Annotated in this window: 50 protein-coding genes and 1 pseudogene (1 of these 51 cut by a window edge); 20 read left to right on the top strand and 31 right to left on the bottom strand. The window is 59.9% G+C overall.

Annotation, left to right across the window (positions count from 1 at the left end; genetic code table 11):
• The 3 genes from radC to K3756_RS10780 all read left to right on the top strand — a co-directional run.
• Window positions 1-62 carry the final stretch of a RadC family protein gene (gene radC, locus K3756_RS10770; RefSeq protein WP_259987248.1) on the top strand. The gene continues 877 nt to the left of window position 1, outside the view, so 62 of the gene's 939 nt are visible here — the last part of the coding sequence; the start codon falls outside the window, past its left edge; its stop codon occupies window positions 60-62.
• 179 nt (window positions 63-241) lie between these two features.
• Entirely contained in the window at window positions 242-958 is a 717-nt protein-coding gene (locus tag K3756_RS10775; RefSeq protein WP_259987250.1) for a Crp/Fnr family transcriptional regulator, read from the top strand.
• Between the two features lie 182 nt (window positions 959-1,140).
• Window positions 1,141-1,587 (top strand): PA2169 family four-helix-bundle protein, encoded by a 447-nt coding sequence (locus K3756_RS10780; protein WP_259987252.1) that lies wholly within the window; start codon window positions 1,141-1,143, stop codon window positions 1,585-1,587.
• Window positions 1,588-1,814: 227 nt separating this feature from the next.
• On the opposite strand, the gene K3756_RS10785 is transcribed toward K3756_RS10780, so the two are convergent.
• A complete protein-coding gene (locus K3756_RS10785; RefSeq protein ID WP_259987254.1) occupies window positions 1,815-2,603 on the bottom strand; it encodes a sulfotransferase in 789 nt (262 codons plus the stop codon).
• Between the two features lie 177 nt (window positions 2,604-2,780).
• Here K3756_RS10785 and K3756_RS10790 point away from each other — a divergent pair, with 177 nt between their 5' ends.
• Genes K3756_RS10790 through K3756_RS10805 form a run of 4 tightly spaced genes read left to right on the top strand, consistent with a single transcriptional unit; the run spans window position 2,781 to window position 8,153 of the window.
• Entirely contained in the window at window positions 2,781-4,862 is a 2,082-nt protein-coding gene (locus K3756_RS10790; protein ID WP_259987256.1) for an HAD-IIB family hydrolase, read from the top strand.
• A complete protein-coding gene (locus K3756_RS10795; RefSeq protein ID WP_259987258.1) occupies window positions 4,859-6,028 on the top strand; it encodes a hypothetical protein in 1,170 nt (389 codons plus the stop codon). Before K3756_RS10790 ends, K3756_RS10795 begins: the two co-directional genes overlap by 4 nt.
• Complete coding sequence (locus tag K3756_RS10800; RefSeq protein ID WP_259987260.1) at window positions 6,025-7,026, top strand: glycosyltransferase family 2 protein; 1,002 nt, start codon at window positions 6,025-6,027, stop codon at window positions 7,024-7,026. The genes K3756_RS10795 and K3756_RS10800 overlap by 4 nt, the downstream gene beginning before the upstream one ends.
• On the top strand, window positions 7,023-8,153 hold the full coding sequence (locus K3756_RS10805; protein ID WP_259987262.1) for a glycosyltransferase: 1,131 nt from the start codon (window positions 7,023-7,025) through the stop codon (window positions 8,151-8,153). The genes K3756_RS10800 and K3756_RS10805 overlap by 4 nt, the downstream gene beginning before the upstream one ends.
• A 52-nt stretch (window positions 8,154-8,205) precedes the next feature.
• On the opposite strand, the gene K3756_RS10810 is transcribed toward K3756_RS10805, so the two are convergent.
• The 3 genes from K3756_RS10810 to K3756_RS10820 form a co-directional block, all read right to left on the bottom strand.
• Window positions 8,206-9,633, bottom strand: coding sequence for a DUF6880 family protein (locus K3756_RS10810; RefSeq protein ID WP_259987264.1), 1,428 nt, complete (start codon window positions 9,631-9,633; stop codon window positions 8,206-8,208).
• 33 nt (window positions 9,634-9,666) lie between these two features.
• Window positions 9,667-10,059, bottom strand: coding sequence for a dihydroneopterin aldolase (locus K3756_RS10815; RefSeq protein WP_259987266.1), 393 nt, complete (start codon window positions 10,057-10,059; stop codon window positions 9,667-9,669).
• A 139-nt stretch (window positions 10,060-10,198) separates the two neighbouring features.
• Entirely contained in the window at window positions 10,199-11,212 is a 1,014-nt protein-coding gene (locus tag K3756_RS10820; protein WP_259987268.1) for a hypothetical protein, read from the bottom strand.
• Window positions 11,213-11,352: 140 nt separating this feature from the next.
• Here K3756_RS10820 and K3756_RS10825 point away from each other — a divergent pair, with 140 nt between their 5' ends.
• Window positions 11,353-12,369, top strand: a complete 1,017-nt coding sequence (locus K3756_RS10825) for an AraC family transcriptional regulator (protein ID WP_259987270.1) — start codon at window positions 11,353-11,355, stop codon at window positions 12,367-12,369.
• A gap of 116 nt (window positions 12,370-12,485) precedes the next feature.
• Here K3756_RS10825 and K3756_RS10830 read toward each other — a convergent pair whose 3' ends face one another.
• The 3 genes from K3756_RS10830 to K3756_RS10840 all read right to left on the bottom strand — a co-directional run bounded on the left by K3756_RS10830 (window position 12,486) and on the right by K3756_RS10840 (window position 16,850).
• Window positions 12,486-13,547, bottom strand: a complete 1,062-nt coding sequence (locus K3756_RS10830; RefSeq protein WP_259987272.1) for an ABC transporter ATP-binding protein — start codon at window positions 13,545-13,547, stop codon at window positions 12,486-12,488.
• Between the two features lie 11 nt (window positions 13,548-13,558).
• On the bottom strand, window positions 13,559-15,730 hold the full coding sequence (locus K3756_RS10835) for an iron ABC transporter permease (protein WP_259987274.1): 2,172 nt from the start codon (window positions 15,728-15,730) through the stop codon (window positions 13,559-13,561).
• A gap of 100 nt (window positions 15,731-15,830) precedes the next feature.
• Window positions 15,831-16,850, bottom strand: coding sequence for an ABC transporter substrate-binding protein (locus tag K3756_RS10840; protein WP_259987275.1), 1,020 nt, complete (start codon window positions 16,848-16,850; stop codon window positions 15,831-15,833).
• 235 nt (window positions 16,851-17,085) lie between these two features.
• Between K3756_RS10840 and K3756_RS10845 the strand changes: the two genes are divergently transcribed.
• The 3 genes from K3756_RS10845 to K3756_RS10855 are packed head-to-tail and all read left to right on the top strand — an operon-like array spanning window position 17,086 to window position 20,996.
• Window positions 17,086-17,811 (top strand): response regulator, encoded by a 726-nt coding sequence (locus K3756_RS10845; protein ID WP_259987277.1) that lies wholly within the window; start codon window positions 17,086-17,088, stop codon window positions 17,809-17,811.
• Window positions 17,811-20,363 (top strand): ATP-binding protein, encoded by a 2,553-nt coding sequence (locus K3756_RS10850; RefSeq protein WP_259987279.1) that lies wholly within the window; start codon window positions 17,811-17,813, stop codon window positions 20,361-20,363. The genes K3756_RS10845 and K3756_RS10850 overlap by 1 nt, the downstream gene beginning before the upstream one ends.
• A 57-nt stretch (window positions 20,364-20,420) precedes the next feature.
• Window positions 20,421-20,996 carry a GNAT family N-acetyltransferase gene (locus K3756_RS10855; RefSeq protein ID WP_259987281.1) on the top strand — a complete coding sequence of 192 codons (576 nt, stop codon included), beginning with the start codon at window positions 20,421-20,423 and terminating at the stop codon, window positions 20,994-20,996.
• Between the two features lie 20 nt (window positions 20,997-21,016).
• On the opposite strand, the gene K3756_RS10860 is transcribed toward K3756_RS10855, so the two are convergent.
• A complete protein-coding gene (locus K3756_RS10860; protein WP_259987283.1) occupies window positions 21,017-21,160 on the bottom strand; it encodes a hypothetical protein in 144 nt (47 codons plus the stop codon).
• A 183-nt stretch (window positions 21,161-21,343) separates the two neighbouring features.
• Window positions 21,344-21,529, bottom strand: coding sequence for a hypothetical protein (locus tag K3756_RS10865; protein WP_259987285.1), 186 nt, complete (start codon window positions 21,527-21,529; stop codon window positions 21,344-21,346).
• A gap of 124 nt (window positions 21,530-21,653) precedes the next feature.
• On the opposite strand from K3756_RS10865, the gene K3756_RS10870 reads away from it, so the two are divergent.
• A complete protein-coding gene (locus K3756_RS10870) occupies window positions 21,654-22,880 on the top strand; it encodes a helix-turn-helix transcriptional regulator (RefSeq protein ID WP_259987287.1) in 1,227 nt (408 codons plus the stop codon).
• A gap of 127 nt (window positions 22,881-23,007) precedes the next feature.
• On the opposite strand, the gene K3756_RS10875 is transcribed toward K3756_RS10870, so the two are convergent.
• The 6 genes from K3756_RS10875 to K3756_RS10900 all read right to left on the bottom strand — a co-directional run bounded on the left by K3756_RS10875 (window position 23,008) and on the right by K3756_RS10900 (window position 27,375).
• Window positions 23,008-23,865 carry an alpha/beta hydrolase gene (locus K3756_RS10875; protein WP_259987289.1) on the bottom strand — a complete coding sequence of 286 codons (858 nt, stop codon included), beginning with the start codon at window positions 23,863-23,865 and terminating at the stop codon, window positions 23,008-23,010.
• A 208-nt stretch (window positions 23,866-24,073) separates the two neighbouring features.
• Window positions 24,074-24,481, bottom strand: coding sequence for an MAPEG family protein (locus tag K3756_RS10880; RefSeq protein WP_259987291.1), 408 nt, complete (start codon window positions 24,479-24,481; stop codon window positions 24,074-24,076).
• A 39-nt stretch (window positions 24,482-24,520) separates the two neighbouring features.
• Window positions 24,521-25,519, bottom strand: coding sequence for an SDR family oxidoreductase (locus K3756_RS10885; RefSeq protein ID WP_259987293.1), 999 nt, complete (start codon window positions 25,517-25,519; stop codon window positions 24,521-24,523).
• A complete protein-coding gene (locus tag K3756_RS10890) occupies window positions 25,512-26,243 on the bottom strand; it encodes a hypothetical protein (RefSeq protein WP_259987295.1) in 732 nt (243 codons plus the stop codon). Before K3756_RS10890 ends, K3756_RS10885 begins: the two co-directional genes overlap by 8 nt.
• A complete protein-coding gene (locus tag K3756_RS10895) occupies window positions 26,240-26,716 on the bottom strand; it encodes an SRPBCC family protein (protein ID WP_259987297.1) in 477 nt (158 codons plus the stop codon). Before K3756_RS10895 ends, K3756_RS10890 begins: the two co-directional genes overlap by 4 nt.
• 92 nt (window positions 26,717-26,808) lie before the next feature.
• A complete protein-coding gene (locus tag K3756_RS10900) occupies window positions 26,809-27,375 on the bottom strand; it encodes a TetR/AcrR family transcriptional regulator (protein ID WP_259987299.1) in 567 nt (188 codons plus the stop codon).
• Between the two features lie 202 nt (window positions 27,376-27,577).
• Between K3756_RS10900 and K3756_RS10905 the strand changes: the two are divergent.
• Window positions 27,578-27,805, top strand: a pseudogene (locus tag K3756_RS10905) (amidohydrolase); the annotation flags it as partial.
• Between the two features lie 61 nt (window positions 27,806-27,866).
• Here K3756_RS10905 and K3756_RS10910 read toward each other — a convergent pair.
• The 14 genes from K3756_RS10910 to K3756_RS10975 all read right to left on the bottom strand — a co-directional run bounded on the left by K3756_RS10910 (window position 27,867) and on the right by K3756_RS10975 (window position 45,526).
• Window positions 27,867-29,099: a hypothetical protein gene (locus K3756_RS10910; protein ID WP_259987301.1), complete on the bottom strand. Its 1,233-nt coding sequence runs from the start codon at window positions 29,097-29,099 to the stop codon at window positions 27,867-27,869.
• Window positions 29,086-29,487, bottom strand: a complete 402-nt coding sequence (locus K3756_RS10915; RefSeq protein ID WP_259987303.1) for an SET domain-containing protein-lysine N-methyltransferase — start codon at window positions 29,485-29,487, stop codon at window positions 29,086-29,088. Before K3756_RS10915 ends, K3756_RS10910 begins: the two co-directional genes overlap by 14 nt.
• A 289-nt stretch (window positions 29,488-29,776) precedes the next feature.
• On the bottom strand, window positions 29,777-31,174 hold the full coding sequence (cysG, locus tag K3756_RS10920) for a siroheme synthase CysG (RefSeq protein WP_259987305.1): 1,398 nt from the start codon (window positions 31,172-31,174) through the stop codon (window positions 29,777-29,779).
• Window positions 31,171-32,106: a glycosyl transferase family protein gene (locus K3756_RS10925; RefSeq protein WP_259987307.1), complete on the bottom strand. Its 936-nt coding sequence runs from the start codon at window positions 32,104-32,106 to the stop codon at window positions 31,171-31,173. Before K3756_RS10925 ends, cysG begins: the two co-directional genes overlap by 4 nt.
• Window positions 32,103-34,679 (bottom strand): nitrate reductase, encoded by a 2,577-nt coding sequence (locus K3756_RS10930; RefSeq protein ID WP_259987309.1) that lies wholly within the window; start codon window positions 34,677-34,679, stop codon window positions 32,103-32,105. The genes K3756_RS10925 and K3756_RS10930 overlap by 4 nt, the downstream gene beginning before the upstream one ends.
• Window positions 34,676-35,023, bottom strand: coding sequence for a nitrite reductase small subunit NirD (gene nirD, locus K3756_RS10935; RefSeq protein ID WP_259987311.1), 348 nt, complete (start codon window positions 35,021-35,023; stop codon window positions 34,676-34,678). Before nirD ends, K3756_RS10930 begins: the two co-directional genes overlap by 4 nt.
• Window positions 35,020-37,446, bottom strand: a complete 2,427-nt coding sequence (nirB, locus tag K3756_RS10940) for a nitrite reductase large subunit NirB (protein ID WP_259987312.1) — start codon at window positions 37,444-37,446, stop codon at window positions 35,020-35,022. Before nirB ends, nirD begins: the two co-directional genes overlap by 4 nt.
• A gap of 5 nt (window positions 37,447-37,451) precedes the next feature.
• On the bottom strand, window positions 37,452-39,116 hold the full coding sequence (locus K3756_RS10945; protein WP_259987313.1) for an ABC transporter ATP-binding protein: 1,665 nt from the start codon (window positions 39,114-39,116) through the stop codon (window positions 37,452-37,454).
• A gap of 5 nt (window positions 39,117-39,121) precedes the next feature.
• Window positions 39,122-40,195: an ABC transporter permease gene (locus tag K3756_RS10950; protein ID WP_259987314.1), complete on the bottom strand. Its 1,074-nt coding sequence runs from the start codon at window positions 40,193-40,195 to the stop codon at window positions 39,122-39,124.
• 65 nt (window positions 40,196-40,260) lie between these two features.
• Window positions 40,261-41,631: a CmpA/NrtA family ABC transporter substrate-binding protein gene (locus tag K3756_RS10955; RefSeq protein ID WP_259987315.1), complete on the bottom strand. Its 1,371-nt coding sequence runs from the start codon at window positions 41,629-41,631 to the stop codon at window positions 40,261-40,263.
• A 265-nt stretch (window positions 41,632-41,896) separates the two neighbouring features.
• Complete coding sequence (locus K3756_RS10960; protein WP_259987317.1) at window positions 41,897-43,039, bottom strand: CmpA/NrtA family ABC transporter substrate-binding protein; 1,143 nt, start codon at window positions 43,037-43,039, stop codon at window positions 41,897-41,899.
• Window positions 43,036-43,620: an ANTAR domain-containing response regulator gene (locus K3756_RS10965; protein ID WP_259987319.1), complete on the bottom strand. Its 585-nt coding sequence runs from the start codon at window positions 43,618-43,620 to the stop codon at window positions 43,036-43,038. Before K3756_RS10965 ends, K3756_RS10960 begins: the two co-directional genes overlap by 4 nt.
• A 216-nt stretch (window positions 43,621-43,836) precedes the next feature.
• A complete protein-coding gene (locus K3756_RS10970; protein WP_259987321.1) occupies window positions 43,837-44,193 on the bottom strand; it encodes a response regulator in 357 nt (118 codons plus the stop codon).
• A gap of 4 nt (window positions 44,194-44,197) precedes the next feature.
• The gene (locus K3756_RS10975; RefSeq protein ID WP_259987322.1) at window positions 44,198-45,526 is read right to left on the bottom strand and encodes a CHASE3 domain-containing protein; all 1,329 of its coding nucleotides are present in this window, start codon (window positions 45,524-45,526) and stop codon (window positions 44,198-44,200) included.
• A gap of 106 nt (window positions 45,527-45,632) precedes the next feature.
• Here K3756_RS10975 and K3756_RS10980 point away from each other — a divergent pair, with 106 nt between their 5' ends.
• The 4 genes from K3756_RS10980 (at window position 45,633) to K3756_RS10995 (ending at window position 52,040) form a co-directional block, all read left to right on the top strand.
• The gene (locus tag K3756_RS10980; RefSeq protein ID WP_259987323.1) at window positions 45,633-45,971 is read left to right on the top strand and encodes a response regulator; all 339 of its coding nucleotides are present in this window, start codon (window positions 45,633-45,635) and stop codon (window positions 45,969-45,971) included.
• A gap of 198 nt (window positions 45,972-46,169) precedes the next feature.
• A complete protein-coding gene (locus K3756_RS10985) occupies window positions 46,170-50,258 on the top strand; it encodes a DUF4214 domain-containing protein (RefSeq protein ID WP_259987325.1) in 4,089 nt (1,362 codons plus the stop codon).
• Window positions 50,259-50,579: 321 nt separating this feature from the next.
• Window positions 50,580-51,581 (top strand): sensor histidine kinase, encoded by a 1,002-nt coding sequence (locus K3756_RS10990; RefSeq protein ID WP_259987328.1) that lies wholly within the window; start codon window positions 50,580-50,582, stop codon window positions 51,579-51,581.
• 15 nt (window positions 51,582-51,596) lie between these two features.
• Window positions 51,597-52,040: a hypothetical protein gene (locus K3756_RS10995; protein ID WP_259987330.1), complete on the top strand. Its 444-nt coding sequence runs from the start codon at window positions 51,597-51,599 to the stop codon at window positions 52,038-52,040.
• A gap of 65 nt (window positions 52,041-52,105) precedes the next feature.
• Here K3756_RS10995 and K3756_RS11000 read toward each other — a convergent pair whose 3' ends face one another.
• Entirely contained in the window at window positions 52,106-52,909 is an 804-nt protein-coding gene (locus K3756_RS11000) for a LuxR C-terminal-related transcriptional regulator (RefSeq protein ID WP_259987332.1), read from the bottom strand.
• 183 nt (window positions 52,910-53,092) lie between these two features.
• On the opposite strand from K3756_RS11000, the gene K3756_RS11005 reads away from it, so the two are divergent.
• On the top strand, window positions 53,093-53,506 hold the full coding sequence (locus K3756_RS11005; protein WP_259987334.1) for an ester cyclase: 414 nt from the start codon (window positions 53,093-53,095) through the stop codon (window positions 53,504-53,506).
• Window positions 53,506-54,684 carry a CynX/NimT family MFS transporter gene (locus tag K3756_RS11010; RefSeq protein ID WP_259987336.1) on the top strand — a complete coding sequence of 393 codons (1,179 nt, stop codon included), beginning with the start codon at window positions 53,506-53,508 and terminating at the stop codon, window positions 54,682-54,684. Before K3756_RS11005 ends, K3756_RS11010 begins: the two co-directional genes overlap by 1 nt.
• Window positions 54,685-54,834: 150 nt before the next feature.
• On the opposite strand, the gene K3756_RS11015 is transcribed toward K3756_RS11010, so the two are convergent.
• Entirely contained in the window at window positions 54,835-55,170 is a 336-nt protein-coding gene (locus K3756_RS11015; RefSeq protein ID WP_259987339.1) for a hypothetical protein, read from the bottom strand.
• A gap of 852 nt (window positions 55,171-56,022) precedes the next feature.
• On the opposite strand from K3756_RS11015, the gene K3756_RS11020 reads away from it, so the two are divergent.
• Window positions 56,023-57,084 carry a PRC-barrel domain-containing protein gene (locus tag K3756_RS11020; protein ID WP_259987341.1) on the top strand — a complete coding sequence of 354 codons (1,062 nt, stop codon included), beginning with the start codon at window positions 56,023-56,025 and terminating at the stop codon, window positions 57,082-57,084.
• Window positions 57,085-57,671 lie beyond the last annotated feature (587 nt).

The raw sequence follows: 57,671 nt of genomic DNA on the forward strand, positions 1-57,671 counted from the left end.
ACCATGTGATCATCGGCAAGGATCAGGAATACTCTTTCAAAGCGGAAGGGCTTTTCGTCTGAAGGCAGCGCTAGGCCGCGGTGCGCACCGGCGCCTGCCGGAACGTCATCGGAACACGCGAGGTCATACCCGGCCCCCCTTCTGATCTGATCCGCCGTCCCGACGCGACCATGCCCTGCCCGCCATCTTTCCGTCAGCCGAGAGTTGGCGTTTCAAACAGTCGCCCTATCTCCACGCCACGATGACCAAGTACAAAATAGATCAGATCGGTCTGAGCCGTCACCTTTCAGCCGCGCAATGGGCAACGCTCATCGAAGGCTGCGAAAGCGTCAGGACCGTTTCCAGCAACATCACGCTCACAGAGCGCGGAACGACACTCTCCAAGAGCCTTCTGCTCATCGACGGGTTCATGGGTCGTGTCATCTCGAACGACATGACGGGCCGAAAGCAGCTCGTTGCTGTTGAGGTGCCCGGCGATTTTGTCGATTTCCACGCCTATCCCCTCAAGCATCTCGACCACGACGTCGTATCGATCTCCGAAGCGAAAGTCGCGGTTTTCGACCATGACGTCCTGCAGCGCATTTTTGACGCGGATGTCGAATTGAGCCGCAAGATTTGGGCGATGACGCTCATCGACGCATCGGTGCAACGGCACTGGACCTACCGCAATGCGGCGATGCGGGCGCTTCCCGCGGTGGCCAACCTGCTGTGCGAGTTCCGGCACAGGTTGCAACGCGCCGGGTTCGAAAGCGGTGCGTCGTTCGAGTTGCCGATCCAGCAATCGGTGCTCGCGCGGTCATGCGGTCTGTCGGTCGAACACGTCAGCCGGGTGATGCGCGATCTGCGCGAAGGCGGCTACTGTACGATATCGGGCACGACCGTGAACATTCACGATCTCGAAAAGCTCGAGGAAATCGGCCAGTTTCGCACTGACTACCTATATCCTCCCGGCGTGTAGCACTGCCCATCGTATTGATAAAAATCAACTGGAAAAGCGGTTGGGCCAACAGGGACACGGGCGCGCGGCTCTTCCCTTGGCAACGCCAGAATTTGATGGCCCGCGGCGGGAACATGTCGTGTCGGGTTTCGTTGATGAAGGCCACCAGATCGGTGGGCCCACTCAAAATGGAGATCCCGAACATGAAGACCGAAACCGATGCACTCAGCGACCTTTATACGACCCTGATCGACAGCCGCGATGGCTATGAGCAGGCGGCCGAGCTTATCGATACGCCGCGGCTGAAATCGCTGTTCGAAGACATGCAATCCAACCGCGCCCGTCAGGCCGAAGAGGTCCGTGCTTATCTGAGCGACGCAAATGTCGAACTGGATGATGATGGCACGCTTCTGGCCGCTGCCCATCGCAACTTCCTCAGCCTTCGTGAATTTGTGTCAAACGATGACGAAGACATTGTCGAAGAGGTCATTCGTGGCGAGCGCCAGCTGCTCGACATGTACGACGAAGCCATCCGCCCCATGGACGGCGACAGCGATGCCTACCGTTTCGCCAAGACACAGTACGAAGCCCTCGCAGAGCGGATCAACCAGCTGGAAGAGGAAGAGCGCCGTCTGGACATCGCGTCCTGACGTAGCGCGACCGCCCGCATCGCTTCCATCGTGATGGGCGTAGGCGCTAGGCTACCCCGTTCGCCGCGTCCGCGACATGCGATCCGCACCTGACCGTTCCGTATTATTCGGAGCGGTCCATCGGTCATCTGGCCCCACCCCGAGACACGCCAATCGAATGGGCCGCGCCCCGCCGTCCCGATGGTCCTCCCCTGCCCGCAATTACACCGACCGGAATGGACTGCCGGCTATCCCTGATCCGTTGCGCGCTTTGACTGAACCGCTTGACGGATCGTCCTGAGCGGGTGCCGCACCACCGGTTGCCAAGGCCGCACCACCCCGTCTTGATCATAGCCCCAAACGGCCGCGCGGCGGCTTTGATCCTCGTCCATCGGGACGGCCCCTTGATAGCGGTCGTTTCCGTTCACGATCTTTTCGCCGGGTTTCACACCGCAACCCTCCTGACCGATGAAACTGGCAAGCATTGCAACGGCTTGCTGAGGGTTTGCGACAATATCCTCGTAGCGCAGCACCATGACGGCATGCAGCCTTTCGATGTCAGTGCGCACGATATCGTGGGCGTCCAGCCAATGGTCGATCATGCTTGTCTGATCCAGATCGACCCACTTGCGCGTTGCTGCCGCGACCATTTCGGGATGACGCAGAACGACTACGAATTGGGCCAGCGGAAACAGCTGTTGCAACAACCGCATGCGCGTCAGGTTCACCGGCGATTTCTCGACCCGCCACGGGGCCTCTTCGTCGAACCACGGCGCCCAATCGTGATCCAGCCGTTGCCTGGTGGCGAGCGTGTTGAACGCGCTTTTTTCCGTCAGATGCTGTTGAGGGTCCGTGGCGAACGCCAAGGGGCGCCCCGCCAGCGCATCGTGCGGTATCGCCCCTTGCAGATAAACGCCCTCGTTTTCCGGCACCGGTGCCCCTTCAATCGCGCTGACCCCGTCAATGCCCGCGATCAGACGTGCCGTCAGGCTCGTTCCGGAGCGGTGCAGCCCACCGACAAAAACATACCGTGGCATCTCCAGCGATCCTTCCTGCGACTTGATAATTCTCAACTGGCCCTTCGGGTGAGCAAACGACCTGCTCAAAGAAATAAGGCCAATGGCCGGATATTCGACCATGCGCGTCCGGTGGGCCGATTTTTTTGTCGGGAACCGCGCGGAAAATCGATCCGTTGGGAAGCACTGGAGGTGGCCATGTACATTATGCATATTGCGCTCGGCGGGTGCTTTACCATGCCTGAAATCGACTACGGGATCACAGAAGATACCGGCGGTCACATCGGCTACATCGCAGGCGCCGCGACCGCACAGGCCAAGCGCACGGATGTGCACCGCGTCGATATTATCACCCGTCTGTTCCGTGATCCGGCACTGGGGTCCGATTACGCAAAGCCGCTGCAAACCGTTGCGCCAAAGCTGAATATCCGCCGGATCGAGACACGCCTGTCCGACTATCTGAGCAAGGAGGCCCTTGCCGATCACATCCCCGAAATAACCCAATCCTTCCTGCGCCTGCTCGCCTCGCAGCCGCGTAAACCCGATATCATCCATGCCCATTTCGCCGATGCCGCCGTTCTGGCCACTGCCGCCAAAGAGCGGTTCGGCATCCCGTTTATCTACACGCCGCACTCCTTCGGGATCGACAAGGCGTCCTGCACACGAACACCGCCATGCGCCTCTTTGACCCGACGCATTTCGCAGGAAAAAGAGGCGCTCCGAAACGCAGAAGCAATCGTTGTATCCTCGCGCGATGAAGCCGAAAGACAGGTCGTCGCCTATGATGCGGACGTCTGTGGCCACGTGCACAGGGTCGCGCCGGGTGTCACCATCGCCCCCCCGCGGGACATGGCCCTGACAAAGGCATCATCGCTGCTGGCCAGACATCTGGCGGACCCCGTAAAACCCTTTGTCCTCGCGGTTGCACGCCCGGTACACCGCAAAAACCTTGCCATCCTGCTCAAGGCCTTCCGGTCCCGCGCAGAGTTGAGAGAACGTGCCAACCTCGTCATCGTTTCGGGCCAGCACGAGACGGCAAAAGCCCCCCGAAGCGAGACTGCGCGGGTCATCGCAGAATTGCGGATGTTGGCGCAAGCTCCCGAACTTGCCGGTCGCATCGCCCTGCCCGCCCGTCACGACCATCAGCTGATCGCCGAGCTCTACGCCCTCGCGGCAAGGCAAAACGGTCTATTTGCGAACCCTGCCCTGCACGAACCTTTTGGCCTCACGCTGCTTGAGGCGGCCTTGTTCCAGCTGCCCGTCGTTGCCACCAAACACGGGGGGCCAGCGGATATCATGCGGCAAATGGCCCACGGCATACTGGTGGAGCCGACCGATCAGACCGCCATTGGCGATGCGCTTTGCACCCTGCTCACCGACAAGGCGGCCTACCGCGATGCGCAACTGGTCGCGCGCACGCAATTCCACCGCTTCAGCTGGACCGCGTGGGCCGCGCAGGTGCAGATGATCTACCGCTCGGCTGTCGCACCCGCGCGCGAGCAACTCCCTGCCCCCGCAAAGCTGCTGGCCTGCGACATCGACAACACGCTGACCGGTTCAAAAGCGGCGGCTTCCGCATTTGGGGCCTGGGCTCAGAATCGCGGCATCGCTTTTTGCGTGAACACCGGCCGCTGCATCACCGAAGCGCGCTCCGTGCTGGCAAAGTGGCATTTGCCCGAACCCGATTTCTTTATCACCGCGGTCGGGACAGAAATCCACGCACGCGACCGGTTCGGAAAGCTGCGCCTCGATCGGGGATATGCCGATCTGCTGAGTGCCGATTGGGACCGCGCGGAGGTGTTTGCCCAGTTGCGTGACATGGAGGCGACGCTCCAACCCGATATCGAGCAAAGGGCATGGAAAATCAGCTGTTTCGGCTCTGCCTTCGAGGCCGATCTGATCCGGTACAAGATGGCACAGGCAGGCCTGCGCGTGCGCGTGATCGCCTCCCATGGGCGGATGATTGACGTAGTGCCCATGGCCGCCGGCAAGGCAAACGCACTGGCGTATGCGGCACGGACCATCGGGCTGTCTCTGGCCGACTGTATTGCCGCGGGCGACAGTGGCAACGACATGGACATGCTGGCGGCCAGCGGCACCAGCATTCTGGTGTCGAATGCACTGGCTGAGGCCACGAAAAACGGAGCACCACCGCAGCTTTACCGCGCCAGAGCCGCTTATGCGGACGGCGTTCTGGAAGGTCTGGCGCGGTATGGCCACGCACGAAAACCCGCACTGCCCAGTGCGACCGTGCCGCTGTCGTCCGGGGTGCTGCAATGAACATGCAGGTCGCAGCAACGTCCGGCACCGCCCGGCCCATCGGCTATTTCGTGCATCATCAGGGCCGTGGCCACGCCCAAAGATGTGCCGCGATTGTGAACGCCCTGCCGATTTCGCAGAAGGCCACAATTTTCTGCGCACGCACCGATATCTTTCCGCCGCTGCGGGCGGGTATCCACATCGAGAAAATCCCCTCTCTTTTCGAACCAACCGGGTTCGAGGACGTGAATGATACCTTCGGCCAACCCGAAACGGTCCATTGCGCACCGCTCGGCTGGCCCGGTATCCGGTCGGCGATGGGCATCATGGCAAACTGGTTCCACCAAGCAAATCCCGCGCTCATGATCGTGGATGTCTCTGCCGAAGTCGCACAGCTGGCGCGGCTTTGTTCGGTGCCATGCGTCAAGATACTCCAACACGGGGACCGCAGCGATATCGGTCATCGGGCCGCCTATGCGGGCTGTGTCGGTCTGATCGCACCCTGTGCGCGCGCGCTGGCGCAGGACGACTGGAACGATCTGATGGCGAAGATCCATTTCGCCGCCGGCATCGGAACCGCTCAGCCGCGCGCTGACAAACGGACCGCCCGCGCCGCCCTGGACCTGCCCAAGAACAAGCAGGTGGTTTTGGTCATTTCGGGGGGCGGCGGAAACGGGTTCGGTTCGGCGCCGCTCGGCGTGGGGGCGCGTGCGACGCCTGACAAGTTCTGGGTCACGGTGGGCAAGGTCGAAACAGAATGGCACGCGACGGAACCCGCCAATCTGCGCCACGACGGCTGGGTAGACACGATCCGCGACTACATCGCCGCCGCCGACACCATCGTCGCGTCGACCGGTAACACGACCTGCCACGATATTATGGCTGCCGGACGGCCCTGGATCGCGGTGCCGGAGTGGCGATATTTCGACGAGCAGGTAGAAAAGGCAAATGCCCTTGGCCGCATCGGCGCCGCGCATGTGGTGCCAGCCATGCCTTCTTCAGCGCATGGCTGGCGCAAGGCGATCGCCTTGGCGCACGACACACATGATCCGGCAGTGCAGCGCAGCCTGATAGACCCAGACGCCCCTCGCAAACTCGCCGACTGGCTCGCCCGGATGATCGCCGCCCTCACGCCGCCAACCGCCGCAGCCCAAGACAGAGCCCTGACCCCGGAGATTTCGATATGACGCAAGCCCAAATTCGTGACACCCGTGTGTCGGCACTCACGCTGGCGCGCGGCCGCTCGGCGCATCTGGCAAATGTCATCCGTGGCCTGAACCAGCAGACATGTCCGCCCGCCGAACTTGTGATCGCCGTGATGCAGGAAACGCTTTATACCGACCTCCCCGATGCGGATTTTCCGATCAGGCAGATCAAGGTGACAGGTACCGAGCTGCCGTTGTCGCGGGCGCGAAACATCGTTGCAAAACATGCCAAGTTCGACACGCTTGTGTTTCTCGACGTCGATTGCATCCCGGCGCCCGAACTGATTGCCGATTACGCCAGCTTAGTCGAACCCGGTGCCGGTCTGTTCATGGGCGAAGTCATGTACCTGCCCGCAGGCGCCACGGATGCCGGATGGACATTTGCCGAGTTCGACGAGGTCGCGGTGCGCCACTCCGACAGGCAAGGACCACCGGTTGCCCGTACGAAACCCTGTGGCGATTACCGCTGTTTCTGGTCCCTTAACTTTGCGATCCACCGCGCAGACTGGGACATCTCGGGCGGCTTTGACGAAGACTTTGTCGGCTACGGCGGTGAGGATACCGATTTCGGCCGCACGCTGGAGGACCGCGGAGTGGCCATTTCATGGCTGCGCGGTGCGCGGGTTTACCACCAATACCACGAACACTGCATGCCACCTGTGCACCACATCTCGTCGATCCTGCGCAACACGGAAATTTTTGGACAAAAATGGGGGCACCGCACGATGGAGCATTGGCTGCGGGCCTTCCGCCTGATGGGGTTGGTCGATGATACGCCCGACGGGCTTCGCCAGATACGAGAGCCGAGCCGTGCGCAAATTGATCTGTGCTTCCAGCAAAAGCATATGCCGTTCGCGTCCTCGGGTCAGGTCTTGCAGTTGCTCGAGGAAAACGCGGCCCGCGTCCGGACCGATGAGGCGTCAGCGCGCGCCAGCACGCCCCGGCATCGGCATGATGCCCACGCAACGGCAGCAGAATGATGCGGGTCGCCATCCTTGCCCACACCCGTCACCCGATCGCACCCCCCTTCAAAGGCGGCATGGAAGCACACTCGTGGCACCTTGCCAAAGGGCTGGCGGATCGGGGCCATGAAGTCACGCTTTTCGCCAGCGCCGACAGCACCAGCGGGCTGACCCCCGATGTCACCCTGCGCCCCGTGGTGTCGCGTCATGTCGAGGCAACCCACCCTTTCGCCCAATTCCACGGCACCGAACAATTGAACAGCTTTCAGGACGCGATCTTTGCGGGCACCTGCGCCACGCTGGATGCCGGGGCGTTTGACGTCATTCACAACAATTCGCTCCACCGCTTTCCGCTGCAACGGGCACAGGCCATTGGCATTCCGATGGTCACATCTCTGCACGTGCCGCCCTTCGGGGCCTTGCAGCGTGCCGTGCAAACCTATGGATCGCCATCGAACCGGATCACGGTCACATCGGCAAAACAGATGTCGACATGGTGGCCCGCGCAGGCGCCGGACTGGGCAACAGTTGCCTACAACGGCATTGATCCGACGCTGTGGCCCTATGTGCCGGGCGGAGACGCCACCGCGGTCTGGGCGGGGCGCATTACGCCGAACAAAGGCACCGATCTGGCCGTGCGCGCCGCCCGTCGTGCCGGTATGCGCCTCAGGGTATTCGGCCCGATCGAGGACGAAACCTATTTCGACACGGCAGTCAGACCTGTTCTGTCGGACCAGATTACATACGAAGGGCACGTCACCGGACCAGCGCTTCGCGACGCCTTTGCGCAGGCATCCCTTCTGGTCTTTACCCCAATGTGGGACGAACCGTTCGGACTGATTGCGGCAGAGGCCATGGCAACGGGATTGCCGGTCGCTGCGACCGATATGGGCGCAGTGCGCGAAATCGTGGGGCCCGCCGGGGTCATCGCCGAAGACCTATCTGACGATGCACTCGCCCGCGCCATGACCCGCGCGGTGCAGATTGATCCCCTCGTTCCGCACCTGCGCATCAGGCGCAAGTTCACCCACACCGCGATGATCGGCCGCTACGAGGAAGAATACGAAAACGCCATCCGTGCAGGGTCCGGTCCGAAAGCGTCCGCGTCAGCGCAGCATCGCCAGTCCGTAGATCTCGCCGGTTGATCCTGCTGTTGCGCCAGCGGCCCAGCACCGGATGGGTGCATCCTGTACGCCCCTAGCCGCCGGTGCCCGAGATAAGGCGAGAGAACTCCTCGTGGCCTCGCAGCATGTCGACATAGGCGTTATGTGACGGGTGCGCCCCGTAATCGCTGATCCGCGCGTCCAGTCCTTCGCAATCCTGCAGGTGGCCTGCCACGTGTTTGTAGCGCGCAGTCCGCCTCTGCCTGATCGCAAAGTCGATCATTGAGCGCAGCAGCAAGGTGGCAGCCAGCGGGTATCTGTCGCGCAGCGTATCTGCGGCATGATTGACGAATGTATAATCCTCGCCATCAATCTCATGGGCCCTGTCCAAAACCAGTTGCGATGCGGTCAACAGATCGGGCCAGTCCAGACAGAACCGCAAAGCGGGCAGGACGGCTGGATAGGACAGGATATACCGCCTCGCCCGGTCCTCGGCCTCGACATCCTCGAAATCGGGCAGCGCCCTAAGATATTCTCGCAGGTGGTGCACACTCAGGTCGCGTTCAAAGCACGACCAGCGGTGCGTCTGCGCCTCAACCGGTCTGTCGAGCGCCGTCAGCGCCCTGATCATGGCGTTGTCCCACGCGGTCTGGCCGAGGGTGCCTTCCGAAGCGTCGGCGCTATTCAAGACGGCCAGCGCCTGTTCCGACGCGTTATCGTCCAGCAGAAGCGTCGCGACTTCGGCGGCGACGGCTTTGCTTTGCAGATCTTCCGGCGTGAACTGCGCGATGTAGGCGTTTGTGTCGCCGGTGACTTCAGCGATTTCCCGCAAGCATTTCCTGACGAACCGCGCTTTCAGCTCGGCGCGGTAGTCGCGCTCACCCCTCAGATCGCGCAGGAACCGGATCGCGTCATGATCCGCATCCTGTTGCGTTGCCGGGGCGGCGGCAAAGTTCTGAACATGCGCCTTGAGCCGGGCAAGACCCGCTTGACCAAGCGTCGGGGCCAGCAGACCGATGATATCATCCAACACGCCGTGATCATCCTCCGACAAGGCCGTCCAGACACGGTCGGCCAGCGTATCGGTATCCTGTGCCGCACGCGGCGCAATGTTTTCGAAATGCTGGACCGCGACACTGAACACCGCACCGATATCACCGCGGCGATCATCCGCCCGCGCGAATATGAAAGGCGCAAGCTCCATGAACTGCCACAACAGGTCGAACGCCACATCGGGGTCGTCCGCTGCGATCTTTTCCACGATCATGGTCATCTGCGTGGTCAGATCCGTGACCAGCGATTTGCGCCTGCGCCAGCTGACGTAGGTTTTGGATTTGCGCAACGCGGCCAATCGTTTGCGAACCTCGTGGGCAAGCTCGGACGCGCCGAGGTTGTGGCTCAGTTCAAGGCGCAGGCGGCGTTTGATATCGGCGCTTCCGGTGCTGACCTCAAGCAGCAGATCAGCCAGACGGTCGGGCCCGAGGGCCACAAGATTGTCTTTGTTGAGGGTCTTTCTGGACATTCGGGCACCCCCGGCTTGCGGACTGGAACGAACTCAGGCGCTGACGCGCCATGCGGCAAGGTTGCCCTGACCCACCCGCAGCCGCACACCAAGCGTGCCGGTGTCCTGCGACACGGGGAATTTGCGCAAATACACCTCGACCCCGAGAATATCCAGATACTGCGCGCACAACCTGACGATCTGGGTCATCAGCCATTCCTGCGTTTCGCGGTGGCCTGTTGCGGCCAAAGCCTTGATGTCGGCAACCAGCGGATCGTAATCGAACACATGCTCCATTCCGTCCTGCGGGATCAGCACCTGCTGTGACGCGATGTGCAATGTCAGATCCAACAGGTGGTGATCCGGCCGCGCGTCGTTCGGCCCATATGTCCCGATATCGGTCTCGAGGATCATGTCCCTCAACTCGATCGAACTGCTGATTGTCATGTCTACTGTCCCGCCGCTGTTGGTTCTTTCGCTACCAGATAGACGTGTTTGCCGGTTCGGCCAATGAAACGGCGCGGCACGCGCTGTCTGCGGCGGAATGCGGCTGCCCTCTGTTTCCCATGCGCAGGGCAATTACCGCTCACAAACCCAGCATTGAGGCGAGGGACAGGATGATTTCGGCATGCACGGCCGCGCGGTCGGTTCCTTGCGGGTCCGTACACACCGGATCGTCGCCCTCTTCAAGAAGGATGCTTTTCGCCGCGGGTTTGCAGGGCGGCATGGCGGTAAAGTGGAATGCAGGGTCAAACCGCGTGACCGATGCGGCTGGCAAAAGTGCTGTCAGGCCGCTGTCATCAAAATTCGTCGCGCTCATCCGGTCGGTAGGGCCGCCAAGGCCAATCAGGTGCACCTGCGGCAGAAGTCCGGTCACATCTGCCGCCGTCAGCCCCCAGACAAAACCCGGATCGATTGCCGCAACGTGGGTGACCCTCGGGTCTGCGTAGCTTGCGTTCCAGACGGACGGCTCGATCCCCTGCATGTTGACCTCCTCGGACAACAGCACGTCACAGGCCGCGAACGTCTCGATATGGATGGTACAGGTCTCGACGATGCCCGCGTGATTGCCCCTCAGCCCACCCATCGAAAGCGCGGTCCAGCCGCCGTAGGAAAACCCCGCCGCCATGATCCGCGATCTGTCGATGTGGTCTGCGAACGCCGGATGATCCAAAACCAGATCCAAGGCGACCGACATGTCCCAGACCCGCGTCCAGTGGTGCACGCCCATAGACATTTCAAAGTCCCCCCAGGTCGAATTGGGATGGTTGACCGACACAACAATCGCGCCCCGCTCGGCAAGACCGGAAGCAAGCCAGGCCTGCGCCCGTGTGGTCCCGCCCATACCATGGCTGAACAGGACAACGGGATGGGTGCCCTGCGCGACCCCGGCCCCGACGGCGGCATCGACCCCGTGGAATACGGCGTTTTGGGCGACAACTTGCACCTCTCCGCCGCCCCCGTTCGGATACCAGATCGATATACCTGTCTGGGTACCGTGATGCGGCATCTCGATTTGCATCATCCTGAAACCTGCGGGATCGGCCACCGCACTTGATGCAGCACCCATCAGCGCCAAAACAAAAAAACCATGTCTCATCAACCTTCACTCCATGTCGTTGTGTATGGTCCAGACGATGGCGGACGCGGGGGCGCGCAGGCGTCCTGAAACCGGTTTTAGGTCGTCATGATCCGGTTTTAGGACTAGCAAGACTGCACACCCTGACACGTTGGAGTTCCATGCCAAGCCTGCCCATCCCCGTATTTGCGTCCGCTGTTTTGATGTTCTTGTTCATCAGGCTGTGGGTCACGCGCGGCGCGCTTAGCCCGATTGCGGTTCTGTTGGCGGTCTGCGCCTTGCAAACGGCGATCCTCGCGCTTGCCCAGCATTACATGGTGCCCGGAATGCGCTTCGTTCAGCCGGTCACAGCAACGCTCATCCCACCCGCCGCGTGGTGTGCCTTCCAATGGACTGCGGTGCGCCCTACGCGTCGTGGCGATCTGCTGCACCTGCTGGTGCCGGCAACTGCGGTGGCCGCCCTGACCACCGCACCGGGTTTTCTGGACATTTTTGTGCCGGGGGCGTTTATCATCTACGGGGGCGCGATTCTCGTTCTGTCCTGCCAAGGCCCGGACGCCCAACCGCGCGCCTATCTCGCAAATGGCAATCTGCCTTCGCGCATCTGGCAGGTGATCGGCGCGGCGCTTATCGTTTCTGCATTGAGCGACGTACTCATTCTGGCCGCGATCGCTTTGGGGTTCGACCATCTGCGCCCTTGGATCATCAGTCTCTTTTCTATCGGGAATTTACTGCTGATCGGAATCATCAGCCTGTCGAGCCATCTGCAATCGGAAGAGACGGGCGTGGATGCCCCCCTGCCCGGCACCAGCGAAGCCGAGCAACAGATCTGGACGCGCGTTCAAGCCTACATGGCGGACCAGCGCCCTTATCTTGATCCGGACCTGACACTCTCGCGCCTGTCGCGCAAACTCGGCGTTCCGGCCAAAACCCTTTCCACGATCATCAATCGCGAAACCGGCGCGAACGTATCGCGCTATGTGAACGACGCGCGGATTGCCGCGGCACAAAAGGCGCTATTGCGGGGCGAAAGCGTCACCTCCGCCATGTTGTCTTCGGGCTTTAACACAAAATCCAATTTCAACCGTGAGTTCCTGCGCATAACCGGCACTAGCCCGAGTAAATGGGTGCAAAAACAGACGCCGCTGGAGGTGGGCTCGCGGCCCCGCGGCACATGAGCGTCAATGCCATTGGTGTGCAAGACCGCCTCCGGCTGCCAGTTCGCGTCTGACACCGGCCTTGGCAAAGTGAAAGGCCAAATCCCGCAAAACACCGCAGATGGTCTGCCCGCACGTCAGAGCGCGACGAGACGTGCGTGATCCTCCAGAATGCCGACCGACACCGCATCGCCTTGCACAAAGGCGTTTGCCTGCACCGGCGCAATGACAAACAGCGACCCGATCGCGGTTTCCACCGTATATTGCATTTCCTTGCCGAGGTAGGCGGCATAGCTGACTTCGCCTTTGATCCCCGGCTGCGTGGGTGCCCCTAGGGTCAGCGCGTGGGGTCGCAGCACCATTTGGGCGCCCCCTTTGGCGGCATTTCTGGCAGGAACGGTGAAGGTCTCTCCCTCCAGAACCGCGGTGGCCTTGCCCTCCGATACGGACCTCACATCGCAAGTCACAAGATTGGCGTCGCCGATGAAATCCGCGATAAACGCGGAGGACGGCGCCTCGTAAAGATCCGATGGCGTACCGATCTGCGCGATCTCGGCATCGTTCATGACGATGATGTTGTCCGATACCGCCATGGCCTCTTCCTGATCATGCGTCACATAAACCGCCGTCAGGCCAAGGCGCTGCTGGATCTGGCGGATTTCCTCGCGCACGTGGCGGCGCAGCTTAGCATCAAGGTTTGACAGCGGCTCGTCCAGCAACAACACCTCCGGCTCCAGCACGATGGCGCGGGCAACGGCGACCCGTTGCTGCTGGCCGCCCGAAAGCTCGCTAGGCAAACGGTCACCGAAACCGGCCAGACCGACCAGCTCCAACCCGTCGTCGGCCCTTTGCGCGGCCTCGGCCTTGGGCATGGATTTCACCGTGAGACCATAGGCCACGTTTTCGCGCACGGTCATGTGGGGAAACAGCGCGTAGGACTGAAAAACCATCGACACCTTGCGGTAGGTGGCCGTCAGATGCGTGACGTCCTCGCCCCCAATCAGGATGCGCCCTTGGGTGGCCATCTCGAGCCCCGCAATCAGGCGCAGGGTGGTCGTCTTGCCGCAGCCCGACGGGCCCAGAAGCGTGACCAGCTTGCCCGGTTCGATCGCCAGATCAAGCTGCTTGAGCGCGGTCACTTCGCCGTATTTCTTCACCACCTGTTCAAAGCGGACAGCGCCTGTTTGGTCTTGGGTCATGGTCTGGATCCTCATGCCGGCTTTGCGGCGGTTTGTACGCGGTCGGCGCGGCGCAGACGGCGCGCCCCGACGAGAAGTTGCAAAAGCAGGATGGCCGCCAGCATCGTCAGGATGAGCACCGCGGAATAGGCGATGGCGAGCCCGAATTCCCCGTTTTCGACACGGCCCACGATGAATGACGTGGCCATGTTGTGTTTGGCACTGACCAGAAAGATCACAGCCGACACCGAGGTGATCGCGCGCACGAAACTGTAGGTGAGTGCGGCCAGAATGGCGGGGCCCATCAACGGCACGATCACACGCCTCACGGTCGTAAAGCTGTTGGCTCCAAGGGTGATGGAGGCCTCGTCGAGGCTCTTGTCCAGCTGGCTCATCGCGGCGATCCCGCCCCGCACGCCCACGGGCATGTTGCGAAAGACAAAGACGATGATCAGGATAATCGACGTGCCTGTCAGCTCGATCGGCGGGAAGTTGAACGCCATGATGTAGCTGACACCGATGACCGTGCCGGGGATGGCGAAAGACAACATGGTCGAGAACTCGAACGCGTCCTTGCCGACAAATTTCTGGCGCACCAGAAGATAGGCCGTGGCCAAGCCCACAATCGCCGTCAGCGGCGCCGCGATGGTCGAGATCGTGAGCGTCGTAAAATAGCTGTCCCATGCCACGCCGGTGAACCGACCGGAGGCAAAATCAATGCTGAAGGCGCGCTTGTAGTGGTCCAGCGTGAAGCTGTGGTTATAGCCCCAGAGTTTCACGAAGCTGCCGAATATGATCATCGAATAGACGATCAGCGTCAGTGCCGCCCAAGGCAGGGCCGTGGCATAGCAGACAGTCCGCAGCACCGGGTTCAACGCCGCGTTCTGCCCGCTATCGGCCTTGCCGGTGATTGTGGCGTAGGATTTCTTGCCCAGCCACATGCGCTGCGCCAGAAACGCCGACAACGTGAGGCTCAGCAGCGCAATCGCGAGGATCGCAGCCTTCGCGGGATCGGCCACAGCGCCCACAATCGCGAAATAGATATCCGTGGACAGCACGTTGTATCCACTGCCCAACACCAGCGGATTGCCAAAATCCGCAAGGCTTTCGATAAAGCCCAGCAAGAACGCATTGGCCAAGCCCGGCCGCATCAGCGGCAAGGACACAAAGCGGAACGTCTGCCAACGGTCGGCATCCAGCGTCTGGGAGGCTTCCTCCATCGATGGGCTGACGCCTTGCACCACGCCGATTAGGACCAGAAACGCAATCGGCGTGAAAGACAGAAGCTGCGCGAAATAAATGCCCCAGAACCCATAGAGCCAGCGGGTCTTTTCCCACCCCAGCAGATCGGCAAAAAATTCGGTCACGGTGCCCGCGCGACCAAACAGCAGGATAAGCGCAAGACCGATCACGAAGGGCGGCGTGATGATCGGCAGGATTGTCAGCACGCGCAGCAGTTTCTTGGCCCGAAAATCGGTGCGTGTGAAAATCAGCGCGAAAGACAGGCCCAGAAGGGTCGTGCCCGCACCCGTCATCACCGCCAGAAACAGCGAATTGATACCGACACCGCAGGACCGGTCCGCCACAAGGCACCCCAGCCCCCAGATTTCACTGCTGAAAAAGCGCGGGAAGAACTCTGTCATGGAATAGCCGCCCTCGATCTCGAAAGCGCGCACAAGGATGTGGATCACGGGAAAAAACACAAAGATCGCGACAAGCGCCACAATCAGCCCGATGGTGCTGACCACAAAAGCGTCGCCCTGCCCCTTGCCCGACTGGGACACCGAAATCGTCGCCGCAAACAACAGTGCAAGCGCGGAAAGTGCGGCACCGGCGCCCATACCCGCCTGCCCTGCCTGCACGACATCTCCGCTCAGCAACCCTTCGAATATGCGCGGGCCGGCCTGTACGATGACGAGCCCCTGCACGGCCATCACGCCAAGCCCCGCAACACAGGTGCCAAGCGTCAGCCGCGCGCGCCTGACGGGGTCCTCTACGGCAAGTTGAAAGATCAGTGCGAGGAGCAACGCAAACCCCATCGGCGCCAGCCACCACTGGCCTGCCGCGACGCGCATGAGGGCCGAGGACGGCTCACCGTCGGACATCCATTCAAGGCGCAAAAGGCCCCCGTCGGTCATATGCCACGGCAGCAGCACAAAGCTGCAAAGCCCCAGCGCCAGCCAGATCAGGACTGTCTTCTTCATTTTACTGTTCCACACGAAATTTGGCGGATGCCCCACAGCGATGGCGGGGCATCCGTTCGGTGGGGCTGACGGGAGCAGCCCAACCGACAGGGAGGTCTTGTTACTGGGGGTTCGGATCGCCCACTTTATCATCCCAAAGGGCCAACAGACGCTCACGGGTATCGGAGGATCCGTAGGTCGCGAAATCGTAATCGATCAGCTTGATCGAAGCGAGATCAGGCGATTGGGGCGCCACCTGCGCGTTGGAATTGGACGGCACCTGAAAAGACCCAACCTCCGGTGCACGGGACTGGACATCGGCCCGCAAGGCAAATTCGACCCAGCGTTGCGCGCCCTCAAAGTTGCGCGCACCCTCGATGATGGACACCGCGCCCACCTCGTATCCCGTCCCTTCGCATGGGGCGACAATCGCCAGCGGGAAACCGATCGCGGCCTGGTTGACCATGTCGTGCATGAAACCGATGGAGACGCCGGTTTCACCACGTGCCGCAGCCTTTGTCGGTGCGGAGCCGGATTTGGTGTAGGAGTTCACATTGGCCCCGATGGCCGCCAGCCGCTCCATCGCTTCTTCTTCGCCGAACAACTGTACGAATGTCGCCAGTTCGGTATAGGCCGTGCCGGAGCTGTTGGGATTGGCCACCTGAATTTCGCCCTCGAACCGCGGGTCGGCCAGATCAGCCCAGCATTCGGGGGGCGCGACGTTCTTGTCGGCCAGAATTTCGGTATTGTAGGCAATGCCGAGTGCGCCCGCATAAATGCCGATGGTGCGACCGTTGGAAATCTCGGCCATGTTCTGCGCCCAACCGAGCAATTCGCTGGTGTCCGCGCCGGACGGCTGTGTCAGCCCTTCTTCGGCGGCAATCAGATGCGGGTCTCCCGTCCCGCCCCACCACACATCGATCTTGGGGTTGCCCGCTTCGGCGCGGATCTGGGCGAGCGTTTCACCGGTGGATTTGCGCACCATCAACACGTCCGTATCGGGGTTTTCCGCCTCGAAAGCGGCGACCATGAGGTCACACCAATCCTGCTCGGCGCTGCATACAACGCTGATTTCATCCGCAAAGGCGGCGGTCGCGGACACCATCAAGGCGCACGCAGAGACCACTCCAAATCTGTTCATTTCATCCTCCCAATTGGTTGCTGCGATCCCGACACACTTGGGTATCGGTCGCCCGTCCAATGCTAGGCAAGATCCCGCATCCACGACACAGCGGCCGAATGAACAATGCTACAATACCGCACGGCTGTGGTTAATAATCTTACAAACGCGCGTCGAAATTGTAACATTCGAAACAATTAAGCCTGCGACGGGTGATCCGGCTTGGTGCTAGGATGGGTCGAGGAGGAGCAAGGCAATGACCCGACCAAAAATCGGTATTGTCGATGATGAGGCGTCCATGCGCGACGCGTTGGTTGCGCTGTTGTCAGCCAACCAGTTCGACCCCGTGCCGATGGCCAATATCTCCGAGTTCCACGCAACAGAACGCAGCACCGCGCTCGATCTTGTCTTGATCGACCTGCAACTGCGCGACGAAAGCGGGTTGTCACTTGCGATGGATATCCGGCGGACCAAGGATCTGCCCATCGTGATGCTGACCGGTCGGGGGGATGAAACAGACAAGATTGTCGGGCTCGAGATCGGTGCGGACGACTACATGCTCAAACCGTTCAACCCCCGCGAACTGGTCGCGCGGATCAGGGCCGTCCTGCGCCGCTACGGCAAATCGCCCGAAGCCCTGAGCGTGCCACCGGACGACACGCGCCTGCGGTTCGGACGTCTGACGGTGGACCAGAAACAGCGCATCCTGATTGACGAAACCGAAACGGAAATTCTTCTGACAAATGCCGAATACCGGCTGCTTGACTATTTTCTCAGCCGCCCGAACGAAATCATTCCGCGGGTGGAGCTGCTGTCGGAACTTGGCAGCGATCTTACCAAATATGTCGACCGGACGGTCGATGTGCTGATCCTGCGGTTGCGCCGCAAGATCGAGGAAAACCCCTCCAAACCTGTCCACCTCCAGACGCGGCGCGGACAGGGCTATGTCTTTATCATGGACCCAGCGCGGAGCGTCGATTGATGCGGTTTCTGCCACGCTCGGTGCGGGGGCGGCTGTGGACGGCTCTCGCGCTTTTGTCGCTGGCGATCGTCTGCATCAGCGTACTGACATGGGTATCGCTGCAACGGGTGGATGACGCCCTGCAGGACGTGCATCAGCGGTCCCTAACCCAAGTGGCGCGCGCGATCGAATTGTCCAACCGCTCCTCCGACCTTGCGACATCTGCGCCCTATCTGCTGAACCAACGCTCCAACGTCCTCGTGGAACAGGAAGGCGAAAAGCTGCTGGAGGTTCTTGCCACCGTGCGGGCGGAATGGCCCATGTCAGACATCGCCGACGCCGCCCGCGACGCGCTGCTGGTGCTGACGGATGAAATGGACAGCAGCATCCGCGACCTGATGCAGACGTCGCAGCTACTTGATCAGGTTCAGGCGCAGGTGCGCAGCCGGGTCGCCGCGCTAAGCACCCTGCGCAACGAGGCGACCGCGCGGATCGAGGATGAAGCAACCGGCCTGCGGGAAAGCCTGATCTGGTGGACGCTCCAAAGCATGAACGCGGATGCCCTGAACGCCGCCTATGCGGACAATCTGATCGGTGTCGGAGAAGAACAGCGCCACTATCAGCGCCAGCGTCAGTTCGCGTTGGCCGCCGCCCGCACCGCGGCTCAGACACGGTTCATGCAACGCCTCCAGCGGCTTGTGCAAACCGATGCCGGTGTCTTCGAATTGCGCCGCGCGGAGTTGGGCCTGACGCTCGATGCGCAAAACGCGCTGTTCCGGATCAGGCGCGATGCCAACCTGATCAACGAACTGGCCGTTGATTTTGCCCGCCGGGCCGAGACCGCCTTGGGCGCAGAGCGCGCGGCATCTTCCGGCATGATCCAGTTCACACGCCTGTTCACCGTCACACTCGGCCTGGCCGCCTTGGGCCTTGCGCTGATCGCCGCGCTTTTCGTGTCGCGCTACGTCGCCTTCAACATCGGCCGCGTGTCAGAGGCGATGGTCCGCCTTGCCAATGGCGACCGCAGCAGCGTCCTGCCCCGCCGGATGGGGGGCGACGACGAGATCGGCGACCTGTTCCGCTCCTTTCGTGCGTTTCGGGCAAATGCCTTGCGGCTCGATCGTTCCAACCGATTGCTCGATCAACGCAATGCCCTGTTTGAAAAGGTCTTTGTCAACATCACTGACGGGATCGCCCTGTCGGACAACACAGGAAAACTGACCGCGACAAACCCCGCCTTTGTGCGCATTCTTGGCCACGATGCCATCAAGGGGTCCCTTGTCGACTGGCTTAGGACATCCGACTTCGGCGCGTCTGCCAAGGCGGAAGGGTTAAGCGTCACGCATCGGGGTCATCTGGTTCTGACAAGCGACTTGGGCCAGACACTTGAAATCAGGGCCAGCAGGCTGCCTGACGAAGGCCGTGTCTGGCTCATCTCCGACGTCACCGAACAACGCAAGATCGCCGACCGTATGGCGCAGATTGACCGGATCGAGCTTTTGGGCAAATTGGCGGGCGATACGGCGCATGATTTTGCGAGCGTGCTGTCCGCGATCCGGACGCACGCCCATCTGCTGCAAAAACAACAGGGCGATGACACCGGCAACCTCACTGCGATCGAAAACGCCGTGGACTACGGCGCGTCCATGACAGAGCGGCTTTTGGCGTTCGCACGCAAACAGCCCCTTTCGCCCGAAATCTTCGACCTGAATGCCCTTTTGTCCGGCATGATGGATCTGGTCGAGATCGGTCTGCAGGACGCGGTCGCGCTGCACGTCGAACTCGCCGATGAACCGATATGGGTCCAGGCCGACCCGGGCCAATTGGAATCCGCGATCCTGAACCTCGTGCTGAATGCGAACAATGCGATTGACGGATCAGGTGCCATCAGGATCACACTTGCCAAGACCCCTGAAGGTTATGCCGAAATGGTCGTGTCGGATACCGGTGCCGGAATGCCTGAACACATCCGCTGCAAAGCGATCGAGCCCTTTTTCACGACCCGCGCAGGACAGGGTGGCACCGGATTGGGGCTGTCCATTGTTTATGGGTTCATCAGCCAAAGCGGCGGACGGCTCGACATCGACAGCACGGTCGGTGCCGGCACACGCATCACCGTCGCACTGCCACTGGTCAGCGGCCACAGAAACCACCCCTCGCAGTTCAAAGGGATGCGGGCGTTGGTCGTCGACGACAGTGACCGCGATCTGCGCGCGACGAAAGAAAAACTGCTGACGCTCGGGTTCGATGTGAAAACCAGTATGTCACCCAAGGCCGCCCTCAAATCCCTTGAAAACGGCGTCTTCGACGTGGTTGTCAGCGACTTCGATCTGGGAGCAGACATAAACGGAATGGAGCTTCTGACGCAGGCGCGGGCGCATTTACCTGTCGCACAGCTCGTCTTGGTAAGCGGTAAATCATCGCCCGCCGACAGCACAGCTTTGGACTTTACGTTTGTTGAAAAGCCGGTCGCAAAGGACGATCTGGTAAAGGCCCTCGTTAAGAACTCTCGCCACCCGGGCGCGCAAGAACAGGCCGAGCGACCCGTTCCGGCCCATGAAATCCAAGCGTGACACTGCACTGTAACGACCATTTGCACAGCCGAACCGAAACCCCGCCATCCAATTCATTTGACGCGTCGGACCAAAGAACCCACGGTATCTCGACGAAGGTCAGTTCGGAGCAGACACATGGCACTCTCGATAAGACGCGCAACGAACGAAACCGATATCGAACAGGTGCGCGATCTGTGCCGCCAGTGGCTTGACTGGCATTGGTCGCACTATCCTTCTGATTGGCCAACAGAGGGAAACCCGATGGACCCCGCGCGTTTCCAAGAGATACTGAAAGACCTCCCAACGCTTCACGCGCGTCCCCATGGTGCAATTTTTCTCGCGTCCCTCAACGACAAACCGGTCGGTTGTGTTATGTACAATGCGCAATCCGATGGCCTTGCGGAATTTAATCGCATGTTCGTAAGCGAGGGGGGGCGTGGACACGGGGTTGGCCGCCTTTTGCTGAACCGGATGTTCGATCAGATGATCGAGGACGGCTATCAAAAAGTCATCTTTTCATCGGCGACCTTTCTGACCCATGCCAGAACGATGTATGAGGCTGCCGGTTTTCGCGCGGTGCCGCACCCTGACGGATTTCCGTCCGAATGGAAGCCTTACGTTTACTTCATGGAGCGCCCCCTGTTGGGATAGAGCCGGCTTGGGGGGCGGCGTCAAAAACGCAGCTTGCTATTTGACGCCTTGATGTGCCGGATTGCGGCCAATGCAATGACGCTGGCGGCACAGACCACGCCGGCGGCAACGACACCGCCAATTTGCAAGGAAAAGCCAAGGCAGGTCACGAATGATTGGCTCATAGGACTGATCCTTCAATGCAATAAACGGCTGTTGCGGCACAGCGACCCGTCAAAAACTACAGCACGCAGATGCCGCTTTCATGGGGCATATTGCCCAAATTTTTCGAGCCGTGTCGTGGGCCCTGCCCGTGCGGGCAAAGTGACTTGGGGTGGCAAAGCCCACAGCTTTCGGTCCCACAGACCTTAACTTTCGCCGTTCCCCGACCCAGTTGCGGTGCCGCATCCGCCGGTGAAGTGGCATCCCCAACCGGTGCCGGAGCCCGGAAAATCCATGGTCGGAAAGCTCATTGATTGCGCCGATGCTGCGGCGGATGTCAGGCTGAGAATGACAAGGGTGAGCGGTGCGAGTTTTTGGACTATGCGGATCATCGGGTGACCTCCTTTGGTTGAACAAGGACAGTTTTGCCGATGGCGGAAAAGGTTTCATGAGCCAGATTGCCCAAACCCGACTGGGTAAATTTGCCTAAAAGCCGATGTCGGGTTAGGGTTTTCCATGGCGGCGATCCCACCCACTCCAGAAGAACTCTCTGACCTGATCGGCCTTGTCTACGACTCCGCCTTTGAACAGGCGCAATGGCACGCCTTCATGACCCGCATCTGCGAGATGTTCCCCGGTGTGGCGGCTATGGTGCACGGGACGATAGGCGACCAACAGACCGTCAAATTCGCGAGCGCCGAGATCAGCCAGACGCTTTCGCGCAAGCCTTTGCAGCTGACCTATGCCATCAACGGAATGCCCGCGGCACAAGCCATGCCGCTTACGCCAAACGGCTTCGTCGCGCGGTCAAAGAAATTCGTCGTCGAAAGCGAGTGGCGCAGCTCGCCCATGTATATCGAATTCCTGCAACCGGCGGGCCTGTGTCACAGCATTCACATCAAACTTGATCACTACGCGGATCGTGTTGCATTCATGTCATTCGGCATCCCCGAAGACCCTAAGCTCGAAGCGGCGCTTCACGACCCCTTATTCGAGCTTCTCAAACTCCTCGCGCCGCATGCGTCGCGTGCGGGTCAGCTGGCGCGCGCGTTGGCCTTGGCCAAAAAATTCACCGAGGTTTTCAGCGGCTTCATGGACGGGATCATTTTGCCGATGCTGGTCACCGATGTGCGGGGCAAGTTCCTTTTTGGCAATGCAGCCGGTCGCAGGCTGCTGGAGCGCGGTGATCCCTTTCACAAATCCGCCGACGGGCGGCTCAGGCTTGATGACGAATATGCCACGGCCGACCTCGTCCAAAAGCTCATGCAGACAAGCCGTGATATGGTCCAAAGCGGCTTGCGGGTGGACACGCAGGACGCGCCGTTGCTGCTCGCCATTTCCCCGTTCCGCCCCTCGATGCGGGACGCCAGTGCCGTCGACAGACATCTGCTTGATGAGGAACGCATGTTTGCGATCTTCGTGGGGCAATCGGAACAGGATGCCGTCAACGCCCCCCTGCTTGAAGATGTTTTCGACCTTTCCAAGCGCGAAGCAGCGGTTTGTCAGGGGCTTCTGACCGGCGAAAGCGCAGCCAGCATTGCGCAAACCTCGGGCCGTGCGCCCAAAACCGTGCGAAACCAGATCCAGATGATCTATGAAAAGGTCGGTGTTTCGTCGAACACGGAACTACTGGATCGGTTGTCCGTGTTCCGTACGGTCGGCATGATGTTCGAGGATCAGACGACCGGACCGCCCGACGGGTCAACTCAGCGTCTGGAACATGACCAGCATCGCAAAAGGTGACACCATCAACGCAGGGAGGTTTCGTTCACGACCCAACTGCAAACACCCCTGCACAAAATGCTGACTTTCTGGCAATCAAAGTTGCGAAGGGCCAAAAGCTCCGCTCGGCATCGCCCCTGCGTGCGCCTCAAGATTGAACTTGCGGAAATTGTGCATTGAGCCAGTCCCGGAGATGTCCGACGCCGGTGCGCCAGTCCGGACCCGCAAGAATATCGTGGGCTTGGCCCGGTAACATCACGGCTTTTGTGCCCAGCTTCCGCGCGAGAGCGGGAACGCTCCCGCCGGAGGCGATCGGGTCGCGATCTCCGGCCATCACAAATACAGGCGGGTTTCCAACCGGTTGGGTGAGATCAAGTTTTCCCAATTCCATGAACACCTTGTCGCTGTCGGGTTGCGCCATGAGCCTTTCGACATTCCTGCGCACCGCATCCCGATCATGACCGGCATACATGACGTCGTATTGCGGCCCGAATTTCGTGAACATCGCGGATGGGCGACCGGTCAACATGCCCATCATTCCCTGAACGGGGTATCGTTTGATCATCCACCCCATGAACCCTTTCATCCCGAGCTTGATATCCCCGAAAGAGAGCAGCGCGATTGCCGGCACCGCATGTCGTGCGGCGTAGTTGCGCACCAATACCGACCCGAGCGAATGGCCGCCGAGGATCGGTGTTTGTCCTGTTTCGCCTTCGATATGCGCGACCGCACGGGCCACATCCGACGCGTAATCGGCAAATCTTGCCGTGCGAATACCCTCGCGTCCGCCGCTGCGACCGTGGCCGCGCAGGTTGAGGGCGAATGACGTCCAGCCGTCCTCGGCCAGTATCGGCATCGCTTGTTCGGCAAATTGCCAGGCACCGGATGTATAGCCATGCAGAAAGAGGATCGCGGGTCGCGAAGCATCGCCAAGGGCACCGGATCGCTGGATTTCAAGGGCGGGATATTCCCCCGAAGTGGGCAGGATTTGCGACTGGATACTCATGACTTGCGAAGGCTTTCAGTCCACGCGCCGACCGCGCCATACATCGCCCGAACCAAGCCCTCCCTCTGTTCGGCGGCCCAAGGCCCCCAGCACAAATCGGCAAGAAAAATATCGGCGTCTGTCATGCAATTCCTCTCAAGTTCGAAGCGGGCAAAAGATCGGGCGCGCCAGTGACGTGCCAGATGCGGCGGTTCACGGTCGACGGGGCTCAGGCCGCGCCGCCCGTGAAGACGATCCAGGCAAGGTACGCCCAGGCTGCGTAACCAACAGTCCAGGCGCCCGAGCGTAGAAGCGGAATGCCAGCCAACGACACCGCCACATAGGCCAGCCGCGCAGCCAGAAAGACGCGAGCGATCAGACCGAGATGAGGGTGGGACAGATCCGGGATAACGATGACAGCCAGCAGAACAATCGGCACCCAAAGCATCAAGGCCTCGATCTGGTTGGAGCGGACCATCGCGAGCCTGTTGGCAAAAATGCCCTCATCGACCCGTTCATCGAAGTTCGAGATCGTGTATTTGAACCCGACCTTGATGTCCCGGACGAGAGGTTGCAGCAGCAGAAGCGCCCCGAGCAGGATGACGTTCCAGAAGGTGATCGAGATAAGAGTTTCCATAGAGCTTTCCTGTATTTCTTTGGTGAGGTGCGTGTGCAGTCAGGTCATGTCGGACCAGTTCTGATCGAGGTATTCGGCAAGCGTCGTCTGTTTGGGCAGATCGAACTCCTCGACGATGGGCGCTGAATCCCATTTCGGCTGGTGGCTCGACACCAGATGGATCAACGCCAGAATGCTTGCCGCCGAGGGTGCCACGGGTTTCATCATCAATTGCCCCATCCGGGCGAACCAGCCGGGCATTTTGACCGCGCGCACAGGCCGATGCGCGTGCTTCGACAACAGCACCGCGACCTCCGCCCACGTCAGCCATTCCGGCCCGCCAGCCTCGATGGTCCGGTTAAAGCTCGCCTGTTTGCCGACTATGCCTGCCATCATATGGGCGACGTCGGTTGTCGCGATGAAGGCAGAGCCGTGGTTCCTGCCACCGGGGGCCAGCATGATGCCGCGTTTGACAACCAGATTGCCCGCAAGGCCCTGCCACATGCGCATGAACCCGTAGGGCCGCTTTGTGGTCGCATGAGGATGAGCGGACTGCGCCTGCACGGCCCCTGTCATCACCATCCACACATCCATAAACGCCGGATTGCGAACGATGGTGGCCGCAATCGGCGAACGCTCTAGGCGCTGCTCGATCAACCGTTTGCCTGCGAGTTCGGGCACAGTGTGCTCCTTGCTCCAGCTCGGGACCGAAGATTGCACCCAATGGCGCACGCCGGCCTCTTCGGCGGCGGAAATGAACGCCTCGTAACCACCCGCGGACATTTTCTTGATCGACATGGTCTTGCCTGACGGAATGATCCCGTTGGCGGAGGATACGACCGTATCGATCCCTTCAATCGCTTTCGCGAGACTGGCCCGATCCTCCAGCGACCCGACCGCGTATTCCAGGGTTCCTCCGGCACCTTCGAGGCCTTCCACCTTGCGGTTTGGATCCCTGATCAGAGCACGTACAAAGTAGCCCTTGTCGAGCAGAATGCGGACAACTTGCGCGCCCACCTGTCCGGTGGCTCCGGCGACAAGAATGCGGTTTTCAGCCATGTTTGATGGTCCTTTCGGTGGGTCCGGACACCCTTCGCCGATAGGCGGCGAATGCGGCCAGCACGTTGAGCAGAAGAAAATTCGGGACGACAAGGCTCGGCGCGAGAACCATTGGCCAATCAAGCATCACTTCCGAGGTGGGATATTCGGAGAACACGCGCATCGGGCCGGGCAGCCCCGTCTGTATGGCGATCAGGCCCGGAACGATGATGATCAGAACGCCGACGATGTGCCAAAGCCCGAGCGCGTCAGCGGAAATTCGACTGCGGCGTGCCTTGAAGAAAAGCCAGAGCGCAGAGAGCCCGAAGGCAAGATCGGTCACGCCGATGGCCAGCTCGACCTCCAACGGGAAATCCCCCTGAACCGTCTTGATCAGCGTCCCGACCGCCGCAATGCGCAGGGCTTGGATGGCGACGAACCAGTGGTCGGGCGTGGCAGCACACATGTCCAACAGCCCCTTGCGGACCATCGGAACCGTCAGCGCCGCAAAGCCGAGCGCGAACGGTACGACGGGAAGCCACAGACCGGGCAAAAGCGCCAGAAACCTGTCGCTCTCGTACACGCCATTCACAGCCATGATCGCGCTGGCGCTTGCCCAGATTGAGAGGACGAACCCGACGATCAGCGCGGTGATGACCGCGGCAAACGACCGCGCCGTCAACCCCATCGCGCACAGGAAGCCGAGCTGTAGGCCAAAGAGGATCGGAAGGGCAGAAAGGGTCACGACGATCCCTTTCCGGCATCGCCCTGCCCCATCACAAAAGCGCGCAAACCTTCAAGGTTGTCGCCGGCCACCTTGCTCAAGCGCGGTTTGATCAGGATCAGGTCCATCAAATTACCTAAGGGGCCGAATTTTGGTTCATACCCGATTTCAATGGTTGCCCTGGTCCTGCCCGGCGCCGTCTCTTCCACGCTCACAGTCGAATAAGCGTCGCGGATGGGCATCGTTCCCTCGTAAATCTCGACCGAGTACGAGGAGCCGTCGGTCCAGGCCGTGACACGCTCTTTCACATGGTTTTTGCCGTCCGCGAGATTACATTGACGTGCGGCACCGAGACCGGCGTCAGGCGTGCCTTCGATGATGAACGACTGCGCCACATGCGGGCTGAATGCATCTACGGACCCGTAGCGGGCCAGAACGCTCCAGACGACATCCGGCCGCGCCATGATCTGCCCCGTTTCGCGCAGCAGCGTCATTGGTCCCGCCCGATTTGATGGCTCTTTGCATTGGTCCGGCTCACATTGGCCTCCTTTTCGAGAACATGTATTCTCTTATGGGTTAAAAATTTTTACGACAGGGCGGTCAGCGCCTCTTCGATGAACGGTTCGATGATCGCACGGTCCGCACGGGCGTGGGCGAGCGTGAACAGGCCCTGCAGCACCCCAACGTAGTAGGGCGCGAGTTGATCTGCCCGCGTCTGCGGATAACCTGCGGCCAAGAGAGCGGCGTTCAGACGCTTGCGCAGATCGCTCCAATGCAGATCGATGACCGCTTTGACGTCAGGATCATCCATCGCAATATCAGCGGAGGTTCGTGCCATGAAGCAGCCGGTCTGACCAGCGCCAGACGCGGCCATTTCTGCCAGCTGCCGAAACGTCTGGCGAATGACATCAGGGGTCACGCTCTCCTCACTCAGAGCGCCGAAAAGCTGGGGGACGATTGTCTTCCGATAGTTTCGGAGGGCCGCGACAAACAATTTATGTTTGTCCCCGAATGCCGTGTAGAGCCCCTTCCGGCTGACGCCGGTGCCTTTGACCAGATCGTCATAGCTTGTCTCGCCATACCCCTTGGCCCAGAACACACGCATCGCGGCGCTCAAGGCTTCGTCCGGATTGAATTCTCGTGTGCGTGCCATTGGATCGACTCATTCGGGAATGCTAATTCTCTTATTTTGCATCGGTGGCACGATGTCAACCCGCTCGACTGACGCGGGACGTACGCGTCGACTGATAAATGCACCCAAGATTCGAGCTAAACACCTGCCGCAGCACAGATTGCGCGAGCATATGCACATCATGAAACGGCGAGGCGCACGGGCTTTGCGCGATCAGGTCACGGCGATGGATGCCATAAACGTCGCTTATGGTGATGCGGGCGTTCCCATGCGTGCGTCAAAAGACTTCGGCGTCTTCGGGTGGAGCGCTAAAGCGGCGATGCTGTGCTTGGGGCCGGATGAAAACTATGCGGCGCTGCACAATCCGGACTACGATTTCCCCGACGGTCTCATCCCGATCGGAAGCGCCATATTCGAGCGCATCGCAAGAGATCTCTTGGGAAGTGCCTAGCGCTGCCCCTCATCGGGCCAGCGCCCCTCCGCGATCAGCGGCACATGGCGTAGAAGCAACCCTACCGCGCCCGCACGAAGGCCAAAACCAGAACCATAAAGAAGAAAACAACATTCAGGCTCAACAACGCCGCCACGAAAGTGTCGTTCAGCAGACCGTCGATCATCGGTAGCGTACTCTGCTCGGATCGCTGGAATGACAGCACCGAAAGTAGGAAACCCGACAGGGCCAGCGTGTCGAACCCCGCGATAAGATACAAAACACGTGACTGAACCCGCGATTGCGCCAATTCACGTTCCTGGATCGAAAACGAAATCAGATCACGCAGCCCGCCCGTCGAGGCGTTGATAAATTCGTAATCCTTGGGCAGATCCCAAAACGAGGACACCCCTTCGCACGCTTTTTGCAGCCACGGCTTCAGATTGGCGCGGAAATCGAAAGCTTCCTGCTGATGACGTTGCAGCAGATAGAGCATCTCGTGGATGGCGGTGTGTTTCTGCTTCAGATCGCGGTGGTTCTTTGCCATCATCGGGCTGTCACCTTCGATCAGGACCTGACGCCGCCAGCGCCGCAGCGCAAACCATTCGTTCTGCATCCGCACCATGACTGACACGAAATAGAATTCCTCGCCGTAGTCCGTTCGCTGAATAGCAGAATAACTCCACCCGCCATAAAGCCGCCACGTATCCTGGCTGTCTTGGGAAATACATCTCTCGGTCGCGTCCAAACCCTCCGACCGGAACTGATCGGCCACGACTGCGAACCCCGACACATCGGGCAGCCCCAATCCAAAGACCGTGTGGATTGGCGTGTTGAAATCCAACGATGTCTTTTCATCGCTGGTCATAGCGGATGCCTGAACGACGGCGGTAACGAACGCCTTGATGTCGGGCAATATTTCCTTGCGATACCAATCCGTACCTTGGGCGAACTCATCGTCGGAGAACGTGCCGTTCAGCCCTGTCACCACACACAAGTCGCCCGAGTTCAACAAATACAGTTTGGAAAAATACGCCCCCCCGCCCTCTGCCACATCCAGGCCGGGGATTGCGATGGACCATTCGGCAGAATGATTGCGCCTCAGGGCTTCGAAACACCTGGAGAATGCGGCACCCGAAAAGTCATCCACTTCATCGCTCAACGCCACATCCGAGCGGTTGTCGCGCAAGATACGGTCGGGCGGTTTGGATGATTGGGTTGGCGCATTGATGATCGCGCGCAGACGCAGGGCCAGATCAAGCTTTGACTTCGTCTTGATGCCAAGGGGATGAATAAAATACTTACTTCGTATCAAGATAGGTTCCCAACCCTTTGGCTTTGTAAATCAACGGCACACCGTGTTCGAGGTAGTCGAGGGTAAATTCTTCACCCGCACGGATCGGCCTGCGCGCGCGCATCCACATGGTCGCGCGGTCGATTTCGAGATTCGGATCAGGGCTGTGGTTTATGAAGGAATAGGATGTCGAGAATGCACGGTAAAGCACGTGCGCATCCCCCAACCCGTTCCATTCCCCCGACAGGGCCTGCGGATGATCGTCCACGTTGACCACCTGTCCGTCCAGATGCCCCACGGGGTCTCCGGTTTCGTAGTCGTCACCGGCGAACAACCCCTGCCCCGATATCGCGCTTTGCGCGACATAGCTGCCGGAGATGTTGTTGATTAGGGGATGAGTGCGCTCCATCTGGGTCTCCGCTTGAGGGTGTGCGATCGCGCGACCGAAGGCTCAGGCTAATGCATTTCTGCCAAGGTGCAACCGATGCCTGAGATCAGACCTGAAAGGTCGTTACTCTGCCGCAGTCGCGCGAGACCGCTTTAAGAGCGAGGTGGGCGATGATAAAGGACTGCACCTCCTTCCAACGCCATCAAACGACAAGCGAGCAGAAACAACCCCTTTGAACTGTACACTCTCCCAAACCCTCGACCGGGTTCAGCCAGCGAGCGGTCACAGCAGCAGCCGCAAACCTTCGCATCTACATAGCCGCCAAAGACCTCACATCTGAACCCTGATGCGATGACATGCCGTAGGGCCAACGCACAAACAGCATCGCTTCGCCCACGACATCATTTGCCTCAAGCGTCCGTTTCAGATTACCCAGCGCGCATTTGAGCACGACCTGCCCTTTACGCTGGGCTTTGGCAACGACCGACACGTCGAACGGAACATCTGGGTGGCGCGCCGTCAGGGAGGCGACGATCCGATCCGCACCGCCGACCGCCATATAGAGCGCCACGCACATTCCCGGCTCGATATTGTTGATCGACGCGGGAACGCGGTAGCCCGTGCGGCGGTGGCCTGTCGTCAACACAACCGTGTCGATTTCATCGCGCTCTGTCAGGCTCATCCCCGCACTGGCCGCGGCCGCACAGGCCGCAGTCACACCGGGGACAATTTCCACCGGAATATCGCAGGCCCGCAGCGCGTCCATCTCCTCGGTGCTGCGTGCAAAAACCCCCGGATCACCGCATTTGAGGCGCACAACCCGGCGCCCGCGCTTGGCCGCGGCCACAAGCGTTTGCGTGATCTTCTCCTGTGGCCAACTGTGGCACCCGGGGGCTTTGCCGACATAGATGCGCTCGGCATCGCGACGGGCGAGTTCCAGTATCTCTGGGTCAAGCAGGCGATCATAATAGATCACGTCCGCCTCTTGCAGACGTTGCACACCGCGCAGGGTAATCAGGTCTTTGGCCCCCGGACCTGCACCGATAATGCTGACGCTGCCGCCCGTTGTCGCACCGAATTCACCGGTGGAGATCGCCGTCTTGATCAGCTTGGCGGCCTCACGCTCGGACCCGCCGGTGAACATCTGCCGGGGCGTGTCATTGAATACCCAGCGCCAAAGATCGCGGCGCGCGCGCGGGCCAAGCCGCGCAGCAGCGGCAGACCGCAACCGCCCGGCAAGCGCTGCCAGATCGCCCAGACGCGGCTCCAGCGTTTCTTCCAGTTTCGTCTTGATCTGCCGGGCCAGCACCGGTGCTGTGCCTTCGGTGCCGATGGCCACAACGACGGGGTCGCGATCAACGATCGAGGGCGTGATCGCATCACACAGGTCAGGCTGGTCGACCACGTTGACCGTCGCGCCGCCCAATTTTGCCAAAGCATGCAGCGCCATGTCGGTGCCCGGACAGCCTGTGGCGATAAAGACGAGCGCGGTGTCCGCAAAGGTTCCGGGCGTGATCGCACCGGTATGATGGGTGATGCGGCCCGCCCTCTCAAGATCGTGCAGTTCAGGGTCCAGCGTCGCGGAACAGATTTCCACGCACGCCTCGGTCTTCAGGATCAGCCGCGTCTTTTGCGCAGCCTGCTCCCCGCCGCCCACGATCACAACGCGGCGGCCCGTCATTTGCAGGAACATCGGGAAGGTTTTCATGCGGTCAGACTCTCTCTGGGGTGGCGCGCCTGCCAAAGGGCATGGGCCATGGTTTCGGCTTCATCGATGCTGCACGCCGCCTTCAGCGTCCAAAGGGCGAGCGCGGCAGTACCGGTGATGGTGGCGATGGCAAAGGGATCATGCACACGACCGTCCCAAAGGCCGCGCAGATCGACGGGATTGGCGGCGTCGTGGAGTTTGCGGGTCTGGTCGATCAACGATGGGGCGGGTTGCTGGATATGCGCACCATTCCGCAGGCCAAAAACCACTGTTTCCTTCGAGGGGTGGCGCTCGAATTCGCCGCCACCGCCCTTGATGATGCTGAGCGTGTCCTGACCCAGCAAGGCTGCCGCCTGCGCTTGCAAACTGCGATATGACGGGTGGAAAACGCCCTGTACCGTTGCCGGCGCGCATGACGGGTTCCACATGCGCAACACGGTGTTGAAACACGAACGCAGGCCAAACGTGTCGCGCAGCCCGAGCAATGCAAAGGCGGTGGGGCTGAGCGTCTCGAGTGGGCTATAGGTCACATTCGGCCCCGCCAGATCGAGTGCTTCGCGCAGCGAGGCTACGCTGGACTGGTGTGAATTCCACCCGTGCATCGATACGGTATACCCCGCCTGCCCCACCAGACGCGCGGCCAGCAGAAACAGCGGCGCGCCACGGCTGCGCCCTGCGGCATAGGACGGCCAGTCAAGATCCGCCTGGGGCAGTGTTCCGGTCACATGGGCACGCAGCGCGGCTGTGAATCCGGCGATCTCATCGGCCGTTTCCCCCCGCAACCGCATCACCATCAGCAATGCTCCAATCGCCTCGGGGGCGGCGTCCTCGCTCAAAATCAAAGTCATGGCATCGCGGGCTTCGGCAAAGGTCAGGCTCCGCGCCCGCCCCTGCCCGCGTGCGACGATCCGGACGAAGGGTGCGAGGGTCATTCTGCCGCCATCGGGATTTGCGCCTGTTCCAAAAGCGTCGCCAGCTCCGGTTTGCATGACCCGCAGTTGGTGCCCGCGCATGTCATCTCGCCCAGCGCCGTTACCGTCCCCGCACCGGCGGCCACGGCGTCCAGCAAGGTGTTGCGACCCACGTTGAAACAGGCGCAGACGGTGGCACCTGCGTCCGGCTGGTCGGCAGGCGCACGCCCCGCAAGGGCAGCGAGCGGCGGTGTGTCGCTGCCGATCAGGCCAACGATTGTTGCACGCGACACGACCACCGGATCGGGTGAGGCGAAAAACAGCGCCGTGATCCGACCGTCCTGCGTGATCGCGATGCGGGTCGTGCCGCTTGTCACATCGGTCTGCACAGAAAGCGCGCCGGTTGGCTGGTCACACAGACGGCGCGCCTCGGCTTCCCAATCCTGCGGCATTTTCCTGCCCGCCAGTTCCGCCTGCCAGCCGGTTCGGGTGCGAGCGATGGCCGCATAGGGTGTCTGCGGCGTGGGCGCGTTCGCACTGGCCAGAAAGCCATACCATTTCGCGCGAAACACCCGCGCACTGACCGCTGCGGCCTTCAGCGCCGGTTGGCCCGACACGGGATCGGTCGCAGGCGCCGTGGCACGGTTCACGGTGCCGAACGTCGTGCGCTGGCGCGTCCAATGCATCGGCGCAAACAGTTGGCCCTTGGCGACACGCGGCGTAACCAGCGCCCGCAAAAGAGCGTGCCCGTAGATGTTTTCGACCGCAATCAGCGCGCCGGGGAATGCGCCCAATTCGGCGGCATCGGCAGGGTTCATCTCGACGTAAGGCTCCGCCAGATGCGCCCCCAGCCGCGCGGATTTGCCCGTGCGCATCATCGTGTGCCATTGATCGCGGTTGCGGCCGGTGTTCAATGTGAACTGCACCTGACACAACCGCGGGGGCTGCACTGCGATCATGCGCGCCTTGCCGTCGGTGTGATAGAACTGCCCATCGGCAAAAAAACGGTGGCCATCGCGCGGCCATTGCGTGGGGACCAGCCCGGCATAATCGGCGTCGGCAAAAATGCTGAGGTCCAGATCGCGGGGCACGCTGGCCGCCGCCTGATCGAGCCGCACGTATTCCGCAAAAATCTCCCGCGGATTTTCATAGGCGAAGGCCGCGCCGAACCCCATCCGGCGCGCCACATCGCAGATGATCTTCCAGTCGGGGCGCGCGTCACCGGGCGCGGGCAGAAACGCGCGCTGGCGCGAGATGCGCCGCTCGGAATTGGTAACGGTGCCATCCTTTTCACCCCATCCCGTGGCGGGCAAAAGAACATGGGCCAGATCATTCGTATCCGTCCTCTCCATGATATCGGACGTCACGACAAACGGCACCTTCGCAATCGCCGCCGCGACACCGTCGGCATCGGGAAGCGAAACGGCAGGGTTCGTCGACATCACCCACAACGCCTTTATCTTGCCGTCCGCGCAGGCCTGAAACAGATCAACGGCCTTGAGCCCGGCTGTCGTACAGATCGTGGGACTGCCCCAGAAATCGCGCACGATCTGCCGGTGCGCCTTGTTCTCGAGCTCCAGATGATTGGCGAGCATATTGGCCAGCCCGCCGACCTCTCGCCCGCCCATCGCGTTGGGTTGGCCGGTCACGGAAAACGGGCCCATCCCGACGCGCCCGATCCGTCCCGTGGCAAGGTGGCAGTTCAGGATCGCATTGACCTTGTCGGTGCCACAGCGGGACTGATTGACCCCTTGGGAATACACAGTGACAACCTTTTCGGTGCCAGCCCAAAGGGCATAGAAGGCTGCGAGCGCCTCTGCGCTGAGCCCGCTGTCCGCCGGGTCCGTTGCGCGCGCGGCGGCGATTGCCTCTGCCGAACCGGTCACATGGTTTTGGGTGAAGGACCGGTCCAATTTGCCGCGATCCGCCAGATGCGCCAGCAATCCGTTGAACAGCGCGATATCGCCGTCCGGCGCGATTTGCAGATGCATATCGGCAAGGTCCGTCGTTGCGGTCCGGCGCGGATCAATGTTGACGACCCGCATATGGGGCCGTGACGCCTTTGCCGCGGCGATGCGTTGGTACAGCACCGGATGACACCACGCGAGGTTGCTGCCCACCAGCACGACCAGATCCGCCTCTTCAAGGTCCCGGTACGTGCCGGGCACCGTGTCCGTGCCAAAGGCGCGTTTGTGCCCCGCAACCGAGGAAGCCATGCAAAGCCTTGAATTCGTGTCGATATTCGCCGCCCCTATAAACCCCTTCATCAGCTTGTTGGCGACATAGTAATCTTCGGTCAGCAATTGCCCCGACGCATAGAAAGCCACGCTTTCGGGCCCATGTTCTGCAATCGCAGCCGAGAATTTTGACGCCACAAGGTCAAGTGCGGTGTCCCAATCCGCAGTACGCCCCAGCACCTTCGGCGCGAGCAATCGACCGTCCAGATCAATCGTTTCGCCCAAGGCGGCCCCCTTGGAGCAGAGCCTGCCATAATTCGCCGGATGGTCGGGGTCTCCCTTGATCGTCCCACCAGCGTCCGCCAGCACGCCGCAGCCTACACCGCAATAGGGGCACGTGGTGCGGGTCAGGCTCATGCCGGCACACCTGCGGTGGCACGCGCACGCAGGAAAGCGCGATCGAGCAGGATCCGTCCATCCGACACCTTGGCCGGATAGGTCGCCACGCGCCCGTCATCCGCGCCCTGCGCCTCGCCCGTCTCGAGCGAGATGACCCAGTTGTGCAGTGGACAGGTCACGGACTTGCCGTGCACGATGCCTTCCGCCAAAGGCCCGGCCTTATGGGGGCACGCATTGTCGAGGGCAAAGACCTCATGACTTGCCGTGCGAAACACCGCGACACAGCCCAAGGGCGTCTTTACCATCCGCGCGCCACGCAAAGGCACGTCTTCGAGCGGTGCAATATCGATCCAGTCGTTCATTCCGCGGCCTCCAGCGACAGGTTTGCCAACGGCTGATAGCGCTGCGCCTTGGTCTCTACATGATCGGCCCACGGGTCCTTGCGGTAGATGGATTGGCTGATCTCGAAACGCGCGACCAGTGCGGGACCATCCGTGTCCACGCGCTCCTTGATCCATTCAAGCCCGACCTTGTCCTTCCACTTGTAGATGCGATCGAGATACTTGGCGTTTTCACGATACAGCTGCGTGACGGCCTTGATCGCCTCTATCGCCTCTTGCTCGGTCGGGACCTGCATCAGCAATTCGGTTTCGCGCACGTCCATCCCGGCCGCCCCGCCGATACTGATCTGATAGCCACTGTCGACGCAGATCACGCCGATGTCCTTGCACGTCGCCTCAGCGCAGTTGCGCGGACACCCCGACACCGCCAGCTTCAGCTTGTGCGGTGTCCACGACCCCCAGAGTTCCTTTTCCAGCTTTATGCCCAGACCCGTTGAATCCTGCGTTCCGAAGCGGCAGTGATCCGTTCCCACACAGGTTTTCACCGTGCGCAACCCTTTGGAATAGGCATGTCCCGACACCATGCCGGCCGCGTTCAGATCGGCCCAGATGTCGGGCAAATCCTCGCCCCTTACCCCGAGCAGATCGATACGTTGCCCGCCGGTGACCTTGACCGTCGGCACCCCGTACCGGTCGGCCGCATCGGCAATCGCGCGCAGCTCGTCCGGCGTGGTGATCCCGCCCCACATGCGCGGGACAACGGAAAAAGTACCGTCCTTCTGGATGTTGGCGTGCTTGCGTTCGTTGATGAACCGGCTTTGGGGATCGTCCTTGTAGTCGAGCGGCCAGTCGGCGAGCAGATAGAAATTCAGCGCGGGGCGGCACAGGTGGCAGCCGCACGATGTCTTCCACCCGCACTCCTGCCAGACCGCCGCCATCGACGTCAGCTTTTGCGACTTGATCATGCGCCGCACGTCCTCATGCGTCATGTCGGTGCAGCCGCAAATGCTTGCCGCTGCGGGCACGACGAAATCATCCCCGAGCGTGACGGCCAGCACCTGCTCGACGAGCCCCGTGCATGTCCCGCAGGACCCGCTGGCCTTGGTGGTTGATCGCACAGCGCCCAGATCAGTGGCGCCCGTTGCGATCGCATCTTCGATTTGTCCCTTGCAGATTCCGTTGCAGCCACAGATCTCCGCGTCACGCGGTAAGGCTGCAACAGCCGCTAAAGGGTCAAGGGGGGCACCCCCCTGAAAGGCCGGTCCGAAAATCAGGGTGTCGCGCATCTCGCTTATGTCTGTCTTGTCGCGGATCAGCCCGAAGAACCAGTTGCTGTCGGAGGTGTCGCCATACATGACAGCGCCCTTGACCACATTCTCCTCTATCACCAGCCGGCGATAGACACCGCGCGCCGGATCGCGAAAGACGATGTCCTCGCGCCCTTCTGCGTCGGCAAAATCTCCGGCACTGAACAGATCACAGCCTGTGACCTTGAGCTTGGTCGACAGCTCTTTTTGCACGAATTGCGCCGGCGTGTTCATCAAGGTCTGCGCGGCCACCCTGGCCTGATCATAAAGCGGAGCCACCAGCCCGAAGATCGCCCCGTCGTGTTCGACGCATTCGCCAACCGCCAGCACATCCGCGTCCGAAGTGACCATTTGGTCGTCCACATGGACACCTCGGCCAACCATCAGCCCTGCATCCTGCGCCAGTTTGACATTGGGCCGGATGCCGACAGCCATGACCAGAAGATCACAGGGCAGTTCGGTGCCATCGTCCAGACGCAACGCCCTGACCTGACCATTCTCGCCCAGTATTTCGCTGGAGTTGGCCGAACATTTCACGGTGATGCCCTTGTCCACCAGTGCCTTGCGCAAAAGATATCCCGCGGCTTCGTCCAACTGACGCTCCATCAGATGGCCCATGATGTGCACGACGGTCACATCGACGCCCCGCGCGGCCATGCCAGCGGCCGCTTCCAAGCCCAGCAAACCCCCGCCAATGACGACGCATTTATGCGCAGGTCCGAGGTCCATCATCCGCTGCGTATCCTCAAGATCGCGGTAGGCGATGACCCCGTTCAGATCATGGCCCGGCAGCGGGATCATGAAAGGGTTCGATCCCGTGCCGAACACCAGCTTGTCGTAGGAAAGAACATCGCCGTTCTGGGCCGTAACGGTCTTGGCCGCGCGGTCAATCGCCACGATCCGTTCGCCAAAGCGGCAGGTCACGCCGTGGCTTTCGTACCAACTTGCATCATGGGTGACGATCTCGTCATAGGTCTTTTCCCCCGACAGCACGGGCGACAGCATGATGCGGTTGTAGTTCCCGCGCGGCTCTGCGTTGAACAGGGTCACGTCATACGCCGCGCCCGCATCAAACAGATCTTCCAGCATCCGGCCCGTCGCCATTCCGGCACCGATGACAATCAGTTTCTGGGTCATCCTGTTCACTCCGCTGCAATGGCTTTGGGTTTGTTTTTCGGGGTCGCGCCGTGCTCGTATTCCTCAAGGAAATCAAGCACCTCCTGGCGGTAGGTGTAGTAGTCGGGATGTTCCAGAAGCGCTTTGCGCGTGCGCGGGCGCGGCAAGTTCACATCCGTAATCTTGCCAATCGTTGCCTGCGGCCCGTTGGTCATCATCACAACGCGGTCCGCCAGCAGGATCGCCTCGTCGACATCATGGGTCACGCAGATCGCCGTGACCTTGGTACGCGACCAGACCTCCATCAGCACTTCCTGCAGTTCCCAGCGGGTCAGACTGTCAAGCATGCCGAAGGGTTCATCGAGCAACAGCAATTTCGGCGACAGCGCAAAAGCACGCGCGATGCCGACACGCTGCTTCATGCCGTTGGACAGGCTGGCGGCCCCTTTATCCATGCTGTCCGCCAGCCCGACGCGTTCGAGATAATACTCAACCACGTCCTGCCGTTCGGCCTGCGAGGCTTTGGGATAAACCTTGTCGACGCCGATCGCGACGTTCTGCTTGGCGGTCAGCCACGGAAACAGGTTCGGCGACTGGAACACCACGGCGCGTTCGGGATCGGCGCCCTCGACGTTCCAGCCATCGAGCTTGATCGCGCCCTTGGAAATCGGGTTCAGACCGGCCGCCATCGTCAGCACCGTCGACTTGCCACAACCCGAATGGCCAATGAGCGAGATGAACTCTCCCTTGTTAATCTTCAAATCAAAGTTCTCGACCACGGTGAGCGGCCCCTTGGGCGTCGGATAAACCTTGTCAAGCTGCGAGAAGTTGAGGAACTTCTCCGCGATGCCACCCTCCTGCGCCTTGGCGACAGCGGCGGGCACACCGTGGATCGGGGTCACGTTCGGCAGTGTCCGGGTTTCCTCGACCTTCGAGGCGATGCCCACATCCATCAGATAGTGGGTCACCTGCCCCCGCAGCGCTTTGAATGTGGCGTCATTGTTCATCGCGACACGGTCGCGGGGACGCGCGATATCGACCTTGAATTCATCGCCCAGCGTGCCGTCGGGGTTCAATGCGATGATACGGTCGGCAAGAATGATCGCTTCGTCCACGTCATTGGTGATCAGCACGCAGGTCTTTTTGTCCTTGTCCCAGATCGCCTCGATCTCATCGGCAAGGTTTGCGCGGGTCAGCGCATCCAGCGCCGACAGCGGCTCATCCAGCAGCAACATCTCGGGGTCCATCGCCAACGCACGGGCCACGTTCACCCGTTGGCGCATCCCGCCCGAAAGCTCTGCCGGGCGGCGTGTGGCCGCATGCGACAGCCCGACCATGGCGACATAGTGATCGACCTTGGCGGCGCGTTCGGCCTTTGACAGGTCGGGAAACATCGTGTCCACGGCCAGCGCCACATTCCCGTTCACGGTCAGCCACGGCATCAGCGAATAGCTTTGAAAGATCACACCGCGTTCGCGCCCCGGCTCCGTGATGGGCGCACCGCGATAGGTGACCGTCCCCGACGTGGGCTGTTCCAGCCCCGCCATCAGATTGATCAGCGTGGTCTTTCCAGTGCCGGAGAACCCGAGGATGACCACGAACTCCCCCTCGGCCACTTCCAGATCGATGTCCTTCAGAACCGGCATATCGCCATAGCTTTTCGAGACGCCCTTGAATGAAAGAATACTCATTGGGATCACCGGTTGTTTGAGAATGTGAACATGGATTGCAGGGCGTACATCACCCGGTCGAGAAGGAACCCGATTATCCCGATCGTGAACACCGCGACCATGATGCGGGCCAGCGATTGCGAGCTTCCGTTCTGGAATTCATCCCACACGAATTTGCCAAGACCGGGGTTCTGGGCCAGCATCTCCGCCGCGATCAGCACCATCCACCCCACCCCCAGCGACAGCCGCAGGCCAGTAAAGATCAGCGGCAAGGCCGAGGGCAGCACCAGCTTGGTGATCTTGGTATAGGTGTTCATCTTCAGCACGCGGCTGACGGACACAAGGTCCTTGTCGATCGACGACACGCCAAGCGCCGTATTGATCAGCGTGGGCCAGAGCGAGCAGAGCGTCACCGTGATCGCCGACACCAGAAATGACTTGGAGAACATCCCGTCGTTTGTCGTGTAAACGGCTGATACGATCATGGTCACGATCGGCAGCCACGCCAGCGGCGAGACGGGTTTGAATATCTGGATCAGCGGGTTCAGGGCGGCGTTGGCCGTCACCGACAGACCTGCGGCAATGCCCAACGGAATGGCCACGATCGAGGCCACCAGAAAACCGAAGAACACCGTTTTGATCGAGGTCCAGATCTGATCGTAATACGTGGGCTTGCCGGTATAGACGCGGTCGCGCACGCGGTCCGTATCCCCGTTGGCGATATGTTCGGCGTTGCGCGCCTCCTGACGCTCATAGAATGCCGCTTCGCGCTCGCCTTCGCGGACAGCATCCTGACGCAGCTCACCCACCTGTTCCCAGACCTGCACGGGGCCGGGCACCGCGCCCAGCGATGTCTGCACCTGTGGCGCGAGCGTCGCCCAGAGGGCCACGAACACCCCAATCGCCACGAGGGGCACCCCCAGAAGCCGCCAGACTTCGCCCAGCTGCGCGCGCGGATTGTCGCCCGCGGCGGCACGCAGGATCGGGGTCAGCCAGGCGAGGCCAAGAACCCGGAACCATCCGTCGGCCTTGGTGATACGGGCAAAGCGCCGCGCGCGGCGGGCTTCGATGTCAAGTGTGCTGGGGTCAATCGCGGTCATGTCGTGTGTCCACCTGTTGGGAATGGAAAAGGCCCCCGCGCGGCGATACGCGGGGGCAATCGGGCCTAGCCCTGGATTTCGCCGTCCAGAACCGTCTGTCCGGATTTCAGACCGATCGGCAGGCTGTCGATGTAGGCGTTGGGTGTGCGACCATCGTAGGGAATGGCATCGATGATATCGCTGGCGGGCGTCGGCGCCTTGAAGCCGTCGCTGTCCCATGGGAAATCGGCCTCATTGGCCATGCCCTCGTCGACCAGCATGCGCGCGGCCTCCAGATAGATATCGGGGCGATAGACATCGGCCGCGGTCTCGAAATACCACTCGTCAGACATCGTCTCTGGGATCTGACCCCAGCGGCGCATCTGCGTCAGATACCAGATGGCGTCCGAATAGAACGGGTATGTGGCGTTGTAGCGAAAGAAGACATTGAAATCGGGCGCAGGCCGCACGTCGCCTTTTTCGAACTCGAAGAAACCGGTCATCGAATTGGCAATGACTTCGGCGTCCGCACCGACATAATCGGGACGGGACAACATCTGCACCGCTTCTTCACGGTTGGCGTTGTCGTTTTCATCCAGCCAGATCGCCGCGCGGATCAGCGCCTTGGTCAGAGCAATGGTCGTGTTTGGATTTTCTTCCGCAAATTGGGCCGAAATGCCGAACACCTTCTCGGGATTGTTTTTCCACATGTCGTAGTCGGTAATCACGGGAACGCCGATGTTCTTGAAGACCGCCTGCTGGTTCCACGGCTCGCCCACGGCATAGCCGAATATCGTACCTGCCTCCATCGTGGCGGGCATCTGCGGCGGCGGCGTCACCGAAAGCAGCACATCCGCGCCGATCTGGCCGGAAATGTCCTGTTCGCTGTAAAAACCCGGCTGCAGGCCACCGGCAGCCAACCAATACCGGATTTCGTAGTTGTGCGTGGACACGGGAAACACCATGCCCATGTTGAACGGCTCGCCACGGTCCAGATAATCTTCCACGACGGGGGCCAATGCTGCGGCGCTGATCGGGTGCTGGGGGCGGCCATCGTCCATCAGCGGCACGTTGGGCTTCATTTCGTCCCATATCTCGTTCGACACGGTGATCGCGTTGCCGTTCAGATCCATGGAGAACGGCGTGATGATATGGGCTTCGGTCCCGTACCCGATGGTCGCGGCCAGCGGTTGACCGGCGAGCATATGCGCCCCGTCAAGCTCGCCCGAAATCACCCCGTCAAGAAGCACTTTCCAGTTCGCCTGCGCCTCCAGCGTGACGAACAGCCCCTCGTCCTCGAAGTAGCCAAGCTCATAGGCCACGGCGAGCGGTGCCATGTCTGTCAGTTTGATAAAGCCAAGCGTCAGATCTTCCTTTTCCAGATCCAGAGACTGGGCCGCGGCGGAGGTGGCCAGCAAGCTGGAGGTCGCCAGCAAAATCGCGAGTGTGGTCTTCATGGTCGGTCCTTTCAAAATGCTCCAGGGGGCAACCCCCCGGGGGGAAACGAAAAAAGCCGCACGCAGGGATCACGGGGGAGGAGGTCCGTGGTCCATACGAGCGGCTTTGCTCTGAGAAGGTGCGCAACCTGCATCGGCCTGCGCAAAGGTGTGGGCAACGTTGCCCCTTGGACCGAGCATGGAACGAGTTGGCCGCCAATCTCAACAAAAATTCTGCATTGCCGCGTCATTTTATGCCGCATCGCAGAAGACGCCTAAGAATTGATCAGCGCGTGCCCGCGAAATCAAAGGTTCTGCCGTCAAAAAAGGCATCCTGCGCGAGAATCATATGCCCGCGCGTCGAGGCCACGGCCGTTTCATACCGCAACGCACCTTCGATCTTCTCGGACGCTGCTGGCAGGTCGACGCCGATGGCGCCCAGATTCTGCCGGTAAAGATCGGCGCGAAAACACGCCTTGGCGCTTTGGACCCCGGACGCATCCGCCCCGAGGCGCGATGCGATCCACGCGGCCTGACTGCGCCACGGAAAGCTGGCGGCATGTCTGTGAAACTGGAGAAACCGCCCGATGACCTGGGGTGCCGCATTGTGTTGCGCGGTGATTTCGCCGGACAGTGCCGGGTCAATAAACTCGGGCGACATACTCAGGTGTTCGCTGCGGGCCAGTATTTCCACGGCCAGAGGCTTGTTTTCGTGCAAATCCAGCCATGCCGACGCCCTGTAGACCGCACGCATCAGGCCGCGCGCGGCCCCGTCGTGGGTTTCGACCCACTCATGGCGGGCTGCCAGCACCTTTTCGGGCGCAAATTGCCAGACATCACGGCCCGTCATCATCAACTGAGCGACGTCCTGCTGCACGGCGACACTGCCCCACGGCTCGCCCACCCAGAAGGCATCGACGGTTCCGTCCGACACGGCCTGCGCCATACGCGGCGGCGGAACGGTAATTTCCTCGATCCGCACGTCGGGCGCCGCTGAGGTCCAATAGGACAACAGCAACCTGTGCATCGAATGGTGAAACGGCACACCCACGCGGATCGGCTGTGTGCCACGGGCGGCGAGTGCCGCCAGCACGGCGCCCGCATCCCCGAAGGGCACCGCACCCATTTGCGCGGCCAGCGCGTTGGACACGCCGAACACCGTGCCGTTCACCGACAACACCATCAAGGCATCCACCCGCGCAGGCAACCCGCCCAGCCCGACCGACATGGCCACAGCCATCGGCGACAACATATGCGCCGCATCCAGATGCCCGAGCGCCAGCATATCGCGCAAGGCCGACCATGAAGGCTGGCGCACGAGGTTCAGCGTCAAACCTTCCTCGGATGCGAACCCCAGTTCCTTGGCGATCACCAGTGGCGCGCAATCGACCAGCGGGACGTAGCCACAGTTCAGGACCGTGTCGCTCATGACAAAAGATCCGCCGCCGTGACAAGCGCATGTGCCACATCGATCACCTTGCGGTTCTGGCGCATCGCGGTTTTGCGCAGCAGGGTATAGGCCGCGTCCTCGCTCAGGCCGCGCTGCCGCATCAATATTCCCTTTGCGCGATCAATCTGCTTGCGGTCCTCAAGCGCCTGTTTCGCCGCCTGCAGCTCCGATTGCATCTGGCGCATCAATTTGAACCGCGCGATCGCCGTCTCCAGAACCGACTTGATGCGCTCCATTTTCAGACCGTCGACGACATAGGCGCTGACACCGGCATTCAGCGCAGCTTGCGTCAGCGCCGCGTCGGTCTGATCCACGAACAAGGCGACAGCCCGCTTGGAGGTTTCGGTGGCAAAGCTGATATGTTCGAGCGTATCGCGGTCAGGGTTCGCCAGATCGATGAGAACAATGTCGGGGGAGAACTCCTGCACCGTGCGATCCAGCGCCGACATTTGCGCCAGCGCCTTGATGTCGGACCATCCCGCTTCGGTCAGCGCATCAATGATTGCCCGCACCCGTTCGGGCTCCGGCTCAACGATCAGAATACGAAGATCACTTTTCATAAGATCGTGATTTGTGCTGCCGCACGGAAGGTCAACACCAACCCATCAGGCACCCTGTGCACCGGGTTTCATAGGCACGCAAAAGAGGCGGGCCAGACGAAACTGCCAATTTATTTTGCAATCGATGAGTCCGACAGCCTGTGCCGCCAAACAGGCCCAGCGCCAAGGAACAGCTGCCGCATCATCCCGACAGGGGCGACCGGATAAGTGGATTTGTCAGGGCGCGACCTTGGGCAGGTCCAGATTGCGCAGCAATTCAATGACTTCCGCCGGCTTCGTACAAATCGGCGCGTCGGGAAACAGCTCGACGATCTTGTCCTTCTTTCCCCGACCTGTGTGAAACACAAAGTCGGTGCCGCGTTTCTGGAGTTCGGCCGCGACCGGGAAAACATCATAGCCCGCCAGATCAACGTCCAGCACGGCGGCATTGATCTGCTGGTCCCCCACCGCGTCAAAACAGGCCTGCAACGTCATGCATGGCCCCACCACCCGGTAACCCGCGTCCTCAAGATCCATCTCGATCTGCATCGCGATCATGGCTTCGTCTTCGGCAACAAGAATGGAAATCGTCACTTTGCTATCTTTCTGCGTTGATCGGAACGGGGTTGAGCCTGAAGCGCAGGAGAGCCGTCAGCCCATCGCGCCATTCCCTCTTTAACGTCCCGCCAAGTTGTTGGGCACTCATCATCATCATTTTGGTGCCGAAACCGGAAGAATTCTCCTTGAGCGGGTCGATGATGTTGTTGGCCCCCTCGGTTCCGTTTTGCGTCTCTTTCCATGTCAAATTGACGAACGGATTTCTTTGATCTGTGTCAACACCGTCAACAGACCAATGGATTTCGACGCTCCCCGCTTCATTGCCGCGCCACGCGCCGTATTTGACGGCATTCGTGACCAGCTCATGCAGGATCAACCCGAGCGGCGTCAGATGGGTATCGGGTATCGTCACCGGTTCACCGGTCAGAGAATAGACGCGCCCGTCATCGGCATAGGGCTCGAGCACAGTCTCGATCAGGCTGGACAATTGAATACTGGCAGTGCCCGCCTCGGTGGTCGTAAGAGCATGTGCCCGGGACAATGATTTTATGCGCTCGCTGATCTTGTTGACCAGCGTGGGTGCATCCGTTTCCCCACGGCCGGTCAAGCGCACGATGGAAGTGATGATCCCGAACAGGTTCTTGACACGGTGACTTAGCTCCTGCGCCAGCAAGGCGTTTCTGTCGCGGTGCTCTGCCACCTCCTGCAAAAGCTCTTGCGTACGGTCCAGCTTGACAGCGCGCGAGAACAGGTACCAGACAAAGCCAAGCAGGATGGCGATAAAGAGAACCGAGGCGAGCAACACGACGGCGGTTCTGTCATGCGCCACACGCGCACCATTGAGCGCATCCTGCAGGATGATCTGTTCTTCGGACCCGAGTTCGGCGATGCGCGCGCGGATGCCCTGCATCAACTGCTTGCCGACATCGCTGTTGATCAGGGCCAGCGCCTCGGGCCGCCGGCCGGCATCCGTCAATCGGATTGTTTCGGCAAGCTCCTCGAATTTCAGCTCGGCCAGCGCCTCCAGATCCTCAAGCGCGTCTTGCTGCGTGTCCGTCAAGATGCCTGACAGCAGATCGGCAAGCTCTTCCATACTCTCCCGGTACTGCTCTGGCCCGGTCTCATAGGGCTCGAGGTAGACAGGATTGCCGGTGAGGATGTATCCACGCTGACCTGTCTCTGCATCCAGAACGCCGGCCTCGATCTGGCGAAGACGCGTCAGTATGCTTGTCGATAACGTCGTCTGGGCGCGCAGTCTGTCTTCGGTCTGGTAGGATTGATAGGTGAATACACCCGATATCAGCAACGCAACCATCACGGCGAGCAGCGGCAAGAGTAGGCGGCGGTTCTGGAGGCGGTGGAATGGCATGGGATTCTTGGACTTATTCTGAGCTTCGGGGAAGGTAGATTAATTTGTTGAAATGCCAAGCGCGTTCACTAGATATCACCCTGACGACCCTCAAGAGACCCAGATTTTGCGCATACTACTAGCCGAAGACGAGGCGCTCGTCGCAATGGACTTCGAGGCAGAGGTCGAAGACCGGGGCCTTGGCGAGGTTGTCATCGTACACACGCTGGCCGATGCGAAAGAAAAGATCGCCACAGATCACTTCGACTGGGCTGTTCTCGATCTCAATCTGCCAGACGGTCAGACTTTCGAGCTGGCCGATCAACTGGTCTCAAAGGGCGTAAAGATCTGCTTTACGACCGGGGCGGATATCCAGCCCGCCACGCTTGCCCTCTATGATGCCAGAGCCTTTGCAAAGCCTGTGTCCATGCCCGACATCTGCAACCATTTTTCTGGCAATCCATAAGATCGCGGTCGGTTGCGCAATGCGCACTGCTCTACCGCTTTGCCCCCTGCCCTTTATTTGCGCACACGACAGCGATTGAACCATTGACGCATCGTGTCCGGGCCTGTTGATTAGTTCCCATTTAAGACTGCGAGTTACACCAAACAGCATGCCCCGGGCCAGAATGACGGCTGGGGCATATCTCAAAAAGGTATTTTCATGCCAACAGCGGTATTTTCGAACGGTTCACCAATTACATTTGGCACTGGCTATCGCTGGTGGACATTCGATCCAAGAGGCGAAGAAAACGGCGCCATTGCCACCAATGTCCGCTTCGCCATGAATGTCCGCGCGGCGGACGGCGGACAGGTCGATCTGGGCAAGGTCGAGCTCTACATCGGCTCGCCCTCCTACGTGGCCCCCGGCGGCAATCCCGGTGTCCGTGACGTGATCTTCGATGCACCGGACCTTCCGGATCTATTCGGTGTTCAGGCGGACACGGCCTTTGATCAGGACAACGAAAACGATCACGACATCTTTTTCAACGCAAGCGGTTTCGCGTCTCAAAGCCTGTTTGCGTTTGACGGCGAAGCGGTCAACGGAAGATGGCGCTTTTATGTGGACAACCGCACCGGTGAAGACCTCGTCGTGGAAAACCTGCAGGTTTTCGTGGAAAACCGCGTCCCCACCATCCCCGATCTCGTGGTCAAGGACATCACGATCGAAGGCCCGCTGACGCCGAACAGCGAAGCGGAATTCATCGTGGATATCACAAATATCGGCGACCGGAATTATAACATCGGCCAGCCCACGCAAATCCAGTATTTCGTGGACGGCCGCAGGCTGGACGAGACGGACAGCCTTTTATTGGGCCTCGGTGCCGGGCAGACAGATGCGGAATCCGTGACGTTTCGCATTGGCGACACCGTACCGGAGCGGTTCGAGGCACGCATCGTGAATACAAACGGTGGCGAGCTCACCGGCAACAACAGACGGGTCGAAATCATCGACGCAGATCGGCACAGTGTGGGTCCGGTCAAGACGCTCGCCAATTCGGGCGAAGAGGTCAAAACCGCAATCCTGTTTGCCCACTCCGTTTACGGCGACGGGAAACTCGCGAACGTGGCCTTGCGTAACAATGGTGCCGACAACGGGCGGGACGACGACTACAGGGCATTTTTCGACAGCCTTGGCTGGCAGGTTCTGACGGACCAGCAGCTTGGCGATCACTACGTGCCCACGGGCGGCACGCGCGTGCAGTCCGACAACCGCTACGCCGCCCAAGCCGTTTTTCAGGCGGGCGGGCTCTATGAAGGATCGGTCGATCTGCTGGTGGTCGACGACAAATACGAAGCGCAGGCGCTTCTGGCGCAGCGGACCCTGGCGGACGGCAGCAAGGAGCTTGTCCTTACGTTCCGCGGCACCGATGGCGAAGATACCGTCCGCGCGGCCACGGGTCAGGCATGGTCGGAGCTGGGTCAGGAAAAGCACTATGAATCCCTGCGCCCCATCATCGAGGCCGCGATTTCCTATGCCAATGACAACGGAAACGATGTCTCGAAATTCATTGTCGCAGGGCACAGTCTGGGCGCCGCCATGGTAGATATCTTCACGGCAGTCCACGGCCAGCAGGTCAAATCCTCCATCGACCTGACGGCGGTTGCCGTCGCCTCACCCGGTATGGCCCCCCAACTTCTGACAGGTCTGAACACGGTCGGCACCAATTGGTTCGCGGGGCAGGTTGATACCGATGTCCTGAATGATCTTGTGGGGCGTCCGGGCGTCGACGGCCCTCGGGCACCGGATTATTACATCGGGCTTGGCCATTCCCAGGACCCGGTGCCCTACCCCTTTTCCGGAAATGTGACATTGGTCACGGTTCCGCTCTTGGACAACCAGAACTATCAGCGTTTTCTGCCAATCGACCTTGCCACCGTAGATGGGCAGGCCACGCAAACCGGATTTGGCCCTGAACACGCTTCGGGCCGCTACCAAACGGTGATCAACAGCATCGTTGAGGATCCTCTTTACCGTTTTTATTCAAACCAATCGCTTATTGTTGGAAACTACGGCTCGGGCACAAGCGGGGACGACCGTTATTTCCCCGCAACTGACGAGTCTCCGGAAATCCGCAATACGCTGTTTGGCACGGCGCAAAGGGATTTCGTTCTCGGCATCGACGGAAATGATGCGATTTCAGGTCTGGATGGCGATGACCTGCTCTCGGGCGGTAGCGGGCAGGATACGATCCGGGGCGACAGAGGCGACGACAGAATTTCGGGCGGACCCGAGAACGACGATTTGTCCGGCGGTGGGGGCAATGACCGGCTTTGGGGCGACGATGGAAAAGATCGGCTGCGGGGTGACATCGGCAATGATGTCCTGCACAGCGGGAGGGGCGCCGATGCGCTCGACGGCGGCTCCGGAAACGACCTTCTGACCGGTGGTGACTTTGAGCGCGATCTCAATCTGGTCGGTTACGAAGTCTCCCTCGCGCTTCTCAATCAGGGCGACGCAGGCAGGCAGTATCTGGTGATCGAAAACTACGATGCGATGCCGACCACGACCGCGACGTTCGAATTCATCCTGCGTGGTGACGAGGCGACGCAGTCAGGATCGGTAAGCTACTGGATGTCCTACGCAGTGCCCGGCACCGACAATGAAATCCTTGTGCAGGGCGACGAGGGCAGCATCATTGCCATCTTGGTCAACGGCACCCGGATCGAGACAGATATCCTGACCCGTGATGTCCTTGATGGAAACGCCGCACGGCTGACGCTCACGCTCGACGGGACGGACGGCGTAAACCGCCTGCAGGTCTACGTGAACGGAGACCTCGCGTTCGAGACGCGCGAACCCGCCGCCGTGACCCCTCTGCAGGCCGGCGGCACGCTGGTCTTCGGTGCGGATCAGGACGATGTCGGTGGCGGCTTTGTCGACGACCAGATTTTCCGCGGTGCAATCGGTGACATCCGCGTGTGGAATGTCGTGCGCTCTGCCGAGGAAATCGCCGCATTCGCATTTGATGCCATACCGGACGCAGCGGCTGATCCCAGCCTCGTTTCCAACTGGCAAGGCGGGGCAGCCAATGAATCGACCCCCTTCACCGATACGCAAGGCAACGGCGCCCTGAACCTGACGGCGTGGGAAAACGGTTCTGCGCCTGTCTTCGGCGCCTTCGGCGGTGCGATCGGGGCGGATACGCTGATCGGCGGCGTGGGCCGCGATACGCTGCAGGGCGGGGTCGGTGAGGATCTGCTCGTCGGTGATCGGATCGTCGAGGCATCCGACGGCTTCGAGGCGCAGTTGTTCCGCATCTATCAGGCGACGCTCAACCGGCTGCCCGACACCGGCGGCTTCGATGTCTGGACCGACCTGCTGGAAACCGGCGCGCGCGATGCGCTGCAGGTGATTTCCGGGTTCACCGGTTCGCCGGAATTTCTACAGACCTACGGCAACCTCGAAGACCGCGCCTTTGTCGAACTTCTCTACCAGAACGTGCTCGGGCGCGATGCGGACGCGACAGGGCTGGAAGGCTGGTTGGACATGCTTGCGGATGGCGCCGCGCGGTCCGCCGTGGTGCGGGGCTTTTCCGAAAGTCCGGAATTCAGGGAGCAGACCCGCGAGTTGGCAAACCTCTATGCCGAAGCCCGCGATCAAGGCAGTTTTGTCGACGATGTCTACCGCCTTTATCAAGCGACGCTCGACCGCAATCCTGACGACGCCGGCCTTGATGACTGGACCCGCCAGCTTGCCAACAACGCGGCCATCGAGGATATCGCCAGCGGTTTCGTGCAATCCACTGAGTTCCAAAACAACTACGGCGCATTGAACAACGAAGCCTTCGTAGAGCTGCTCTACCGCAACGTGCTCGACCGGGAACCGGATGACACGGGCTTCAACGCGTGGCTGGACCTGTTGGAAGCGGGCAATTCACGCGAAAGCGTCGTGCTGGGGTTCTCCCAAAGTCCGGAGTTCACGCGCACCACCACGCCCTCGCTGCGCGAGTTCATGCAGCAAAGTCCCGGCGACACCTTCGAGGGGGGCGCGAACGACGATATTCTGGCGGGCAGCTACCGTGCGGATACCTTCGTCTTTGACGCAGACCACAAGGGCCGCGACATCGTTCTGCAATTCGACATGTGGGACACGGCCGAGTTTCGCGATTTCGGCTACGACAGCGGATCGGACGTGCTGGCGCAGATGCGGTTGAGCGGCGAGGATGTTGTATTCTCCGATCAGGGTGTGACGGTCGTTTTCTCTGGCTGGAACCTGTCGGCCATGTCCGAAATCGACTTTCTCGTATAACACAGCGTGGCTCCCCCTGCTGTCTCGCAGCGCGGCGCCGGACCGGACCTGTCTGTATGGTCCGGCCCCCGTTCGGGCGTCTCGTCCGTTCCTGTTCTTCAGGTCGTTATGGCTCCGGCGTCGTGGCAATAGACAAGCTTTCACCCATGCATGAAAAATCGAGTGGATATTGGCCGCGACCAAGTTAGTTCAGTGGCCCGAGAAGAGTAAATCGCGACAAGACATACCGGCCAGAGCATGCCCCTTGAAGGGCCCCCGTCCAACCGTTAGTCCGTCGTTCGCGTGCGCGTTGCTTGGTGCGCAATCTGGGAGACGAAAGTGGTGAAAAGTTCGGACACGCTTGCCGAAGATTTGCGCAAGAGCGAAGCGCGTTTCAAGCGTGCGAATGAAATCGCGCAGCTGGGCATCGCCGAGGTCGATCTTGCAACCCAGAGAATGACGCTAAACCCGACATTTCAAGAAATGTGTGGCGCACCGGCCGAAATATCGGTCGAGACGTATGCGCATGCCGTGCACACCGAAGATCGCGACCGCGTGATGAAGGCATTCGAAGAGGCCATTGCGGATGGGGCTGCATGGGGTGATTGCTACCGGTTTCGCAGGCTGTCTGACGGTGTGATGCGCTGGTTCCATTCTTCCTCCGAGATTGAGGTCAAGAACGGCGAAGCTGTCAGCGCTTTCGGGATCGTAAGAGACATTACCGCGGAAACAGTTGCGTCGGCCCAGCTGGAGCTGGTGAATGCGGAGTTGCACCACCGCGTGAAGAACCTCTTTGGCATGATGCAATCCATGATCCGCATCACATCGCGTGAAATGCCCGGATCGGAGCCCTTCGTCGATGCGCTGGCGGGACGGTTGCAGTCGCTCACGGCCGCGCATGAGGTGAGTATGGGCACAGACCGGTCCACCCCGGTTGTCCTGCGACAGATACTGGAGGCGATCCTCTCCCCCTACGATACCGCCCAAAATCGGGTCCGGATCTCGGGCGCGTCTGCCGCAATCCCCCAGATATACGTCACTCCTGTCGGGCTGCTCTTGCACGAACTGGCAACGAACGCGGTCAAATACGGTGCGCTCAGGCCGGGAAAAGGCAGTCTGGCGATCGACGTCAGCACCACCGAGCAGAGCGACCTGCCCCCCACCGTGACCGTGCAGTGGGATGAAACTTCATCGGATTGCGCGGGTATTGGAACAAAAGACAGAGATCCAAGTTTTGGTACACAACTGATCGATCGGCTCACCCAGCAAATGGGGGCGACGATCGCTAGGGAATGGACGGACAGCGGTCTCAGGCTCAGGCTCACCGTTGCAGGCGTGAAGTAAAAGAGTTCGGTGCTCATGACGACGACGAAGCAAGACGATACAGGCTTGGCGGGCAAGTCTTCCACCCCGCTCAGGGATGACGCAGCACCAAAACCGCTTGCCGGACGTCGCATTCTATTTGCCGAGGACGAGGTGCTTATCGCTCTCGACGTGTCATGGGAACTCGAGGAAGCGGGTGCAAGCCTCGTCGGGCCGTTGTCGACCTTCGACGAGACAATGGCAGCCGTCGAAACCGAAACGTTCGAGGCCGCAATTCTGGACATCGACTTGCGAGGTGACCTCAGTTTTCCGATCGCGGAACGGCTCAGGCAATTGAACGTCCCCTTCGTGTTCGCCACCGGAAACGGCCTCCAGTACGATCTTGAAACCCGATTTCCCGCCATTCCAGTCGTTCACAAGCCCTATTCGGCAGCATATCTCCTGAAGGAAGTTGCCAAACTGCTTCAAACGACCGCATAGCCAGCCATCTGCGATACCTCAAAGCGTCAGATACCGACTGCGGGACTGCGCTGCCGTTCCAGCGATTATTGCGGATGTCCGCTGTCGCTCATGAGACGCGCGTTTTCCAAGGCGATGACGCTTTGTGCCGCAAAAATCTCTGCCAGCCTGAGTGAATCTTCCGAAAACGGGCGCACGGATTGGCGATAGACAGTAAAAGCCCCGACAAGCTGATCTGCAGCCAGCATAGGAATTGCAACAAAGGATCGCGCACCACCCAGATCTGCTGTGGCAAACCGCAAGGGATCGTCTGTCCGGTATATCGCCTCTGATTTCACATCCATGATATTGACCGTGGTCCTACTGGCGACCATCCTGCCCAGCCCGGTTTGATCGCTTGCGCTGAATATGCCGCTTTCATCGAGCCACCGCTGAAAGGCCGCTGGTATCCCCAGAGTAAAGCTGGCCTGAAACTGCTTCTTGCCCCGGTATTCGAACAAGATACCGAACTCTGCGTCGCATAGGTCCAACGCATGGCGCAGAATGGCGGGCATGACCAGGCCGAGATCTCCGCGAGACGCACCAATGATACGAAGCACTTCGCTCAGCGCTTTCTCGCGGCTCAGCGCCTCCTCAAGGCTCAGAGCCAGTTCCGAGATGATCGCCGCGTGATCCACCTGGTCCTGTGGGACAGGGCCTTGCCCATTGAGCCGATTTGCCAAGTCTACTTTGGAGGACACCTCCAGCTTCCGGTAGATCGTCGCAAGATGTGTCCGCACAGTGGAGGGCGCGATGTGCAAATTCGCGGCGATTTCCTGATAGTTGCATCCAGCGGCATAGCTTTTGGCGATCTGCTGCTCCCTGGGGCTGAGGCGGCTGTCATCGAGCATCTAATCCGATCCATCTGGCGTCGATGGTCAAAGATACCAAAAGCCGACGTCGGAACAATCCTGCAAATGCATGAGGCGCATACAGCAGCTCAAACCCTGAAAATTACTGCATCTGCACGATATGCGACGCTGTGCGGGATGCTGTAGCCTCAATTTGCAACCAATTTCATAGAGGATTTTGCAATGACACAATTTGAAATCGCCCAAGCGTTCTTTGATGCCTGCGAAACAGGTAAAGGATGGGAGACATGCCAAACCTGGTGCACTGAAGGTGCTACCTTTGCTTGTCAGGCGGATGCGCTCGCCGAGACCAAGACCCTCGCAGAGTATTGCGAGTGGATGAAAGGTTTGCTGACCCCGGTGCCGGATGGGCGCTACGTGCTTACATCCTTTGCAATGGATGAAGCCCGAAATTCGGCTGTCGCGACGGCCGAATTCCACGGCACACAAACCGGCCAAGGCGGCCCCGTCGCGCCAACGGGCAACGCTGTTGTTTCGGATTACGCCTATGTGATGCAGTTCGAGGGCGACAAGATCAGTCATATGACCAAAATCTGGAACGACGTGCACGCGCTGCGCCAGCTTGGCTGGGCGTGATGCGCTGGCGCATTCTGGCGCTCCTGTTTTTCGCGCGCGTCGGAATTGGGCTTCAATTTCAAACGGTGGCGTCCGTGGGCGACGATTTGATCGCCGTCTTCGGGTTCACCTACGCTGATCTCGGCTTTCTGATCGGGTTGTTCATGGCCCCGGGTCTGTTCTTGGCCATACCGGCCGGATATTGGGGACGATACGTTTCAGATCGGACGATGGTGGTGTTCGGACTTTGCGCACTGGCCCTTGGCAGTGCTGCGTCGTCCGTTGCGGTGGAGAGCTGGACCCTTGGCATTGGCCGGGTCCTTTCCGGATCCGGTTTTCTTTTCACGACGCTCTATTTCACCAAAATGGTCGCGGATTGGTTTGAAGGCCGCGAGATCGCGACGGCCATGAGCATTCTTGTGATGAGTTGGCCGTTCGGGATCGCCATGGGCCAAATCGGTCACACCTGGCTCGCCCAAACCTATGGCTGGCAGGTCCCGTTTCAGGCGGCTTCGGTATACTGCCTTGTCGCGGCAGCCGGGGTGTTTTTGCTTTACCGGCCACCGCATGATTTGCCTGCGGCGCCGGGCGGCGCGCGGATTTCGATGACCGGGCAGGAATGGCGTTTGATCGTGTTTGCGGGGATGGCATGGGGGGTATTTAACGCAGCCTATGTCATCTATCTTGCCTTCGCGCCAAAGGTTCTCGAGGGCCACGGTCAAACCGCCCTCGCTGCCGCCGGTATCATCAGCATCGGCAGTTGGATCATGATCCTCTCCGGTGCGGCCTGCGGGCAATTCGTGGATCGTTTCGGCGGACAGAACACTGTCTTGGCGCTCTGTATGGGCGGCGCCATCGCAGCGCTCCTGCTGCTTGGTCTGCCCGGCGCTGGTGTTGGCGTTGGCGCAAGTATTCTATTCGGACTGATCGGAATGGCACCTGCCGGGGTCATCATGGCCATGGCAGGACAAGCGATGCGGCCTCAGGTCAGAGCCTTTGGCATGGGGATATTCTTTACGGTTTACTATGCGATCATGTGGATCACACCGCCGGTCGCAGGTGCGATTCTTGATGCGACAGGAAATCCGCAAGGTCCAATGTGGCTTGCAATGACCCTCTTCGCAGCGGTGGTGCCGCTTGGCATAGCATTTCAGTTCTTCAAAGGTGCAACGGTAATAGGCCGAGAGAGGAACGTATAACGATACCTATACGGAGAACGGTGTTTAGGAAGGGCGCTGAGCATGCGGCTAAACACTGCATCGCAGCATCCCTCGAGACGGACTTTGACGGAAAGCTCAAGACGCCCCGTTTAAACCGAAACAAAGTGCCAAAAATCCCAAACTTTACGATCAGTCGGAATTTTCGCTTTCGTCCGCTCCGCTAACATCAGTTTCGTCTGGTGTAACGATCGTTGCATTTTCCGGAAGGTTCGCGAGGATTTTTTGTAAGTCCTCTTGCTTCACAGTCAGCTCGACCACCCCATTTTCGATTATCAACTGAAGGTTGTCGAATTGGATTTTGAAGGTCGCTGGCGGAATGGCTTCGCCCATATCCTGGGCAGCAACTGGACCGGCGAAAAGTAGGAAAAATATGCAATGTTTCATACCGATGAACGCCGAGCGATCACAATCGTTCCCTTTGCTGAAATTTTCTATAAATCGCATACGCCAACGCAATCGCAGCAATACTCAAATCCTGATGTAGCAGGACGAAGACGATCTGGTGCGACACTGGGATGAGCTAGGATGCCACCCCTTCAGGCTCGCGTGGCTGGTCGGGAATTTCTTGGCGTTCTTGCCCACGTCTTGAACGCACCGAACCGGGAGGGTGCAAGCGGACAAGTCCCGTTAAGCGGTGCTTGCCCTTTGGTACAAACGTGCTCCGATGCTACGTAAAAGCTCTTCAAATCTAGTCCGAACCACCGAATTTACTCGGCGTCGCCGCAAAAAATTTTCTGGCACCGACGGATTGACCGGCGCGTTTCGAATTATTCTCATGAAAAGAAAATTATTCAGGACCACCCCAAATCACGGCCTAGACATCATTGATCCAAGTAGTTCTTGAGTAAATACTCGATCATTTGGGTCAATAGCTTGAACTCATATTTTTCAGATCTCGAGCATTCAAACCGTCAATGCGTGACGGTTCTTCGAGCATCCGAGCAGCGACAGTGATATTTCAAGGGTGGGTCAAGTGGGGCCTTACAGGCTTTGCTTGCTGCCCATAAGCATGCTGAGATGAAACGTCCTCCAGCCGTTTCCAGAATTCAATTATCAGACATTATTTAACAAGAAAGTGCCAAAAACCTGTTCCAGTTTAGTGCGCTCAGGAACGACTTCGGACGCCACCCACCTAGTTTGTAAATAGCTTGAAAGATTGACGAAATCGTCACTCTGGGCCGCCGTGGGGAAACTGCACGAACTTCGGTTTTGCGGAACTCTCACTGGTAATTCAAAAGACCGGAATCAAACTTGCGGAGCACTATTCGACGCCTTTGAGCTTCTGGCCGTCTTGGGAAAAATACTATGAATACTACTATGAAAACACTTCTGAGCACCGTCGCTATTGGCGCATTTACCGCCGGTGGCGTGTTCGCTCAATCTGCCACCGGGACTGATGAAACAACTGTCCCCGTTCAAGGTGGCCAAGTCGTTGTTGAACAAGAAGATGCAACGGTCAATGTCACTGTTCCGGATCCAAACGTCGAAGTTACACAAGGTCAGCCCGTCGTGACCGTCGAGCAGCCACAACCTGAAATCACAGTCGTCGTTCCTGAACCAACAGTACGCGTACGACAACAAGCCCCCATTATTACAGTTGAGCAGGCACAGCCGCAAATTACTGTTGTCATCCCTGAACCTGTGGTCACCGTGATGGTGCCAAAACCCCAGGTAGATGTGGATACGGGAGAGCCAATCATCGATCTCGATCAGCCGGAACCTGTGGTACGGTTTGTCCGCCCGGAGCCAAAGATCACAATTCAGGAAGCACAGCCGCGTATTGAATTCCAACAGGGTGAAGCGTCGGTAAACGTGACAGCTTCAGAAGCAGCCGAAGTAAACGTCACGCAAGAAGACGCTCAAGTGAACGTTGAGCAAGGCGACGACGCCAATGTTTCGGTGACAAGCGAAGAGGCTGAAGTAAACGTCGTAGACGGCGGCGAAGCTGACGTTCAGGTTGAACAGATGCAGGCGCGCGTCGTGCTCGAAGACTTCAATGCCGACGCCGAGGGCAACATGAGCGAAGAAGACCGCTCTCGCTATCAGGAATCTGTTAAGGTCCTTCCGATTTTTGATCGCACCGCGGAAGACCTGATTGGTCGCAGTGTTGCAACCGAAACCGGCGAAGATGTCGGCGAAGTAGATTTTATCGGTGTGCGCGGTCAGACGCTTGTTGCAATCGTGGGCGTCGGTGGCTTTCTCGGTATGGGCGAAAACGAAATCGCCGTGCCGGTTGAGAAGCTCATCCTTCGTCGTGACGAACTGATCTTGCCGGAGCATACGCAGTCACAACTTGAAAATATGCCGGAATACAATGAGGCCGAAGTAAAGGTTCTCGAACCCGGCATCCGGCTGGCAGAACAACTCGGTCTCGACTAAGCGAACGCTAGGCTGGTCGGCTTGCTGGATAAGCCTAACAAAGCGATGCTCAGAGTTTTTATAGAACATGCGTAGAGCCTCGTTTTATTGACCGATAGTAGGTGCCCTACAATCATGGACCGCCCTCTGGGCGGTCCTTTTTTTGTGTATAACTCTGGAACCGTATGAACCCTTGCGGCAAGTCATTGCATTGCAAGAGAAGAAGGACATCAGGATCTTCCCTTTCCAAAAGCATCCAAAGATTATCATGACGTGTGTTTTCTGTGAGCGCGTGACCGACAACAGCGAAACCTCATAGGTGACACTAGATTTTTGCGGCACACCATCGATGTGCCGCCGCGTCCGGATCAACGCCGGAATGTACCAAAGTCGGTTCTGACCGTTTGGCAGGAAAGGCCCGTCGCAGTTGTCGGGCGATAACAAATTTGGATCAAGGGGCCGGCCGTAGTGCGCCATTCACCTTGAATTCTTGCTGCGCTCTGATCTTTACGTTTGCAGGAGCTTAAATCTCACTGCGCCGCTTGGAACTTGCGCATGGGATTGCGACTTGATCAAATCCCATGGAACCACGGCAGAAATACACCGCG

This window comes from Sulfitobacter sp. S190 (assembly GCF_025141935.1).
Classification (GTDB): Bacteria; Pseudomonadota; Alphaproteobacteria; order Rhodobacterales; family Rhodobacteraceae; genus Sulfitobacter.

What these genes read in the sequence shown, in the direction of transcription:
- K3756_RS10775 (WP_259987250.1), top strand. Translation starts at nt 242, where the DNA reads ATGACCAAGTACAAAATAGATCAGATCGGTCTGAGCCGTCACCTTTCA.
- K3756_RS10780 (WP_259987252.1), top strand. Translation starts at nt 1,141, where the DNA reads ATGAAGACCGAAACCGATGCACTCAGCGACCTTTATACGACCCTGATC.
- K3756_RS10785 (WP_259987254.1), bottom strand. Translation starts at nt 2,603, where the DNA reads ATGCCACGGTATGTTTTTGTCGGTGGGCTGCACCGCTCCGGAACGAGC.
- K3756_RS10790 (WP_259987256.1), top strand. Translation starts at nt 2,781, where the DNA reads ATGTACATTATGCATATTGCGCTCGGCGGGTGCTTTACCATGCCTGAA.
- K3756_RS10795 (WP_259987258.1), top strand. Translation starts at nt 4,859, where the DNA reads ATGAACATGCAGGTCGCAGCAACGTCCGGCACCGCCCGGCCCATCGGC.
- K3756_RS10800 (WP_259987260.1), top strand. Translation starts at nt 6,025, where the DNA reads ATGACGCAAGCCCAAATTCGTGACACCCGTGTGTCGGCACTCACGCTG.
- K3756_RS10805 (WP_259987262.1), top strand. Translation starts at nt 7,023, where the DNA reads ATGATGCGGGTCGCCATCCTTGCCCACACCCGTCACCCGATCGCACCC.
- K3756_RS10810 (WP_259987264.1), bottom strand. Translation starts at nt 9,633, where the DNA reads ATGTCCAGAAAGACCCTCAACAAAGACAATCTTGTGGCCCTCGGGCCC.
- K3756_RS10815 (WP_259987266.1), bottom strand. Translation starts at nt 10,059, where the DNA reads ATGACAATCAGCAGTTCGATCGAGTTGAGGGACATGATCCTCGAGACC.
- K3756_RS10820 (WP_259987268.1), bottom strand. Translation starts at nt 11,212, where the DNA reads ATGAGACATGGTTTTTTTGTTTTGGCGCTGATGGGTGCTGCATCAAGT.
- K3756_RS10825 (WP_259987270.1), top strand. Translation starts at nt 11,353, where the DNA reads ATGCCAAGCCTGCCCATCCCCGTATTTGCGTCCGCTGTTTTGATGTTC.
- K3756_RS10830 (WP_259987272.1), bottom strand. Translation starts at nt 13,547, where the DNA reads ATGACCCAAGACCAAACAGGCGCTGTCCGCTTTGAACAGGTGGTGAAG.
- K3756_RS10835 (WP_259987274.1), bottom strand. Translation starts at nt 15,730, where the DNA reads ATGAAGAAGACAGTCCTGATCTGGCTGGCGCTGGGGCTTTGCAGCTTT.
- K3756_RS10840 (WP_259987275.1), bottom strand. Translation starts at nt 16,850, where the DNA reads ATGAACAGATTTGGAGTGGTCTCTGCGTGCGCCTTGATGGTGTCCGCG.
- K3756_RS10845 (WP_259987277.1), top strand. Translation starts at nt 17,086, where the DNA reads ATGACCCGACCAAAAATCGGTATTGTCGATGATGAGGCGTCCATGCGC.
- K3756_RS10850 (WP_259987279.1), top strand. Translation starts at nt 17,811, where the DNA reads ATGCGGTTTCTGCCACGCTCGGTGCGGGGGCGGCTGTGGACGGCTCTC.
- K3756_RS10860 (WP_259987283.1), bottom strand. Translation starts at nt 21,160, where the DNA reads ATGAGCCAATCATTCGTGACCTGCCTTGGCTTTTCCTTGCAAATTGGC.
- K3756_RS10865 (WP_259987285.1), bottom strand. Translation starts at nt 21,529, where the DNA reads ATGATCCGCATAGTCCAAAAACTCGCACCGCTCACCCTTGTCATTCTC.
- K3756_RS10870 (WP_259987287.1), top strand. Translation starts at nt 21,654, where the DNA reads ATGGCGGCGATCCCACCCACTCCAGAAGAACTCTCTGACCTGATCGGC.
- K3756_RS10875 (WP_259987289.1), bottom strand. Translation starts at nt 23,865, where the DNA reads ATGAGTATCCAGTCGCAAATCCTGCCCACTTCGGGGGAATATCCCGCC.
- K3756_RS10880 (WP_259987291.1), bottom strand. Translation starts at nt 24,481, where the DNA reads ATGGAAACTCTTATCTCGATCACCTTCTGGAACGTCATCCTGCTCGGG.
- K3756_RS10885 (WP_259987293.1), bottom strand. Translation starts at nt 25,519, where the DNA reads ATGGCTGAAAACCGCATTCTTGTCGCCGGAGCCACCGGACAGGTGGGC.
- K3756_RS10895 (WP_259987297.1), bottom strand. Translation starts at nt 26,716, where the DNA reads ATGACGCTGCTGCGCGAAACGGGGCAGATCATGGCGCGGCCGGATGTC.
- K3756_RS10900 (WP_259987299.1), bottom strand. Translation starts at nt 27,375, where the DNA reads ATGGCACGCACACGAGAATTCAATCCGGACGAAGCCTTGAGCGCCGCG.
- K3756_RS10915 (WP_259987303.1), bottom strand. Translation starts at nt 29,487, where the DNA reads ATGGAGCGCACTCATCCCCTAATCAACAACATCTCCGGCAGCTATGTC.
- cysG (WP_259987305.1), bottom strand. Translation starts at nt 31,174, where the DNA reads ATGAAAACCTTCCCGATGTTCCTGCAAATGACGGGCCGCCGCGTTGTG.
- K3756_RS10925 (WP_259987307.1), bottom strand. Translation starts at nt 32,106, where the DNA reads ATGACCCTCGCACCCTTCGTCCGGATCGTCGCACGCGGGCAGGGGCGG.
- K3756_RS10930 (WP_259987309.1), bottom strand. Translation starts at nt 34,679, where the DNA reads ATGAGCCTGACCCGCACCACGTGCCCCTATTGCGGTGTAGGCTGCGGC.
- nirD (WP_259987311.1), bottom strand. Translation starts at nt 35,023, where the DNA reads ATGAACGACTGGATCGATATTGCACCGCTCGAAGACGTGCCTTTGCGT.
- nirB (WP_259987312.1), bottom strand. Translation starts at nt 37,446, where the DNA reads ATGACCCAGAAACTGATTGTCATCGGTGCCGGAATGGCGACGGGCCGG.
- K3756_RS10945 (WP_259987313.1), bottom strand. Translation starts at nt 39,116, where the DNA reads ATGAGTATTCTTTCATTCAAGGGCGTCTCGAAAAGCTATGGCGATATG.
- K3756_RS10950 (WP_259987314.1), bottom strand. Translation starts at nt 40,195, where the DNA reads ATGACCGCGATTGACCCCAGCACACTTGACATCGAAGCCCGCCGCGCG.
- K3756_RS10955 (WP_259987315.1), bottom strand. Translation starts at nt 41,631, where the DNA reads ATGAAGACCACACTCGCGATTTTGCTGGCGACCTCCAGCTTGCTGGCC.
- K3756_RS10960 (WP_259987317.1), bottom strand. Translation starts at nt 43,039, where the DNA reads ATGAGCGACACGGTCCTGAACTGTGGCTACGTCCCGCTGGTCGATTGC.
- K3756_RS10965 (WP_259987319.1), bottom strand. Translation starts at nt 43,620, where the DNA reads ATGAAAAGTGATCTTCGTATTCTGATCGTTGAGCCGGAGCCCGAACGG.
- K3756_RS10975 (WP_259987322.1), bottom strand. Translation starts at nt 45,526, where the DNA reads ATGCCATTCCACCGCCTCCAGAACCGCCGCCTACTCTTGCCGCTGCTC.
- K3756_RS10985 (WP_259987325.1), top strand. Translation starts at nt 46,170, where the DNA reads ATGCCAACAGCGGTATTTTCGAACGGTTCACCAATTACATTTGGCACT.
- K3756_RS10995 (WP_259987330.1), top strand. Translation starts at nt 51,597, where the DNA reads ATGACGACGACGAAGCAAGACGATACAGGCTTGGCGGGCAAGTCTTCC.
- K3756_RS11000 (WP_259987332.1), bottom strand. Translation starts at nt 52,909, where the DNA reads ATGCTCGATGACAGCCGCCTCAGCCCCAGGGAGCAGCAGATCGCCAAA.
- K3756_RS11005 (WP_259987334.1), top strand. Translation starts at nt 53,093, where the DNA reads ATGACACAATTTGAAATCGCCCAAGCGTTCTTTGATGCCTGCGAAACA.
- K3756_RS11010 (WP_259987336.1), top strand. Translation starts at nt 53,506, where the DNA reads ATGCGCTGGCGCATTCTGGCGCTCCTGTTTTTCGCGCGCGTCGGAATT.
- K3756_RS11020 (WP_259987341.1), top strand. Translation starts at nt 56,023, where the DNA reads ATGAAAACACTTCTGAGCACCGTCGCTATTGGCGCATTTACCGCCGGT.